This window comes from Streptomyces sp. NPDC017225 (genome assembly GCF_044331465.1).
In the GTDB taxonomy this organism is placed as follows: domain Bacteria; phylum Actinomycetota; class Actinomycetes; order Streptomycetales; family Streptomycetaceae; genus Streptomyces.
In genome coordinates this window covers 1-57414 of record NZ_JBIRNE010000013.1, presented here as the reverse complement: position 1 = coordinate 57414, position 57414 = coordinate 1, and the positions used below count along the sequence as shown (strand labels likewise).

Below are 57414 nucleotides of genomic sequence, written 5' to 3'. Positions count from 1 at the left end.
CGCCGGCTACCTGGTCCTGCTCCTGTTCGTCGCCGCCCCGCTGCGCCGCTCCGGCGCCTACACGCTGCCCGACTTCGCCGAGGCCCGGCTCGCCTCCCAGGCGGTGCGGCGGCTCGCCGGGGCCTTCGTCGTCGGCGTCGGCTGGCTGTACCTGCTGCCCCAGCTCCAGGGCGCCGGACTGACCCTGGCCGTGCTGGGCGGGGCGCCCGACTGGCTGGGCGGAGTGATCGTCGCCGTCGTCGTCACCGCCATCGTCGCCGCCGGCGGCATGCGCAGCATCACCTTCGTCCAGGCCTTCCAGTACTGGCTGAAGCTCACCGCCCTGCTCGTCCCCGCCCTCTTCCTGGTGCTGGCCTGGCAGGGCGACGGCGCACCCGGCCGCCCCTTCGAGGAACCGGCCACCTTCCGCGAGCAGCGCTCCGTCCGGGTCGAGGACAGCCTCACCCTCAAGCTGGAGCGGCCGCTGACCGTCACCGTCGACGGCACGGTGGACGGCCGCGCCCACGACGGCACCCGGCTCGGCCTGCCTTCCGGCACCCATCACATCGAGGCCGGCACCCGCCTCACCTTCGCCAAGGACACCCCCGTCCCGGCCGCCGGACGCGGCGCCGACGACGCCCTGTCACCCTCCCGGGCCGAGAGCCGCACGGAACGCCCGCTGTACGCCACGTACGGCCTGATCCTCGCCACCTTCCTCGGCACCATGGGCCTGCCGCACGTCGTGGTCCGCTTCTACACCAGCCCGCACGGCGTCGCCGCCCGCCGCACCACCGTCGCCGTCCTCGGCCTCATCGGCGCCTTCTACCTGCTGCCGCCCGTCTACGGCGCCCTGGGCCGCATGTACGCCCCCGAGCTGACCCTCACCGGCGACGCCGACGCCGCGGTGCTGCTGCTGCCCGACCGGGTGATCGGGGGAGTGGGCGGCGACCTGCTCGGGGCGCTGGTCGCGGGCGGTGCCTTCGCCGCGTTCCTGTCCACCGCGTCGGGGCTGACCATGGCCGTCGCGGGCGTCCTCACCCAGGACGTGCTGCCGTCCCGCGGCGTACCGCACTTCCGGCTCGGCACCCTCCTCGCCATGGCCGTGCCACTGGCGGCGAGCGCACTGGTCGGCGGGCTGCCGGTCGCCGACGCCGTCGGCCTCGCCTTCGCCGTGTCCGCCTCCTCCTTCTGCCCGCTGCTCGTCCTCGGCATCTGGTGGCGGCGGCTGACCCCGCCCGGCGCCGCGGCCGGAATGCTGGTGGGCGGCGGCTCCGCCCTCCTCGCCGTCGCCGCCACCATGGGCGGCTTCCCGGGCGGCGGCGGTGCGCTGCACGCCCTGCTGGCCTGGCCGGCGCTCTGGTCGGTGCCGCTGGCCTTCCTCACCATGGTGCTGGTCTCCCTGGCCACACCCGGGCGCGTCCCGGCCGGGACGGCGGCGATCCTGGCCCGCTTCCACCTGCCGGAGGAGCTGCGCACGGACGAACTGCACAAGGAGGTGGCCCCGTGAGCGGCTCCACGAGCGGCTTCCTGGCGGGCCTGGCCGTCGCCGTGCTCCCGCTGCTGGCCGCGGGCTTCTGGCTGGGGCGGCGCACGGCCCGCCCGCAGAACCTCGGCGGTCTGGGCACCCCGGTCGAGCACGCCACCTTCCAGACCCTGCACACCGCCTCCCTGGCCACACCCCCGCTGCGGGCGGGCCTGACCGAGGAGACCGCCGGCAAGTCGGCCCGCAAGCTGCGCTCCCTGCTCGGCACGGACGCGCTCTGCCTGACCGACCTCGGGGAGGTCCTGGCCTGGGACGGCGCGGGCGCCCACCACCGCACCGAGATCATGGAGCGCCTCGCCGGACCACTGGAGACCGGCCGAGGCGAGGCCTTCCCGCTCTCCTGCCTCGTCCCCGACTGCACGGTGCGCTGGGCGGTCGTCGCCCCGCTCACCGTCGACGACCGGGTGCACGGCGCCCTCGTCGCCTGCGCTCCCCGTGAGTCCGCCGTCCTGGTCCGGGCCGCCGGCGAGGTCGCCCGCTGGGTCTCCGTCCAGCTGGAGCTGGCCGACCTCGACCAGTCCCGGACCCGGCTCATCGAGGCCGAGATCAAGGCCCTGCGGGCCCAGATCTCCCCGCACTTCATCTTCAACTCGCTCGCGGTGATCGCGTCCTTCGTGCGCACCGACCCCGAGCGCGCCCGCGAGCTGCTGCTGGAGTTCGCAGACTTCACCCGCTACTCGTTCCGCCGGCACGGCGACTTCACCACCCTCGCCGACGAGCTGCACGCCATCGACCACTACCTGGCGCTGGTACGGGCCCGCTTCGGCGAGCGTCTCGCCGTCACCCTCCAGGTCGCCCCCGAGGTACTGCCGGTCGCCCTGCCCTTCCTCTGCCTCCAGCCGCTCGTCGAGAACGCCGTCAAACACGGCCTGGAGGGCAAGTCCGACCGGTGCCGCATCCAGATCACCGCGCAGGACGCGGGCGCCGAGGCACTGGTCGTCATCGAGGACGACGGCGCCGGCATGGACCCGGGCCTGCTGCGCCGCATCCTCGCGCGCGAGGTCAGCCCGTCGGGCGGCATCGGACTGTCCAACGTCGACGACCGGCTCCGCCAGGTCTACGGAGACGACCACGGCCTCGTCATCGAGACGGCCGTCGGCGCGGGCATGAAGATCACGGTCCGGCTGCCGAAATACCAGCCGGGCGTGCACTCGGCGGGCCGGCTCGGCCGCGAGTGAACGGTGGTGCGCCCCGGCGCGGGGCTCAGGCGCTGCGCGTGGTCACCAGCCCCAGCGTGATCAGACCCAGCACGACCCAGCCGAACCACAGCCAGCCGTTGCTTCCGAGCCCCACCGTGTAGGCCGTCACCGCGACCAGGCCGCCGATGGTGAGCGCCCCCATCGTCTTCGTCGAACTGTCCGTGGAACCGGGCATCGCGACACCCTCCTCATGGTCCGTTCCCCTCCATGGTGCCCCCGTTCCGCCTCCGTACGGTGCAGACGACGAGATGTGAGCCCGATTTCCACGCGCCGGCGGCCGTCCGCGAACCGGACTCGTACAGGGAGGGGTCGAATCCGTAGTCGCGCGGCGGCACCCGGCGCGCACACGCCGTGTCCGCCGCCGCGGGTGCCTCGGCGAGCGAGACACCGGGGGCCAGTCGGGTGAAGCCGAGCACCTGGGCGTCGTACCGGCCCGAGCAGGACACCAGCCGGGCCTGACGCGCGGAGCGCTCGTCCAGGCAGTCCCGGCGCTGCATGGTGGCGGTGTCCGCGAACACCGTCCCGGGCTCGCGGTGCCGTCCGAGCGGTCCGTGCAACGGCCCGTACGCGCCCACGACCAGGCATGCCGTGCGCCCGAGCGCCGTCTCGAAACCGTCCTCGGCCGGCACGACCGCCACGCCGCGCACCCCGGCCAGCCGTCCCCGGACCTCCCGCGTCCGCTCCTCGCACCGTACCGGACCCAGCTCGCGTGCCTCCTCGGCGGAGGAGGCGGGCACGAACGCCATCACCTGGCCGTCGGGCGTCCCGCCCCGGCAGGCCGGGTCCGCGGTGAGGCGCGGCGTCCCCGTGAACCGGGTGCCCTCCGGCCAGCGGACGCGCACGCAGTCCCCGTCCCTCAGCGGCGTCACGAGCCCCACGGCGTCGCCGTACGGTGCCCCGGCCCCGTCGGCCGCCCGGTCGGCCAGGGCGTACCAGGCGCCGCCCAGGGCGAGGGACAGGCCGAGCCCGCCGGCCAGGGCGGCCCGCAGGGCCCGCAGGCGCGGACGCCGGTGCCCGGCGGGGGAGGCGGCGGAGGCGGCAGAGGTCCGCCGATCGACGGGGGTGGAGGAAGGAGCGGAGACGGAGGTGGAAGCGGAGGAGGAAGCGGCTGGTCCGGTCACGGCCGGGCGCGCCGCGGACCAGGGCGGCCGCGACCCCGGATCGGTCCGCGGCCGGGCGTACGTCTCCGTCTGGGGCGTGACGATCCACGCCATTTCCGCCTCCGCCTCGGCCACCGTGACACGCGGCCCGGGGGCCCGGCCGAGCAGCCTCTCCAGCAGGGGCCCCAGCGCGCCGGCACGCACGGGCACGTCCCGGCCGAGGGGCTCGCGGCCCTCGACGGCGTAGTACAGCGTGCGGCCCAGAGCGAGGAGAGCGTCGCCGTCGCCGGGACCGGCGACGACGTGGTCCAGGAGCAGGATCCTGCCGTACGGCGCGCCGCCGCGGTCCGGCGCCAGCAGGATGCCGGCCGGCGTCGGCCGCCGGTGCGGCACGCCCCGTCCGTGCCCGGCGTCGGGCGCGTCGAGCACGGAGAGCACCGCGAGCCCGATCCGGGCGCAGTCGGCCGGGGCCCGCGGCCCGCGCCGGGCCACCAGCTCCCCGAGATCGACGGCGCCCGCCACGTACTCCATGACGATCCACGGCACGTCCTCGTGCTCCACGACGTCATGAACGGCCACCAGGTGCGGATGGCCGTACCGCGGCCGTGGCAGGCTCCGGGGACCGGTGCGGGCGGCCTTCAGCGCGACCTCGCAGCCCAGCCGCTGGTCGTGGGCGAGCCACACCCGGCCCGAGCCGCCGTCGCCGAGCGGACGCAGCAGCAGATAGCGGCCGGCGACGAGTCGGCCCACCTCCGGCCGCCGTGATCCCGGCCCCTCCGCCTGTGGCCCCTCTGATCCTGAGAACGCGTGACGCGCCATACCGCTCCCCCCGGGCGGTTCCCCCGACGCGCCACATGCTACTGAACGCAGCCGCCGTTCAGCCGCCGCGTGTGCTCAGTGAGGCCAGATAGGCGTTGTACGCCTCAAGTTCCTTGTCGCCGTCGCGGTCGGCCGCCCGGTCGCTGCGCCGGGCCTGCCGCTCCTCCGAGGCGTACCACTGGAACAGCAGCGCGAGCAGCACCAGCACGGACGGGACCTCGCTGAAGGCCCAGGCGATGCCGCCGGCCGCGTTCTGGTCGGAGAGCGCGTCGATGCCGAGTGAGGCGGGCGGGTTCTTGAACGTCTCCACCATGGGGGAGGACGCCATCATCAGCGCGATGCCGAAGAACGCGTGGAACGGCATGCCCGCGAACAGTTCCAGCATCCGCATCAGGTAGCCCGGCCGGTGGGGGCCCGGGTCCACGCCCATGATCGGCCAGAAGAACACCACGCCGACGGCGAGGAAGTGCACCATCATCGCGATGTGCCCGACCTGGGAGCCCATGAGGAAGTCGAAGAGGGGGGTGAAGTACAGCGCGTACAGGCTCGCGATGAACAGCGGGATGGTGAACGCGGGGTGCGTGATGATCCGCATGTAGCGGCTGTGCAGCAGCATCAGCAGCAGTTCGCGGACGCCCTTGCGGCCACGGCCCGCGGGCGGCAGCGCGCGCAGAGCGAGGGTGATCGGGGCGCCGAGCAGCAACAGGATCGGCGACACCATGCTGATCATCATGTGCTGCACCATGTGCACGCTGAACATGACCATGCCGTAGTCGTTGAGCTTGGTGCACATCATCAGCGCGACGCTCAGCACGCCGACGACGAAGGACACGGTCCGGCCCACCGGCCACTTGTCACCGCGCCGGGTCAGCCGGACGACGCCCCATCCGTACAGCGCCAGTCCCAGGAGGCAGGCGATCAGGAAGAAGGGGTCCGCCGACCACGCGAGACCTCGCCCCAGCGTGAACGGCGGCAGATCCATTGTCATGCCGTGCCCGCTGTGATCCATCCGCCGGCTCCTGTTTCGTGGGGGTTGAGCGCGGTTGAGCGCTGTCTGTCCGAAGCAAGACTAGAACCGCCCCCGGCCACACTGGTGACCGGGGGCGGCTTGTCGTCGGGTATGCCTCAGAGAACGCACTCCGCTTCCGCGTACCGCTCGTCCGGCACCGTCTTCAGCGTCTCGACGGCCTCCGCCAGCGACACCATCGCGATGTCCGTCCCGCGCAGTGCCGTCATCATCCCGAACTCCCCGCGGTGCACGGCCTCCACCGCGTGCCAGCCGAACCGGGTGGCCAGCACCCGGTCGTACGCCGTCGGCGTGCCGCCGCGCTGGACGTGACCGAGTATCACCGGCCGGGCCTCCTTGCCGAGGCGCTCCTCCAGCTCGATCGAGAGCTGGCGGGCGATCCCGGCGAAGCGCTCGTGGCCGTAGACGTCCTTGCCGCCCTCGTCGAAGTCCATGCCGCCGGCCTTCGGCTTGGCGCCCTCCGCGGCCACCACGATGGCGAACCGCTTGCCCGCAGAGAAGCGCTCGCCGACCTTGGCGGTCAGCTCGTCGATGTCGAAGGGCCGCTCCGGGACGACGACGGCGTGCGCGCCGGCCGCCATGCCCGAGTGCAGCGCGATCCAGCCGGTGTGACGGCCCATGACCTCGACGATCAGCACCCGCTGGTGGGACTCGGCGGTGGTCTTCAGCCGGTCCAGGGCCTCGGTGGCCACCGTGACGGCCGTGTCGAAGCCGAAGGTGACGTCCGTGACGGCGATGTCGTTGTCGATGGTCTTCGGTACGCCCACGATCGGCAGGCCGTTGTCGGACAGCAGCCGGGCCGCCTTCAGCGTGCCCTCACCGCCGATCGGGATGATCGCGTCCAGACCGAGTTCCTCGACGTGCCCCCGGGCCCGCTCCACGCCGTCCCGCAGATGCTCGGGACGGACCCGGGAGGAGCCGAGGATGGTGCCGCCGCGGGCCAGGATGCCACTGACCGCGTCGAGGTCGAGCTTGAGGTAGTCGCACTCCAGGAGGCCCTTCCAGCCGTCCCGGAAGCCGATGACCTCGTCGCCGTGGTCGACTACGGCGCGGTGCACGACGGACCGTATGACGGCGTTCAGGCCGGGGCAGTCACCGCCGGACGTGAGGACACCAATGCGCATAGCCCGGAATACCTTCTCAAGTGGCACGGGGGCCGGACCGCGCTGTCCGGCTCGATTCCCGCCACCCTAGCGGCATCGGGGGGCGGGACCGAACCACGCGTCCGCCTACTGGACGTGCCCGCTCACCTGTGCGGATGAGTCATCAGACGGGCCCGCCCACGGAGGCCGGCCGGCTGCCGAGCAGTCGGCCTACGCGGGCTGCTGCGCGGCGGCGATGCGCTCGCCCCGCAGTGCCTCGTACCAGCGGTCGTCGGTCGGCGGCAGCGCGTTCACGTCGAGGGCCAGCTTCAGCAGCAGGTCCGCGATCTGCGGGTTGCGCGCCAGCACCGGGCCGTGCATGTACGTACCGAAGACCGTGTCGTTGTACGCGCCCTCCGTACCGTCGCCCGTGCCGTTGCCGTTGCCGAAACGGACCTGGGCGAGCGGGCGGGCGCCGGGGCCGATGTGCGTGATGCCCTGGTGGTTCTCGAAGCCGGTCAGCGGCGGCAGGCCCAGGCGCGGGTCGATGTCGCCGAGGACGTCGCCGACGCACCGGGCGCCCTCGCCGCGGGTGGAGACCACGTCGAGCAGGCCGAGGCCCGGCTCGCGCTGGCCCAGGTCGTTGATGAACTCCTGGCCCAGGATCTGGTAGCCGGCGCAGACGGAGAAGACGATCGCGCCGTTCTCCACCGCCCGGTACAGGCCGCCGTCCCGGCGCAGCCGCTCGGCCGCGAGCCGCTGCGGGCGGTCCTCACCGCCGCCGATCAGGTAGATGTCGCCGGAAGTCGGGATCGGCTGGTCGCTGCGCACGTCGAGCCGGGCCACGTCGAGGCCGCGCTGGCGGGCCCGGCGCTCCACGACGAGGGCGTTGCCCTGGTCGCCGTACGTGCTGAGGAGGTCCGGGTAGATCCAGACGATCCGCAGTTGGTTGTCGCTCACGAAAGTCCCCTGAAATCTCGCGGTCAGTTGCCGACGCGGCGGCGCAGGTCCTGGAAGGCGGTGTAGTTCGCGATGACCTCGATGCGGCCGGGCGGGCACAGCTGCACCGCCTGGTCGATGTCCTCGCAGACCTGGAACTGCTGGTTGGCGACCTCCAGGCGCACCGCGAGGTCCAGCTTCCGGTCACCGACCAGGCAGATCGGGTGGCCGGTCAGCCGGGTGTAGTCCACGTCCCACAGCCAGGAGGTGTCGGTGCCGTCGGCGCCGCGCGCGTTCACCGACAGGATCACCGGGGTCGGCGGCGGGTCGATCAGGGAGAAGGTCTCCAGCCAGCCCGCCGGGTTCTTGGCGAGCAGCAGGCGCAGGTCACGGCCCTGGTACTGCACGACGTCGTAGCGCCCGGCGACCGCCTGCACCTGGTACATGCGCTCCAGCGCCACCTGCGGCGGCACCCCGAACACGGCGGCGACGGCCGCCGACGAGGCGGCGTTGGCCTTGTTGGCGCGGCCCGGCAGCTGGAGGTGGATCGGCCAGGCGGAGCCGTGCGGGTCGAGTACGTGGTCGCCGGACAGCGCCCAGCTCGGCGTGGGCCGGCGGAAGCCGCACTCGCCGCAGAACCAGTCGTCACCGGGGCGCTGCATCACACCGCCGCAGGACGGGCAGGACCACGCGTCGTCCTTCCACATCTGCCCGGCCGCGACCCAGATCACATTGGGGGAGGAGGACGCGGCCCACACCACCAGCGGGTCGTCGGCGTTGGCGACGACCACGGCCTTCGAACCGGCCAGACCCTCGCGCCAGTTCTCGGCGAGCATCCGGGTCTCCGCGGCGCGGTCCAGCTGGTCGCGGGAGAGGTTGAGCAGGGCGATGCACTTCGGCTCGGTGGCCTGGGCGACGCCGACGAGGTACTTCTCGTCGACCTCGATGACGCCGAACCGGGCCTCCGAGCCGCCCGCGAGCGCCGAGGTGATGCCGGCCGGCATGTTGGCGCCGAGCGCGTTGGAGACGACCGGGCCGGCCGCCTTGAGCGCCTCGGCGATGAGCCGGGTGGTGGTGGTCTTGCCGTTGGTCGCCGAGACGAGGGTCACGTCCAGGTGCTGGGCGAGCCGTGCGAGGAGGTCGGGATCGAGTCTCAGCGCGACCTTGCCGCCGATCACCGAACCGCTGCCGCGCCCCGCGGCACGAGATGCCGCCGCGACCGCCTTGCCCGCGGTCACGGCGATCTTGGCCCGGGGCGAGAGCGGGTCCGAGTTGCCTGCCATCAGTTCTCGATCCTCCTTGCGTACGCGCCGCGCCTGAAGCCTGACGGCCACGTGGTGTGGACCTCAGCCTATCGAGATCCGTTCGCACTCCCGAATCGCGGCACCGGCCACGGGGTTTTGGCGGTGGGCGCGAGCCGCCGCGGGACACAGGGACCTTACTCTTGCCGCCATGCGACACGGCTCCATCCCGGGCGCCCACGGGCGCACCCGCCCCCTCGGCCTCCTCGGCGACCCCGTCCTGCACGCGCCCTGCGAGGAGGTGACGGACTTCGGCCCGGAACTCGCGGCCCTCGTGGAGGACTTGTTCGCGACCATGTACGCCGCGCGCGGCGTGGGCCTGGCCGCGAACCAGATCGGCGAGCCGGTACGCGTCTTCGTGTACGACTGCCCGGACGACGAGGACGAGCGCCATCTCGGCCATGTGGTGAACCCGCGGCTGGTCGAGACCGGCGGGGTGGTGGTGCGCGGGCCGGAGGGCTGTCTGTCGCTGCCGGGGCTGGAGGCCGGGACGGAGCGTCATGACGAGGCGGTCGTGACGGGTCTCACGCTGACCGGGGAGCCGGTCACCGTGCGCGGGACGGGGTTCTTCGCCCGGTGCCTCCAGCACGAGTGCGATCACCTGGAGGGCCGGGTGTACGCCGATCGCCTGACGGGCCGGCGCCACCGCAAGCTGATGCGGCAGGTGGCGCGGGCGTCCTGGCGCCGCTGAGCGAGCTGCCCGGCCGGTGACGGCCACGGACGCGTCCCGCGCCCGGCGCGTGGCCCGAGGCACCGTCGGAGAGGCGTCCGCGGCATCGGCGCGGCACCGGCACGGCATCGGCGTGCGGCCGCGCGCGGCCTGTGACCGTCAGAAGCCCGGGCCGCCCGCCTTGTCGCCGGCCGCGGCGAGGCGGCCCCACAGCAGGTCGGCCAGGGTGCGCACCAACTCCTCGCGGGAGCAGGGGCGTTCACCCAGCCACCAGTCCCCGGCGGCGTGCATCATGCCGACGATTCCGTGCCCCCACACCCGGGCCAGTTGCTGGGTGCCCGGTCCGACGTCGAGACGTTCCTCGATGACCTGGGCCAGTTCCTCGCCCATACGGCGCAGCAGCGGCGCCGAGTGCTTGCCGATGTCGAAGCCCTGCTCGGTCTGGTCGCCCGTCGGGGCGGCGCCCTCCGCCGGATGCATCAGGAAGCGGTACACCTGCGGGCGGGCCTCTATGGCCGCCAGATAGGTGTCCAAGGTGGCCTCGACGCGGTCCCGCCGTTCCGCCGGAGCGTCCAGGGCGGCCCGCAGCGAGGACAGGAGCGCGTCCGTGTGCCGCCGGGCGAGGGCGGCGTAGAGTCCGCTCTTGTCGCCGAAGTGGCGGTAGAGGATCGGCTTGGTGATGCCGGCCTCGGCGGCGATGGCGTTCATCGAGGCCTGGGGGCCGTCGCGCAGCACCACCCGGTCGGCGGCCTCCAGCAGCTCACGCCGGCGGCGGTCGGCGGACCGCTGTTGATCGGTCCGCTGCGTGGTGTCCATGTGCTCTCCCCACCCGTGCTGTTTCGGTGACGCCTGCGCAAACTAACACCTGGCGGACACCCGGCATCGAACGGGAGGGCGACGGGGCCTCGGGAGTTGACTTTTCCTACCCGCCGGTAACAGACTCGGGTTACCGCAAGTAACATGCACGTGCGTCACTGGAGGGGACATGGCCGAGTTCACCATGGAGCTGAGCGACGAACAGAAGGAGGTCCGGGACTGGCTGCACGGCTTCGCGGCCGACGTCATCCGCCCCGCGGCCGCCGAATGGGACGAGCGTGAGGAGACTCCCTGGCCGGTCATCCAGGAGGCCGCCAAGGTCGGCATCTACTCCCTCGACTTCTACGCCCAGCAGTACTTCGACCCCACCGGCCTCGGTATCCCCATGGCGATGGAGGAACTGTTCTGGGGTGACGCCGGCATCGCGCTGTCCATCGTCGGCACCGGCCTCGCCGCCGTCGGCGTCCTCGCCAACGGCACCGAGGAGCAGATCGGCACCTGGATCCCCCAGATGTACGGCGACGCCAACGACGTGAAGCTCGCCGCGTTCTGCTCCTCCGAGCCCGACGCCGGCTCCGACGTGGCCTCCATGCGCACGCGTGCCGTGTACGACGAGGCCAAGGACGAGTGGGTGCTCGACGGCACCAAGACCTGGGCGACCAACGGCGGCATCGCGAACGTCCACGTCGTGGTCGCGGTCGTCGACGCGGAGCTGGGCTCCAAGGGCCATGCCTCCTTCATCGTCCCGCCGGGCACCCCCGGGCTGTCCCAGGGCCAGAAGTTCAAGAAGCACGGCATCCGCGCCTCGCACACCGCCGAGGTGATCCTCGACAACGTGCGCCTCCCCGGCTCCTGCCTGCTGGGCGGCAAGGAGAAGCTGGACGCGCGCCTGGCCCGCGCCCGGGAGAAGGCCAAGAAGGGCGGCATGGGGGTCCCCCCGCTCGAGCGAAGCCGAGAGTGGGGGAGGGTCAAGAACGCGGCGATGGCCACGTTCGAGGCGTCCCGCCCGGCGGTCGGCGCCATGGCGGTCGGCACCGCGCGTGCCGCGTACGAGGTCGCGCTGGAGTACGCGCAGACGAGGGAGCAGTTCGGCCGCCCGATCATCGACAACCAGGGCGTCGCCTTCCAGCTCGCGGACATGCGCACCTCGATCGACGCGGCGCGGCTGCTGGTCTGGCGGGCCTCGTGGATGGCGGTCAACGGCAAACCGTTCACGGCGGCCGAGGGCTCGATGTCGAAGCTCTTCGCGAGTGAGACGGCGAAGAAGGTGACCGCCCAGGCGATCCAGATCCTGGGCGGCAACGGGTACACGCGGGAGTACCCGGTGGAGCGGATGCACCGCGACTCCGCGATCTACACGATCTTCGAGGGCACGAGTGAGATCCAGCGGCTGGTGATCGCCCGGACGCTGGCGGGGATGCCGATCCGTTAACGATGCCTGAGCGGCGTCAGCTGCTCGATGTCGTACTTGGCCCTCAGCGTCTCGATGGCCTCGTGGTCCGGCGGACCTCCGTCCGACAGGATCTCCAGCAGTTCCTCGAAGTAGCGTTCGTGGTCCGGGGGCGGGCCGGCCTGGAAGAACATCTTGGCCGGCTCGCCCGTCGGGTTCGCGAAGGCGTGCGGGCAGCCGGGCGGTACGACGATGACCGTGCCCGGGGTGGCGCGGACCACCCGGTTGCCGGTACTCGACTCCCACTTCTGCCAGTTGTCGGGCGTACGCACGCGCGGCTCGAAGGCGAGGACGTCCAGTTCGCCCTCGAGCACGTAGAACAGCTCCTCGCTGCGGGTGTGCACATGGGCGCCGACGTCGAAGCCCGGCGGCACGACGACCTCGAAGGTGGAGGCCATGCGCGAATGCGAACCGGTCACCTTGAAGGTCACGTGCTGGGCGGGTGCCTGCACGACCCTGCCGTGCCCCGGCGGCACCAGCAACCCCTGCGACTCCGCCGCGAGGCCGCTCACCAGGTCACCGGCAGGGCCTCGGGACCGCGGATCAGCGCCCCCTTCCTGAAGGGCACGTCCTCGGGCGGCACCGCGAGCCTCAGGCCGGGCACCCGGTCCAGGACCGCGTCGACGAGCAGCTCCGACTCCAGCCGGGCCAGCATGCTGCCGGGGCAGTAGTGCGGGCCGAAGCCGAAGGACACGTGCGGGTTGGGGCTGCGGGCGAAGTCGATCGTGTCCGGGTCGGGGAAGACCTCCGGGTCCCGGTTCGCGGCCAGGTACGACACGTAGACCGCGTCACCCGCCCGGATCCGAACCCCTTGGATCTCCACGTCCTCCAGGGCGATCCGGGACAGCCCGACGGCGTTGCGATGGGGAATCCAGCGCAGCAGCTCGTCGATGGCCCGTGGACGGGTTTCGGGTTCGGAACGAAGGCGTTCGGCGAGTTCGGGGCGGGTCAGCAGCAGGTAGAACATCTGCCCGCTGTTGTTGGTGACCGCCTCGCCGCCGATCTGCAGCAGGACGGCGAGCCCCACCGCCTCCTCCAGAGTGATCTCCTCCCGGCCCACGGCCGCGCCGAGGAGCGAGGTGACGTCCTCACCGGTGCTGTCGGACCGGAGCCCGACGAGATCGGCGAAGTAGGCGCTCATCTCCTGCTTGGCCTTCTCGCTGACCTCCGCGCCGTGCGAGGAGGACAGGATCAGCTGGGTCCAGGTGTGCATGCTGTGCCGGTCGGTGGCCGGGACGCCCATCAGCTCGCAGATCACCGCGATGGGGAAGGGGCTCAGCACGGCCTCGGTGAGGTCGGCCGGCGGGCCGGCCCTCAGCAGGGCGTCGACGAGTCCGTCGAGCATGACCCGGGACCGTTCGCGCACGCGCTCCACGCCCCGGGCCGTGAACGCGGCGGCCGCCGAACGGCGCAGCCGGGTGTGGTCGGGAGGGTCGAGGAAGCCGACCGCGCCACGTGCCGGGATGAAGTGCGGGGCGAGCCGGGTGACCTGCCGGTCCATGACGGCCTCGCGGCCGAACCGGGAGTCGTTGGTGACCAGGCGGACGTCGTCGTGGCGGGTCACCAGCCAGGCCCAGCCCTCGCCGTTGGGCAGCGAGATACGGGTGAGGGGACCGTCGCGCATCAGCTCGGTCAGGACGGGGTCGAAGTCGGTGCCGGGCAGGTCGAGGGCCGGCCAGTCCCGGACGGGCGGAGCGGCTTCGGCCCCGGCCCGGTCGATCGTCTCTTCAGTCACGCTTGCCTCACGCCTTGCCTCACGCCTTGCGTCTCGTCCGCGGTCTGCCAGCGGCCCAGGGACATCTCCGCGGTGATGCCGGGACCGAAACCGGCCAGCAGCCCGCGCGCCCGGTCCTGGGCACCGCCTTCGTCGAAGAGCCTGCGCAGCGCGTCCAGGACGACGGCGCTGGCGATGTTGCCGTACTCGGTGAGCGTGGCCCGGCTGAACCGGAACGCGTGCCGGTCGACGTGCAGGAACGTGCTGAGGTCGTCCAGGATCCGGGGCCCGCCGGCGTGGACGATGTAGAAGTCCAGGTCGGAGGCGTCCCAGCCGTGGGTCTCCGCAAGGTCCCGCAGGGCCGGAGCGAGCGGCTCCATGGTGGCCGGCACCCGTTTGTCCAGCAGGAAGTGGAAACCGGTCGCCTTCACGTCGTACATGATCCACTCTTCGGTCTTCGGGATCAGATAGGAGCCGTTGCGCTCCAGCCGGACCCCGGTGCCGCCCTGACCGCGGACTACCGCGGCGGCGATGCCGTCGCCGAAGAGGCCGTTGGAGAGCAGGGAGCCGACACCGATGTCGGTGGGCTGGTAGCACAGCGAGCAGAACTCGCAGGCCACGATGAGCGCGTTCGCCTCGGGATAAGCGGTGCAGAAATCGTGGGCCCGGTTGATCGCCGCACCGCCGGCCGCGCATCCCAGCTGGGCGATGGGTATCTGCCGCGTGGTGCTGTCGAAGCCCATCTCGTTGATCAGCCACGCCGTGAGCGAGGGCATCATGAAGCCCGTGCACGAGACGTAGATGATCACGTCGATGTCGGTGGTGAGCAGTTCCGCGTCGTCCAGGGCCCGCTGGACCACCGCCGGGACACGGGACTTCGCCTCCCGCTCGTAGATCCGGTTGCGGTCCTCGAAGCCGGGGTGCTTCAGGGTCTCCTCGATGGGCTGCACGATGTGCCGGGTGCGTACCCCGGTGTTCTCTATCAGCCGGAGGGCCAGCGGCAGTTGGGGATGGTCGGTGTGGCGCTCGCGCGCCAGCTCCAGCGTCTCCTCCATCGTGATCACGTGCTCTGGAACGGACACCGAAGGTCTGCACAAAGTCGCCATGAACCGTGCCTGCTTTCGCCTCGCGGAAGGCTCTCGCCCCCCGGCCGGAAAGTGGTGCACCTTTTCGGGGTGCTCACCCACGATCACTCACGGGGATGGCGATCTCTCGCCGGGCTACTCCGTCTCGGGGACCGGACCGGACCGGACCGGACGGCGCGGGCGGGGAGGAACGGCGTCAGGAGGACTGGCCGCTGCTGTGGGCGATGCACGCCACGTCGATACGGTCGGCCAGCTTGGCGAGCTCGATGGTGAGGGCGGCGACCGTGTCCTCGTCCAGACTCTCCTCGCCGGCCTCCACCAGCCGCAGCCACCGCCCGCCCACCGTACGCAGGAGTTTGCTCACGTCGGACGCGGCGACCTGCAAAGTGCCGTGGTCGTCGACGATCAGAGGCAGGGTCACTTCGCGGTTCACAAAGGGGATCGTAGTCGCGGAAGGCTCACGCTCCGTGCCATACGGTGGTGATGTTGCAGAACTCCCGGATTCCGTGCCCGGACAGCTCACGCCCGTAGCCCGACCGCTTGACCCCGCCGAACGGGAACGCCGGATGGGACGCCGTCATCCCGTTGACGTACACGCCGCCGGCCTCCAGGTCCCGTACGAAGCGGTCCACGTCGGCGTCGTCGCGGGTCCACACGTTGGAACTGAGCCCGAAGTCGGTGTCGTTGGCGATCAGCACCGCCTCGTCCAGGTCGGCCGCCCGGTACAGCGTGGCGACCGGGCCGAAGGCCTCCTCGCGGTGGATGCGCATCTCGCGGGTCACGTCGGCCAGCACGGTCGGCGGGTAGTACCAGCCGGGCCCGTCCGGGCGTTCGCCTCCGCACAGCACGCTCGCCCCGCCGCGCACCGCGTCGTCGACCAGCTCCACGAGGTCGTTGACGCCCTGCTCGCTGGAGAGCGGGCCGACCTCGGTCGCCTCGTCCATCGGGTCGCCGACCGTCAGCGCCTTCATGCCCTCGGTGAAGCGTGCGACGAAGGCGTCGTAGACGTCCGTGTGCACGATGAACCGCTTGGCGGCGATGCAGGACTGTCCGGCGTTCTGTGTGCGCGCGGTCACCGCCACCTGGGCGGCCCGGTCGACGTCGGCGGACGGCATGACGACGAACGGGTCGCTGCCGCCCAGCTCCAGCACCGTCTTCTTGATCATCTCCCCGGCGGTGGAGGCGACCGCGCGGCCGGCGGGCTCGCTGCCGGTGAGCGTCGCGGCCCGCACGCGCTCGTCGCGCAGAATGTCGTCGACCGCGGCGGAGCCGATGAGCAGGGTCTGGAAGCACCCCTCGGTGAAGCCCGCCCGATGGAACAGGTCCTCCAGGTACAGGGCGGTCTGCGGCACGTTCGAGGCGTGCTTGAGCAACCCGACGTTGCCCGCCATCAGCGCGGGCGCCGCGAAGCGGATCACCTGCCAGAGCGGGAAGTTCCACGGCATCACGGCGAGCACCGGCCCGAGCGGCCGGTAGCGGACCAGCGCCCGGGAGGCGCCGGAGTCCTTCACGTCCGCCTCGGCGGGCTCCTCGTCGGCCAGCAGCTCCGCCGCGTGGTCGGCGTACCAGCGCATCGCCCTGGCGCACTTGACGGCCTCCGCGCGGGCCTGCTTGACCGGCTTGCCCATCTCCGTGGTGATGACCTTCCCGACCTCCTTCTGGTCCGCCTCCAGAAGATCGGCGGCCCGGCGCATGAGCCCGGCCCGCTCATAGAACCCCGTCGTCCGGTACGTGCGGAAGGTGGCCTCCGCGAGCTGGAGCCGGCGCTCGATCTCCTCCTCGCCCATGGCCTCGTACGTCCTGAGCGTCTCGCCGTTCGCCGGGTTCACCGTCGCGATGGGCATGGCCGACCTCCTGGGTGCGCGTTCGTGCTTCGACCTTGGCGTGTGGCGCGGGGTGCCGCAACGCGCACGGGTCCCGTCGCCACCGGTCGACTCTCGTCAGTGCGAGTGCTCAGCCAGCCGGTCGAGAAACGCGGCCTGCGCCTTCACGATCACCTCGCGCGCCCGGTCCACCGGGAACCAAGCCACCCGGTCCAGCTCGGGGAACTCCTCGGACCGCCCCGACCGCGGCGGCCACTCCATGCGGAACGTGCCGGGGACGACGGCGGCCGGGTCGAGGCCGGCCTCGACCGCCCAGACCGTGACCACCTTCCCGCCCGCCTGTCGGACCTCCCCGAGCGGTACGGCCACGCCCTCGGGCGGCGGCAGCCCCAGCTCCTCCTCGAACTCGCGCCGGGCCGCCTCCCAGGCCGGCTCGGCGGGGTCGTACTCGCCCTTCGGGACGGTCCACGCCCCGGCGTCCCGGCCGGCGTGGTAGGGGCCGCCCATGTGCCCGAGGAGCACCTGGAGATCCTGGCCGGGTCCGCGCCGGTACAGCAGCAGGCCCGCGCTGCGCCTCACGGGGCCGCCCCGGGGTGGGCGGCGAGCAGGGTGTCCACCGTGTCCGCGTTCTCGGGGCGCTTGTCCTCGCGGTAGCGGACCACGCGGGCGAAGCGGAGGGTGACGCCGGCCGGGTAGCGGGTGGAGCGCTGGAGGCCGTCGTAGGCGATCTCGACGACGAGTTCGGGGCGTACGGTCACCCCCCAGCCGTGTTCCTCGACGGCCAGCCGCTCCAGGCGCTCGGTCTGCCAGGCCAGCAGTGCGTCGGTCATGCCCTTGAAGGTCTTGCCCAGCATGGCGAAGGAGCCGTCGGCGGTGCGGGCGCCGAGGTGGAGGTTGGAGAGCTTGCCGGTGCGGCGGCCGTGGCCCCACTCGGCGGCCAGGACGACCAGGTCGAGGGTGTGGACGGGCTTGACCTTCAGCCAGGAGGCGCCGCGCCGGCCCGCGCTGTAGGGGGCGTCGAGCCCCTTGGCCACGACGCCCTCGTGCCCGCGCCGCAGTGTCTCGGCGAGGAACTCCTCGGCGGCCTCCGTGTCCTCGGCCCCGCGCACCAGCTCGCGCCGCACCCGGGCCGGCTCGGGGACCAGCCGGGCCAGCTCCGCGTGCCGCTCGGTCAGGGGCAGGTCGAGCAGGTCGTGGCCGTCGACGGACAGCGCGTCGAAGAACACGACGGAGACGGGGACCGTCCGCGCGGCGGTGGCCACGTCCGTGCGGGAGCCGACCCGTCCGGCGGTCTCCTGGAAGGAGCGGGGGCGTCCGTTCTCGTCGAACGAGATCACCTCGCCGTCCAGGACGAACCGCTCACCGGGCAGTTCGAGCGCCGCCGCGGTGACCTCGGGGAGCCGGTCGGTGATGTCGTCCAGGGTGCGGGTGTAGAGCCGTACGGTGCCTCGGTCGCGGTGCACCTGGACGCGGATGCCGTCGAGCTTCTCCTCGACGGCCGAGGCGCCCAGCTTGCCGACCGCCTCGGCGACCGAGGAGGCGCTGTGCGCCAGCATCGGCAGGACCGGGCGGCCCACGGTGAGCCGGAACCGGTCCAGGGCGCCGGGCCCGTCGGCCAGCAGTGCCTCGGCCACCGTCTGCAGCGAGCCCGCGAGCATCACCGCCCGCCGTACGTCCGCCGGGGGCGCGTCGGTCGCCGCGGCCAGGCCCTCCACGGCGGCAGCGTCCAGGGCACCCTGCCGGACCTCCCCGGTGAGCAGCCCGACCAGGAAGCGCTGCTCGTCCTCGGTGGCCGCGCCCATCAGCTCGCCGACCAGCCGTGTCCGCTCGGCCTGCGAACCGGCGCCGGACACCGCACCGAGCCGCGTGAGCCGGGCGTCCACCTCGCGCACGGTCAGGGTCGGTCCGGCGGCCGGTGGGACCGGGCGGCTCAGCACCTTCCAGCCGACGCCGATCCGGCCCTGCGGGAGCCGGCCCGCCAGGTACGGGATGACGACCGGCACGTCCGCCGCCTCCGCCTCCCGGAACAGCTCCGCGAGCAGGGCGGTCTTCCGGGACCGCGCCGACGTGGCGGCGACCTCCCGGGACACCTGGGCCAACCGGGTAAGCAGCATGCAGTCAGAGTGCACCGCGGAGGCCGGGACCACACCCGCGCGCCTCGTCCGGTCGGTCTGCGGGGCGGACGCCGGGCTACCCGGGCACGTCGCCGCCGCTGAGCACCCGCACTCCTCGGAGCGAGATCAGTCGACGCACCGCCGTGAATCGGTCGCATCCAGGGCGACCGACACATCCTCACGCCAGAACTCCACTTGATCAAACAAATTGCCACATTCAGTCCCTGCACGCGTCTTGCCGTGTCCGGCGGCCCGCCCCTAGCCTCGCTGGGAGCGCTCCCATTCATCACCCGAAACAGGTTCCTCTCGCGCCCGACCTGAGTGAATCGTTTCATCCGATGTGTCGGGAAGCGCGCGAGCACTTACCCGCCCCCCGAAGGAGCCGCACATGTCCGTCCGGAGTTCGCGAAGATCCCGAGGACCGGTCACGTATCTGCTGGCGGTGTTACTGGCCGCCGTCTCACTTGTCGCGCTGCCCGTGTCCAGCGCGAGCGCGGCCGTGATCGACACGTCCGCCTACTACCAGCTGGTCTCACGCCACAGTGGCAAGGCCGTCGACATCTTCGAAGGTTCCACCGCCAATGGCGCGGAGGTCGTCCAGTGGGCCCCTGGAACCGTCGCCAACCAGCAGTTCCAGTTCGTCGATTCGGGCAACGGGTACTACCGGATCAGGGCCCGGCACAGTGGCAAGGTGCTCGACGTCGAGGGGCGGTCCACTGCCAACGGCGCGAACGTGGTGCAGTGGACGGACAACAACGCCGTCAACCAGCAGTTCCGCGTGGTCGACATCGACAGCCAGTATGTGCAGCTGATCAACCGCAACAGCGGCAAGGCCCTGGACGTCTGGGAGCGGTCGACAGAAGACGGTGCCCGGATCTCGCAGTACGACGACGTCGACGGCTTCAACCAGCAGTGGCGGCTGGTCAAGGTCGACGGCGGCACCAGCCCGGATCCCGATCCACCGGCCGGTGACGCCTTGCAGATGGAGGAGCTGAACCGGGGCCTGGTCTCGGTGCGCTCGGGCTCGGGCAACCTGGTGTCCTGGCGGCTGCTGGGCACCGAGGGCTACGACACGGCGTTCAACGTGTACCGCGACGGCGCGAAGGTGAACGGCTCACCGGTCACCGACTCCACCAACTACCTGGACAACGGCGCTCCTTCCAATGCCTCGTACACCGTGCGCGCGGTGGTGGACGGCACGGAGCAGCAGGTCTCGGAGTCCTCGCTGCGTTTCACCGGCGGCAACTACCTCGACGTGCCGCTGTCTTCGCCCGGCTCGGGTTACACGCCGGTGGAGGCGAGCCCGGGTGACGTGGACGGCGACGGGCAGTACGAGCTGATCGTCAAGTGGGATCCGGGCAACGCGAAGGACAACTCGCAGTCCGGTGTGACCGGAAACGTCTACATCGACGCCTACCGGCTCAGCGGCCAGCGGCTGTGGCGTATCGACCTGGGCCGCAACATCCGGGCCGGGGCGCACTACACGCAGTTCCAGGTGTACGACTACGACGGCGACGGCCGGGCGGAGGTGGCTCTGAAGACGGCGGACGCCACGCGCGACGGCCAGGGCACGGTCATCGGCGACGGGGGTGCCGACCACCGCAACGCCGGCGGTTACATCCTGGCCGGACCCGAGTACCTGACCATGTTCAACGGTCTGACCGGCGCCGCGATGTCCACGGTCGACTACGATCCGCCGCGGGGCAACGTCTCCTCCTGGGGCGACAACTACGGCAATCGCGTGGACCGCTTCCTGGCCGGTACCGCCTACCTCGACGGTCGGCGCCCGTCCCTGGTCATGGCCCGTGGCTATTACACCCGCGCTGTGATCGCCGCCTGGGACTTCCGCGACGGCCGGCTCGTCAAGCGCTGGACGTTCGACTCCAACTCCTCCGGCAACGGCGCCGCGTACGGTCAGGGCAACCACCAGCTGTCCGTCGCCGACGTCGATGCCGACGGCCGCCAGGAGATCGTCTACGGCTCCGCGACCATCGACGACAACGGCCGGCTGATGCATACCACGGGCTTCGGCCACGGCGACGCCCTGCACGTCGGCGACTTCGCCCCCGACCGCACCGGCCTGGAGGTCTTCAGCATCCACGAGTCGGGCGATCAGCCCGGCTCCGACCTGCACGACGCCCGCACCGGGCAGGTCATCCACCGCACCCCCACCAGCGGCTCCGAGGGACCGGGCCGCGGCGTGGCCGGTGACATCCACGCCGGGAACCCAGGCGCCGAGTTGTGGGGCTCCGGACCGAACATGAGCAACCTGCGCAACACCCTTGGCGGCAACGTCGGCCGCAACCCGTCCTCGGCGAACTTCCTCGCCTGGTGGGACGCCGACCCGGTGCGCGAACTGCTGAACGACACCCGGATCGACAAGTACGGCACCGGCGGCGACACCCGGCTGCTCACCGGCAGCGGCGTCGCCTCCAGCAACGGCACCAAGTCCACCCCGGTGCTCTCGGGCGATCTGTTCGGCGACTGGCGCGAGGAGGTCATCTGGCGCCACTCCGGCAACAACGCCCTGCGCATCTACGCCACGTCCACCCCGACGACCACCAAACTGCACACCCTGGCCCACGACGCCCAGTACCGCGTCGCCCTGGCCTGGCAGAACACCGCCTACAACCAGCCGCCACACCCCAGCTACTTCCTCGGCGCCGGCATGACCCGCCCGCCGCAGCCCCACATCTACGTGCGCTGACGGCTTCCCGCCGGCACACGGGAAGGAACGACACCTCGAGCCCGGCCGGGACAGCCCCCGGCCGGCTTCGGGCCCCCGGACGGCGAAGGCGAGGGTGAAGGTGCACTGTCATGCCGGACACGGTTGCAGTCCGGAGCCGGTGTTCGGCTCTCGACGGGGTCTCGGGGGCCGGCACGCGCTCCCCACTGCCTGAAGGGAGCCGGCGGTGCCCCCGGCGGCGTTGTCGACGCTGGCGCCCCCTCCTCCGCCTCGTGGCCGCACGCACCGGACTCCGCTCGGCCCCGGCCGCGAGGCGTCGTTCGGAGCTGTCCGTCCGATCAAGTGACTGTCGGGTGACTCGCGGAGGGTGTTCTTCCTCCCGTGTCTGCGATGGTGCGACCGCCGCGTTCCGGTCAAGTGTCCGGCCTGGCTGGTCCCATCCGTTCGGAGTGGCCTCGTCGACGGCCACCGTCCGCCGCGACAGATGGTCCCAGGCACGCCACACCGTGCCCGTACCGCCGCTGCCCAGTCGGTCGGTCGGGGAAGGCGGGCGGCAGCGGTCGTCCGTGCTCAGGTGGAGCTTGGTGGTGGACCCGCCGCGCGAGCGGCCGGGGCCGGTGTTCTGCCGCTGCGCCCCCCTTTGAGGCGGGCGCAGCGGCAGCGTGCTGATGCGCCCGCACGATGGTGGAGCCGACCGAGACGTCCCAGCCGATCTGCCCGGCCGCGTCGGCCTGGGCCTGCTGGAGCAGGCGTTCCCAGGTTCCGTCGGCCGACCACGGGCGGTGGCGTTCATGAACGGTCTTCCATGGGCCGAACCGTTCGGGCGGGTCACGCCACTGCGTGCCGGTCCGCACCCGGTGCGGATATCCCGTCGACCACCTGCCGGTGATCCCTCCACCTGCCGCGACGCCTGTTGCTGACCGGCAGGAACGGCCGCAGCCGTTCCCACTCGACAACCGTCGGATCGCCTGCCGTCATGCCGACATCAATGACACGACCGCACGGTGGTCACGTGATCGACCGGACGAGTCCGTTCACCGGAGCCGACCTGGTCCGAACGGCACCCCCTGGCCCGCGACGGCCGCGTCCAGGTCCGACATGATCAGGTCGCCGACGATCGCCGACGCCGCGCGGTAGCCGCCGCTGGCCGCGTGCACGACCTGCTCGCCGAACCCCATCGCGTTGCCGGCGGTCCACACGCCGGGCACGGTGGTCCGGCCGGTCGGGTCCACCACGGGGTAGGCGCCGAACGGGGTCTCCCGCAGTTCCGCGCCGAGCCGCTCCATCAGGCCGGTCCGCGGTGCGGCCCTGGGAGCGACGAACACCACCGAGCGGTCGTGCTCCGTGCCGTCCGCCAGCCGGACCCCGGTGAGCCGGTCGTCCTCGACCCGCAGCCCGGCGACCTCGCCGGGCACCACCTCGACCCCGGCCGCGGCGAGCCGGCGCAGGTCGTCGTCGGACAGCTCCTCCTCCGGGACCGTGTGCAGGAAGAGCGTCACGTCGTCCGACCAGCCGGACACCATGAGCGCCTGGTGCACGCTGAGCGGGCCGGCGGCGAGCACGCCGAAGCGCTCGTCGCGCACCTCCCAGCCGTGGCAGAACGGGCAGTGCAGCACGTCCCGGCCGAACCGCTCGGCGACGCCGGGCACCGCCGGCAGCTCGTCCTCCAGGCCGGTGGTGACGATCAGCCGGCGGGCTCGGACGACGCTTCCGCCGGCCAGGTCCACCGCGATGTCCTCGCCCTCGCCCCGGGACACGTCCACCGCCCGGTCGCGGACCAGCTCCACGCCGTACCGCGCGATCTCCTCCCGGCCGAGCTCCAGGAACTCGGCGGGCGACATGCCGTCCCGGGTCAGATAGCCCTGCATGTGGGCCGAGGGCGCGTTGCGCGGCTCCCCGGCGTCGACGACCAGGGCGCGCAGCCGCGAGCGGCCAAGGACGAGCGCGGCGGAGAGTCCGGCCGCACCGCCGCCGACGACGACCACGTCGTACTTCTCGGTCAGGTCCTTGTTCTGGGTCACGGTGACCACCTCCACGTAGAAGGTCGCTCGGACACCGCGGGATTGACAAAGGTGTTTGCCGGTTCTGCAATAAGTGCATGACGACCGCAGACGATGTCCTCGCCGGTGTCGGCCCGAGGCTCCGCCAGGTGCGCAAGGAGCGCGAGGTGACCCTGGCCGCGCTGTCCGAGACGACCGGCATCTCGGTGAGCACCCTGTCGCGGCTGGAGTCGGGGCTGCGCAAGCCGAGCCTCGAACTGCTGCTGCCGATCGCCCAGGCCCACCAGGTGCCGCTGGACGAGCTGGTCGGTGCCCCGCAGGTCGGCGACCCCCGGGTGCGCGCCAAGCCGATCGTTCGCCACGGCCGCACCCACTGGCCCCTCACCCGCCAGCCGGGCGGACTCCAGGCGTTCAAGGTGCTGGAGCCCTCACGGCAGGAGGAGCCGGACCCGCGCACCCACGAGGGGTACGAGTGGCTCTACGTCCTCTCCGGCCGGCTGCGGCTCGTGCTCGGCGACCACGACGTGGTGCTGTCGGCGGGGGAGGCCGCGGAGTTCGACACCCGGGTGCCGCACTGGTTCGGGTCGACGGGGGAGGGGCCGGCCGAGTTCCTCAGCCTGTTCGGCCCGCAGGGGGAGCGGATGCACGTACGGGCGCGGCCCACGCGGGGGTGACTCCTCGCAACCTGTTCCCTGAAGGGCAAGCGACCGCTTAGTATGCGAGAGACCCGGTCGGACGACGCAGTCGGTGGAGGCCCCGCATGCAGGCATGGCAGGTGCACGAGAACGGCGAGCCGGGCGAGGTGATGCGCCTCGTGGACGTGGCGCCGCCGACGCCCGGCGACGGCCAGGTCCTGCTGAGGGTCCGCGCCGCGAACATCAACTTCCCGGACGCGCTGATGTGCCGCGGCCAGTACCAGGTCAAGCCGCCGCTGCCCTTCACGCCGGGCGTGGAGATCTGCGGCGAGACCGAGGACGGGCGCCGCGTCCTCGCCAACCCCGCGCTGCCGCACGGCGGCTTCGCCCAGTACGCCGTCGCGGACGCCCGCGCCCTGCTGCCCGCACCGGACGCCCTGGACGACGCCGAGGCCGCCGCCCTGCACATCGGCTACCAGACCGGCTGGTTCGGCCTGCACCGCCGGGCTCGGCTGGAGGCCGGCGAGACCCTGCTCGTCCACGCCGCCGCCGGAGGGGTCGGCAGCGCGGCCGTGCAGCTCGGCAAGGCCGCCGGCGCCACCGTCATCGGCGTCGTCGGCGGCCCCGAGAAGGCGGCCGTCGCCCGCGAACTGGGCTGCGACGTGGTCGTCGACCGGCACGGCGAGGATGTCATCGCCGCCGTGAAGGAGGCCACCGGCGGCCGGGGCGCCGACGTGATCTACGACCCGGTGGGCGGCCAGGCCTACGCCCAGTCCGCCAAGACCGTCGCCTTCGAGGGCCGCATCGTCGTCGTCGGCTTCGCGAGCGGCACGATCCCCAGCCCCGCGCTGAACCACGCCCTGGTGAAGAACTACGCGATCCTCGGCCTGCACTGGGGCCTGTACAACACCAAGAACCCGAAGCTGGTCCAGCACTGCCACGAACAGCTCACCGAGCTGGCCGCACGGGGTGCCGTCAAGCCGCTGGTGAGTGAGCGGGTACCGCTCGCCGGGGCCGCGGACGCCGTGCAGCGCGTCGCCGACGGCCGGACGACCGGCCGGGTGGCCGTCGTACCGGAACAGCAGGAGAGGGGAGCCGCCGCATGACCGACGCAGCGGAACTGCGCCGCCGTACCAAGGAGCTGCTGGCCGCGCATCCACCGGCCACCACCGAACGCCTGGACTTCCTCCGGGCCCGCTTCGACGCCGGACTGGCCTGGGTGCACTACCCCAAGGGCCTCGGCGGACTCGCCGCGCCCCGCTCCCTCCAGGCCGTCGTGGACGCCGAACTGACGGCCGCGGGCGCCCCCGACAACGACCCGCGGCGCATCGGCATCGGCCTCGGCATGGCTGCCCCGACCATCCTCCAGTACGGCACCGAGGAGCAGAAGCACAGCCTCCTGCGCCCGCTGTGGACCGGCGAGGAGGTCTGGTGCCAGCTGTTCAGCGAGCCGGGTGCCGGCTCCGACCTGGCCGCGCTCGGCACCCGGGCGGTCCGCGAGGATGGGGGCCCCTCCCGCTCGAGCGAAGCCGAGAGTGGGGGAGACTGGGTGGTCAACGGGCAGAAGGTGTGGACGTCCAGCGCGCACCTCGCCCGCTGGGCGATCCTCATCGCCCGCACCGACCCGGACGTGCCCAAGCACCGGGGCATCACCTACTTCGTGTGCGACATGACCGACCCCGGGGTCGAGGTCAGGCCGCTGCGCCAGATCACCGGTGAGGCCGAGTTCAACGAGGTGTTCCTCAGCGACGTCCGCATCCCCGACTCCCGCCGCCTGGGCGAGACAGGGGACGGCTGGCGGGTCGCCCAGACCACGCTGAACAACGAGCGCGTCGCCATCGGCGGTACGCCGATCCCCCGCGAGGGCGGCATGATCGGCAAGATCGCCGCGACCTGGCGGGAACGCCCCGAACTGCGCACCCACGACCTGCACCAGCGGCTGCTGGGCCTGTGGGTCGAGGCCGAGGTCGCCCGCCTCACCGGCGTACGCCTGCGCCAGCAGCTGGTGGCCGGCCAGCCCGGCCCCGAGGGCGCCGGCATGAAGCTGAACTTCGCCCGCCTCAACCAGGAGATCAGCGGCCTGGAGGTGGAACTCCTCGCCGAGGAGGGGCTGCTGTACGAGGACTGGACCATGCGCCGCCCCGAGCACGTGGACTTCACCGGCCGCGACGCCGGGTACCGCTACCTGCGCTCCAAGGGCAACAGCATCGAGGGCGGGACCAGCGAGGTCCTGCTGAACATCGTCGCCGAGCGCGTCCTGGGCCTGCCCGCCGAACCGCGCACCGACAAGGACGTCGCATGGAAGGACCTCGCCCGATGAGCGCACAGCCGGAACCCGGTCTGCTCTACTCGGAGGAGGAGGAGGCGCTGCGCGCCGCCGTCCGGGACCTGCTCACCGACCACTGCGACCCGGCGGGCGTCATCACCCGTACCGAGTCGGCCGCTCCGCACGACGTGTCGCTGTGGAAGGCGCTCTCCGACTCGATGGGCCTCGCGGGCCTGCTGATCCCCGAGGAGCTGGGGGGCCAGGGCGCCACCCACCGGGAGACCGCGGTGGTCCTGGAGGAACTCGGGCGCGCGGTCGCGCCGGTGCCCTACCTGACGAGCGCCGTCGTGGCCACCGAGGCGCTGCTGGCCTGCGGAGCCGACGACCTGCTCACCGAACTGGCGTCCGCGACGACCATCGCCGCGCTCGCCGTCGGCCTGCACGTCGCACCGGGCGGCGCCGTCGCGCACGTACGGCTCGAAGAGGGGCGTCTGCACGGGGAGTTGACCGGCATCGCCGACGCGGCCGTCGCCGACGTGCTGCTGGTTCCGGCGGACGACGGGGGGCTGTACGCCGTCCATGCCGCCGACGCGACCGTCACTCCGCAGGTGTCCCTGGACCTCACCCGGCCGGTGGCGCGCGTGATGCTCGACGGCGTGTCCGGGCGCCGGCTCGGCGACGCCGGACCCGCCGTACGGCGCGCCCTGCGGGCCGGTGCCGGTCTGCTCGCCTCCGAGCAACTGGGCCTCACCGACTGGCTGCTGACCGAGACGGTCCGCTACCTCAAGGAGCGCAGGCAGTTCAACCGCCAGGTCGGCGGATTCCAGGCGCTCAAGCACCGGCTCGCCGGGCTGTGGCTTCAGGCCGCGGGTCTGCGCGCCGCGGCCCGCAACGCGGCCGACGCGCTGGCGACCGGAGAGGACACCGACGTGGCCGTCGCCGTGGCCCAGGCGTACGCGGGGCAGGTCGCCGTCCACGCCGCCGAGGAGGCGCTGCAACTGCACGGCGGCATCGGCATGACGTGGGAACACCCGGTCCACCTGTACCTGAAGCGGGCCAAGGCCGACTCGATCGCCTACGGCGCGGCGGGCACCCACCGGGAGGCGCTGGCCGGACTGGTCGACCTGCGAGCACCCTGACGTCCGGCCGTCCTGCCCGGCCGATGCCCGTCCCACCAGGGGCGGGCATCGGCCGTACCCGCCGTGGGACGAGATGAACGACCGGCGGCGGTCCGGCCAACTCCCCGCACGGCCCTGCTCCCCGAAGGCATCGGGACCCCATACTCACAGGCGTCCCGTACGGCACTTACAGGGAGGCAGAGCATGGCCCTCACCACCCGACGCAGAGCCCTCACCACTCTCGGCGCCGCCCTCGCGGGCGCGGTCGCCCTGCCCGCCGGCACCGCCCTGGCGAGTGAAGGCAGGCACGGGCCCCGCCCGTTGTGGCGCGCCCACGCCCACAACGACTACGAGCACCCCCGCCCCCTCCTCGACGCCCTCGACCACCGCTTCGGCAGCGTCGAGGCCGACATCTACCTGGTCGGCGGCCAACTCCTCGTCGCCCACGACCCCGAGGACCTCGACCCCGCCCGCACCCTGGAATCCCTCTACCTCGACCCCCTCGCGGCCCGCGTCCGCGCCCAGCACGGCCGGGTGTACCGGCGGGACCGCCGTGCCCTCCAGCTGCTGATCGACATCAAGACCGAGGGATCGTCGACGTACCTCGAACTCGACCGTCGTCTGCGCCGCTACCGGCACCTGTTCACCACCTACGCCCACGGACGGGTGTTCCCCGGCGCGGTCACCGCGGTGATCTCCGGGAACCGGGCGGCCCGCGCGCCCATGGAGGCGCAGCGCACGCGCCGGGCCTTCTACGACGGCCGCCTCACCGACCTCGGCAGCTTGGCACCGGCCTCCTTCGTCCCGCTGATCAGCGACAACTGGACGCTCAACTTCACCTGGCAGGGCGTGGGCGCCTTCCCGGCGGCCGAACGGCGCAGGCTGCGGGACATCGTCGGCGCGGCGCACTCCCGTGGGCAGCGGGTGCGGTTCTGGGCCACGCCCGACGTGGCGGGCCCCGCGCGGGACGCCGTATGGACCGAACTGCTCGCCGCCGGCGTCGACCACCTCAACACCGACGACCTCGCCGGCCTCGAGGCGTTCCTCGACGCCCACCGGGCCGCGTAGGACGCCGACGGAACAGTACTCGTTCGGAGGACAGGTCAGCCGCCCGGACGAACCCTCCGCTACGCCACACTTACGGCCGAACGCCGCGAAGTGGACGTGGCGGAGGAGGTTGACGATGGCCATTTCCATCTCTGTGGTGCTGTTGCTGTCCGTTCTGGCGGTGATCTTCCTGCGCAACGGCGGGCTGAAGGTCTCGCACGCGCTGGTGTGCCTGCTGCTGGGCTTCTATCTGGCCGGTACGAACATCGCACCGACCATCCACAGCGGTCTGACCGCGACGGCGGACATCGTCGGCAGCCTCAGGCCGTAGGCAGCGGACGGCGGGCCGGCGGTCGGCCGGTGGTCGGTCGGCGGACGGGGGTCGGCGGTCGGCCGGTGGACGGGAGGGGGTGGCAGGGCAAGGGGGCGCCGGTGGTCCCGGGGCGGGCGCTACGCGTCGATGACGCGGGAGCGGATGAGGAAGCGCACCCCCTCGGGCGCCTCCAGTGAGAAGCCGCTGCCCCGGCCCGCGACGACGTCCACGATCAGTCTCGTGTGGCTCCAGGCCTCGTACTGACTGCGCGACATCCAGAACGCCACCGGCTCCCCGACGCCCTCGACGGTCAGCTCCGCGAGCAGGACGTCCGCGGCTCCGGTGCGGAACTCGCCGGCCGGGTAGCACATCGGGGCGCTGCCGTCGCAGCAGCCGCCGGACTGGTGGAACATCAGCGGGCCGTGCGCCTCACGGAGCCGCCGCAGCAGTGCGGCCGCCTCGGGGGTGAGCTCGACGCGGGGAGTCTCCTCGTATGTGTCGCGCATACCGTGCATGCCAGCACGGGGAAGGTTGCGAGAGCGTTGCACGGGCGGCTTTACCTCTTTTGACATACCTATCTGATCATATCTATCGTGTCCGGGTGACCGACTCCAGCACCCCTCGCCGGGACATCGACCGTGTGGCCTCCGGGCTCGCGGCATGCCTTCCCGCGCTGCACCGGGCGCTGGACCGACAGGTCACCGCCCAGTACCCGCACCCCAAACCCCCGGAGAGCCAGCTCGCGCTGCTGCGGTTCGTCGCCCAGCACGAGGGCGCCACGGTGCGCGAGGCCGCCGAGGCCCTGCTGATGAAGCCGAACAACGTCAGCGCCCTGGTCTCCCAGCTCACCGAGCAGGGAGACCTGGAACGCCGGCAGGACAGCGCCGACCGGCGGGTCGCCCACCTCCACCTCACGGCCACGGCCCGTGAGCGCGTGTCCGAGGTGCGGGAACTGGAGACCGCGTTCATCCGCCACGCCCTGACCTCCCTCACCGAGGGCCAGCAGGGCGCGCTCGGCTCCGCCCTGGACGCCCTCGACGCGCTGACGCGGCACCTCCACCCCACCGCCCGCTGACCGGGCGGGGCCCAGGCATTCCCGCCGGCCGCGGGCACACCGTCGTGCCCGCGGCCGGCCCGCCGTGTGCCCGTGGGCCGCCCCGCCCCCCGCACCACCCTTCGAACCTGGAAGAGAAGGCTCACCCATGCCGTCCACGTCCGTGGATCACCCCACCACGCCCGCGGCCGAGACCGCCCCACCGGCGGCCCGCCGCCTGCGGTCCAACCCCTGGCTGACCCTCCTCGCCGTCGCCTTCGGACTGTTCATGGTCCAGCTCGACGGCTCCGTCGTCGCCATCGCCAACCCCGAGATCGGCAGCGACCTGCACGCGTCGACCGCCCAGCTCCAGTGGGTGACCAACTCCTACCTGCTCGCGCTCGCCGCCACCCTCATCCTGGGCGGCAAGCTCGGTGACCGGTTCGGCCGGCGCACCTACTACCTCGTGGGCGTCGCCGGCTTCACCCTCGCCTCCGTCGCCATCGGCCTGGCCGGGTCGATCGAGGGCGTGGTCGCCTTCCGCGCCCTCCAGGGCGCCTTCGGCGGACTGCTGATGCCCAACACCCTCGGCCTGCTCCGCTCCGTGTTCCCGCCGAAGAAGTTCGGCATGGCCGTGGGCATCTGGGCCATGGTCTCCGCCGTCGCCACGGCCCTCGGACCCATCGTCGGCGGTCTCCTCGTGGAGAGCGTCAACTGGGAGTCCGTCTTCTACATCAACGCCCCCATCGGCGTCATCGCCATCGTCTTCGGCATCCTCGTCCTCCCGGAGAGCCGCAACGCCGCCGGCCGGGAACGCTTCGACATCCCCGGCCTCGTCCTGCTCGCCCTCGGCCTGCTGGCCGTGGTCTTCGGTGTCGTCAAGGGCGAGACCTGGGGCTGGACCTCCGCCGGCACCCTGGGCTCCGTCGCCGCAGGCCTCGTGCTCCTGCTCGTGTTCGGCTGGTTCGAGACCCGTGTGGAGCACCCGCTGCTCCCGATGCGCCTGTTCCGCAACCGTGCGCTGACGATCGGCGCGATCATCACCGCGCTGAACTTCTTCGTCATGCTCGGCGTGATCTTCTTCGTCATGCTGTACCTGCAGAACGTGCGCGGTTTCACGCCGGTCGAGGCGGGCGTGCGGACCCTCCCGCTCAGCCTCGCCTCGCTGGTCGCCTCGCCGCTGGGCGCGGCCCTGACCCAGCGCTTCGGCCCCCGTCTGACCATGCCGCTGGGCATGCTGCTCCAGGCGGCCTCCTGCTTCGGCATGCTCACCTGGCAGACCGACTCCTCCTACGCCACGATGTGGCCGCCGTTCATCGCGCTCGGCCTCGGCGTCGGCATGGTGATGGCCGCATCCTCCGACGCCATCGTCGGCAACGCCCCCGTCCGGGACGGCGGTGTGGCCGGCGGTCTGCAGGCGACGACCCTGCAGATCGGCGGCGCGCTCGGCACGTCCGTGCTGGTCTCCCTGATCAGCAGCAAGGTCGGCTCCACCCTCACCGGGGAGCTGACCGGCGCGGGTGTGCCCTCGGCCGTGGCGCACGGCCTGCTGGAGGCCAAGGACGCCGTGGCGATGGGCGTGGCGCCGGTCTCCGGCGACATGCCGGCCGGCCTGCGGGCCGCCGTCGTGGAGGGCAGCGGACAGGCCTTCATGAACGGCGTCCACGTGGCGGTGATCGTCACCGGCGTCCTGTGTGTGCTCGGGGCGGTGCTCGCCGCGGTCGGCATCCGGCGCGGCGCGGAGCAGCCCGCGGACCACTGAGACCGCGGACGGCGGCGCCGCCGCGAGGCGGGGCGCCCGCCGTCGGCGTGTCTCAGATCTCCCCGGCCGCGGAACGGGGGAGCACCGTGACGCGGCGGAAGTTGCACTTCGAGGGCAGATCCGCCGGGGGCCGCGCCTGATGAGCCTTCAGCGCGATGCTCACCAGGCTCAGCAGCAGGTCGACGTCCGTGTCGCAGTCCAGGTGCACGGTCACCCACCGGGACCCGGGGATCATACGGATGGCGCTGGAGGCGCCGAGGTCGTACTGGAATCGCTGGATGGCCCGGTGGGTGAGGTGGAGGTCCACGTCCCGGTCCGAGTGGAAGTGGACGATCTCGTCACGAACGGAGCGCAGCGCCCGTCCGGTTCCGCAACTGGCCGGGCCCGCGGTGAGGTCGGGCCAGGCCTGCAGCCGCTCAAGGGCGCGCTGAGCCAGAGTCATGGCCCCATAGTCGCCCGATCACCGCTCCGCAACCAGGGGTTGAGCGATTTGTAACCGGCACGTGAGGTGCGCGGGTGTGCCGAAGGCCGGTGGGAGGCGGGGGGGGGGGGGGGCGCCGGGCCGGCGCCGGGCCCCGCCCCCCCCCCACAGACGGCGCCACCCCCCCCCGAGGCCGTACTACGGCGCCACGCAGCCGATGGTGTCCACGGGGAAGTCGTTGCCCGTGGACGTGGCGGTGAAGCCGAAGGTCACGCTGCCGTCCGGTGGGACGACGCGGTTGTGGTCCACGTTCCGGACCGTGACCGTGCCGTCGGTGCCGCTGGAGAGCGAGCCGTTCCACACGCTGCTGAGCGTGGTCCCGTTGCCCGGCTGCCACTCCACGGCCCAGCCGTTCAGCGGCTCCGTCCCGTGGTTCATCACCTCGACGGAGCCCTGGAAGCCGCCGCCCCAGGAGTTCTCCACGTTGTAGACGGCCATGCAGGAACCCGAGTGCGTGGGCGGCGGGGTCGTCGGAGGCTCGGTCGGCGTGGGGGTGCCGCCCGAGTCGCCGATGCCGGTCACCTCGCCGTTGCCGCCGTCGAAGACGACGTCGGAGCAGGAGAAGAAGTTCTCCTGGCTGTCCGAGCGCACCCACTGCATGAAGATCAGCGCGTCACCGGAGCGGCCCGACGGCAGTGCCAGATCCCAGTAGTAGTGGCCTCCGTCGGCACCCGCCGAGCCCTGCTGGGGCGGGTCGGTCACGGTCTGGATCAGCTCCAGGTCGTCCCAGCCCAGCTCGGACGTGGGCGACCATCCCGGCTCGGTCAGATAGACCCGGAAGTCGCCCGGGTGGGCCGCCCAGTTGCTGTAGTTCACCTTGATCGTCGAGCCGGACGTCAGGTGTGTCCGGGGCCAGTCCGACCGGGCGGCGTTGTAGGCGGAGAAGTCGTACGGGGACCGGTCGCCGGCGCTGCACAGGGTGCCGTCCGGCACGTAACCGGCGCCGCGGCCACCGGCGTTGGAGTCGAGCACGGCGAACCAGTTGTACAGCGCCGTAGCGCCGCTCTGGTCGAGGGCGCTCTGACAGGCGGGGTTCGTCGGATCCAGGGCACCGGTGCCGGTCTTGGCGTCCAGCTGGCAGAGGTAGGTGCGTGAGCCGGGCATCATCGCCACGCCGTGCGCGTCGGCCCGCCCCTGCCCGAGCAGGAAGGTCACGCCGAGCGTGCCGAGCAGGGTGGCCAGTACCGCCGCGAGAGAGAGGGATCTGCTGCGTCGAACCATAGGGGTCTCCTGTTTCCGGGTGCTGGATCTTTTCTCAGTTGATGATCAGTCCATGACAATCAAGGTGTGGTGATCGGAGCGCGGCGTGCGAAGTGCGGTGATCAGAGGGCGACGCTCGGCGGTGACGCTCGGGGGCGCCACTCGGAGGGATGGAACCCCCGCCCGCCCGGGGAAGGCGCTTCGACCGGACGGGCGAGGGGGCGAGGGGGTGATGGGGGCGAGGGATGATGGGCTGAGCTTCCGCGCGGACGCTAGGCCGTGGCGCAGACGGCGTCGTTCAGGCGGAAGCCGTCCGGCTCGGCGAACCCCCCGCTGTAGGTGCCCTGGAATCCGAACGTCAGGCTGCCGCCGGGTGCGAGCCGGGCGTTGTGTCCCACGCCGGTCGCCGTGACGGCGCCCGTGGCGGGGGTGACCGAGGCGTTCCAGGCGTTGGTCACCCGCTGGCCCGAGGGCAGGGTGAAGGCGAGCTGCCAGCCGTCGACGGGGGCCGTGCCGGTGTTGGTGACGGTGACGTCCGCGGTGTAGCCGTTCTGCCAGACGTTCGTGCCGTACGTCACTTCGCACGCCACGGGGTCGCCGGGGTCGCCCGGGTCGCCCGCTCCGTCGCCGGTCTCGACGGTGGAGGAGAAGGAGTTCACGGCCAGTCCGGCGCCGCCCTGCCACGGTTCGAAGCCGGCCTGGACACTCGTCAGGTACCAGTCGTCCTCGGCCAGTCCGCGCGCGACGGTCGCCCGGACGAAGTCCATGACATCGAAGCTCCAGTCGGTGATCGCCGACGGGGCGACGAAGGACAGTACGTCGTTGGAGCCGTTGCTGCCGGTCCACACCTCCCAGGTCCGGCCGCCCACCGCGGCCGTGCCGATCTGGGAACCGATGGGCTGGATCGGGCCCACCCTGTTGAACCAGATCATGATCTCGGTCTGGTTCACCCCGTCGGTACGGGGAGTCGGGTCCAGCCAGATGTCGTACGAGGCGTTGTAGACGGCGTTGCCCGCGAAGCCGTACGAGATGCTGGAGGGCGCCTCGGATACGGTGTCGAGCCGGGCGGGAAGGGCGGTGCCCGGCGAGCAGGTCGTGTAGTGGCAGCCGTTGAAGACCGACGGATACGACTTCGGCGCCCCGTTGGTCGGCACGGAGCCGTCGGCCTGGTCGACCCGGAAGCCGGTGTCCGTGGCCGTGACGCACTGGGTGGCGGCGGAACCCCAGCGGTTGTTCTGGACGACGTACCGTCCCTGGATCGTGGTCGTGCCGAACGGTTCGCAGATCGTGGTGTCCGCCTGGGCCGGCGCCGCTGCGGCGGTCATGAGCGACCCGACGACCGCGAAGGTCGCGAGCAGTGCGCCTAGAAGGCTGCGCAGGGAGCGGACTTGGGGCCGTAACGGTCGCATGGGGGCCTCTCCGGGAGGGTGCGGGGGGAAGGAGGGGGCCGGGGCGGGAGCGCTCCCAACTCCCCACTGATGGGAGCGCTCCCACTTACCGGTTGACTGGGGACTGTAGAAGCGGTTCATGTTCCTGACAAGACTGTGCGTGTCGGAGTCGTCGAAGAAATCTCGAAGTTCCAGGCGACGGACGCGCCGCCGGGGGAGTCCCCCGGCCGTCGGCGTCGGTCATGCGGAGTCGGTCAGGCGGAGTCCCGGAGTACCAGTTCCGTACGGAGGATGACGTGCCGCCGGGCGACGGGGGTGTCTTCCATCTCCTCCAGCAGGAGCCGCACCATCGTGCGGCCGATCTCCTCCAGCGGCTGCCGGACCGTCGTCAGCGGCGGATCCGTGGGCCGGGCGGGCCGAGAGTCGTCGAAGCCGATCACCGCGACGTCCTGCGGCACCCGCCGGCCTGCCGTGCGCAGCGCGTTCAGTGCTCCGGAGGCCATGGAGTCCGAGGCGGCGAAGACCGCGTCGAGCTCCGGGTGACGCGTGATCAGGCCGGTCATCGCCCGGCGCCCGCTCTCCTCCGTGAAGTCGCCGCCCTCGACGATCAGCGAGGGCCTGACCTCCACGCCCGCCAGCTCCAGAGCCTCCCGGTATCCGCGCAGCCGGCACTGGGCGACGTACATGTCGAGCGGTCCGCTGATGGCCCCGATCGTGTTCCGGCCGCCGTTCAGCAGGTGCGTGACCGCGCCGCGCGCGCCGCCGGCGTTGTCGGCGTCGACGTAGGTGGTGCTCTCGTCGCCGGAACGCCGACCCAGCATGACGGTGGGCAGTCCCGCCTTCGCGAGCATGTCCGGCAGCGGGTCCTCGGCGCGCACGGACATCAGCAGCACGCCGTCGACCCGGCCGCCGCGCGCGTACTCCACGAAACGCTGCCGCTCGGTGTCCGTACGGACCAGGGTGAGCAGCAACTGCACCGGGGTGTCGGCGAGGGCGTCGCCGACGGCATGGACGATCTCGGTGAAGAAGGGCTCACCGAACAGCCGCCAGTCCGTCTCCGTGATGACCAGCGCGACGGCGTCCGCGCGGTGGCCGGCCAGGGAACGGGCCGCGAGATTCGGGACGTAGCCCAGCTCGGCGATCGCCTGCCGCACGGCACGGCGCGTCGAATCCCGTACACCGGACGCGTTGTTGACGACCCTCGAGACGGTGCCCCGCCCCACACCGGCGCGGGCGGCCACCTCCTCCAGCGTCGGCGTACCGGGACGCTGCCTGCCCATGCCCGCCTCCCCCTACGAGATCATCCGATAGTACGGCTCCACGCTCGGCTCGGCGGGCCGATCGCCGGTGCCGTGACCGGATGGGTCCGCCGGGATACCGATCGGTAACGGTGGCCCGGTGCGCTCGCGCCGCGGTGAGGGCACGATCACCGTGCCCTCACCGCGTCCGAAGCCGATCCGCTCCTACGGCCGCGGTGTGCTGGACCAGTGCCACGCGGTGGGACGAGGGTGGCCCGGCAGTTCGGCGCGGCCGGTGGCCCACAACAGGGTGAGCCAGGGATCCGCGCCGCCCGGAGCCTCTGGAAACAGACGGGCGATGACCCGCGAGCAGAGAGCGGAGGGCGGGGTCCAGGTGAGCCCGAAGCCTTCCGCCACATCGTGCATGTGCACCAGCGTCTCCACCACCCCCATCGCCGCGAAGCCTTCGGGGTCCGACGCCCCGGCGGCGTGGTGGGCGCGAACCGCGGGCGGCTTCGTACGCACCATGGCCACCAGCAGCGCGCCGCACGCTTCCAGCACCTGCAGCAGGCCGGCCGGGCCCGCATCACGCTCCGCGAAGAGGAAGACCGTGGGTCCGTCCGGCCTCTTCTGGCACAGCGCGAAAGGCACATGGGTGTCCAGCGGTGGGCTCTGCGGTCCCAGCTGCACGGCGTAGTACAGCAGGTCGTTGGCGAGGTGCTCGATGGTCTCCCAGCGGTCCCACTCCAGCGAACCGGCCTTACCGCCCCACCCCTCCGCGGGTGCGTCCCGAAGGATGCCCACGGCGAGCCGCACGGCAAGGCCGACGTCGTCCGCGGTGACGGGAGGCAACACTGACCCGGTTTCGACTGATCGAGACATGACAGCACCGTAGCGCGAGGGAAGAGGTCGACTCCTTCCAGCCGGTGCTGTGACCGGGGACTCGACGTGACCTCACCCCGCTGCGCGAGCAGGCCCCAGCCGCAGCCGATTTCGGCGCTGACGCCTGAGACGGGCGGGCCCTGGCTTCGTTGATTTCCAGGAACAGCGTTTGTCGAGCGGTTCCGGAGGCGGTTGGCCATGCAATCAGGGCGCCTTGAGATCGACAGGCTCCGCCGGGTCTGTGGGGATCGTCGGGTGGGCGGGGTTCGCCGGGTCTGCGGGAGTTGCGGGATGGGCGGCCGGGTCTGCGGGACCTCCCGCAGGGGCAGGGGCAGGGGCAGGGGCAGGGTCAGGGTCAGGGACACGGAACGCCGGGGCCGCGGTGTCGGTGAGGTCCGCGCCCCACGCGGCGGCGCACAGGACGCGGTCGAGTTCCTCGGTGTGGACGGCGGCGCCGAGCCAGGCGCGGGCGAAGCGGCCGGGATCGGCCGGGAGAAGGCGGCCGAAGGGATCGCGTGCGCGCTCCGCGGCGGCGGCGTGGAGCGCGGAGAGGAGTTCACCGGCGGTGACGAGGCCGTGCCGGCGAAGACGCGCGCCCTCGGTGTCCCGGTCTCCGGGAAAGGCGAGCACACGGCGGCCTCCGGAGGCCGCCTGGTGTACCCGGCGCCGCAGCAGATGCACCGGGGCCTCGTCACCGGCGGGCCCGGCCGGCGCGCCCCCGGGAGTCGGCGCGGTGGGCAGGTCCGCGCGGCGGAGCCGGTCGAGACCGAGGTCGAGGCGGGTCGCGGGGTCGGTGGGATGGCTGACGGCCAGGAGCAGGGCACGGGGTTGCGGGGCCGGCGTGAGCCGGGCGACGACGCGCAGCCGGACACCCCGGACGGACGCGAGGAGGCGGAGGTTCTCGCGGTCGGGCAGCGCCGGATCGTCATGGGCGGCGGTGAGCCGGAGCGGCCGGCCGCCGCAGTCTGCGACCAGACACTCGCCCGCCGCCTCGCGGACCGTGCCGGTGAGCGTGACGTCGAGGAACAACAGCTCCCGGTCGCCCGCCAGGGCCATGGAGACCTGTTCGGCCACCGGCACCGCCCACAGGCGGTCCAGGGGTTCGGCGTGCCATGCGGCGCCGGCCGCGCGCACGGCCCGTACGCCCGCGCCCGCACCCAGGCGGCCCGTCGGGGAGACGGTCGCACCGGACACGGCGAGTCCGGCGCGCGAGAGCTCACGGTGGGTCAGGGACGTGTCGCCGACGCGCACGGCGCGGTCGGCCGCGCCCGTGGCCCGTCCGGCGCCGCCCGGGGCCACGTCGGAGATCGAGTAGAGCCGTCCCGCGGCGTCGGCGGTCCAGGTGACGGCGCCCGCGTAACCGGTCGCCGTGAGGACGGGCTCGGAGAAGAGCCCGTACAGGCGCAGGGATCCGTCCGGGGTGTACGGCTGCCGTACGGTGCCGCGCAGTTCGGCGAGTTCGGGACCGATGGCGTCGGGGAGACGGTGTGAGATGACCAGGACGTCGCGGAGGGCGGCGGTGAGATCGGTGAGGCGGTAGGCGGGGTCCGTGCCCCGGGCCGCGCGCAACGCGGTGACGACGGCGACCGCACGGCTCGCCGCCCGGGGAAGTCCCGCGAGCCGCGCGGTGTGCGCGGCGCGCAGCAGTTCCGCCTGGAGCACGGCGCCGGCACCGTCGGTGCCCGCCTCCAGCACGGCGGCCGCGGCGTCGTGCAGGGCTGCCGCGGCGACACGTTGGTCGGGGGTGGCGGTGGCGGTGGATGGGGATGGGGCGGGCGGCGGTTGTGCCGAGCCCGTGACCGGCGGTGGCGCGACCTGTGCCGCCGTGGCCGGTGGCTCTGTCGTTGACGGTTCCGTGGAGTCGGCGACCGGTGCCGCCGATGCCGCGGCGGCTCGGTGCAGACAGTCGGGTGCGAGCAGGCACCCGCAGCGGATCGCCCCGGCGCTGGTCACGACCCCGCCGGGAGCGTGCAGTTCCAGGTCGGTGTCGTCGTCGACGGCGATGCGCGCCACGTCGCCCGCACGCGCCGTCGGCCGTGCCGCCACCTTGGCGACGCCCGCGTCGAGCCGTTTGCGCAGCCGGGGCGTCAGCGCCGCGACGAGCTCGGCGGTCACCGACGGGGCGACCGGCGGAAGCTGTGGGTTCACGCGATCTTCTCTCCTACCCAGCGGGCGAGTTCGAGCGGGCTGAGGGCGGCGACCGGCATGCCCGCGGCGACGAGCCGGCCCGCCACGCCGGTGGAGTACCGGGGGCGCCCCGTGTCGTCGAGACTCGCGCAGCCCAGGACCTGGCAGCCGGCCCCGACCAGGGCGCGGACCTCGCCGAGCAGTCCGCCCAGGGGGTAGCCCTCCTCGAAGTCGCTGACGACCACGACGAGGGTGCGGGACGGCACGGTCACCAGCTCGCGGGCGTGCCGCAGCCCCGCGGCGATGTGGGTGCCGCCGCCCACGCTGACCTCGAGCAGCAGGGACAACGGGTCCTCGACGTGGTCGGTGAGGTCGATGACCTCGGTGGAGAAGGCCAGGAAGTGCGTCGACAGTGTGGGCACTCCGGCCAGCACCGAGGCTGTGAGGGCGGCCCAGACCGTGGACGCCTCCATGGATCCCGACACGTCGGTCACCAGGATCAGCCGCCAGTCGGCGGCCCGTGCGGCGCGGGTACGGAAGACGGGGCGTTCGGGGAGGACCTGGACCGTGCCGTCCGGGAGGCGGCGAGCCGAGGCCAGGTTGGCCCTCAGGGTGCGGGGCAGGTCCAGGCCACCGCCCGGGCGGCGGCTGGGGCGCGGCAGGACCGTGCCGTGCAGCGCCGGACGCAGCCGCGTGGCCAACTGCCGGGTCAGCGCATCGACCAGGCGCCGCACCAGCGGCCGGAGCGCGGCCAGGCGGGCCTCGGGCAGACCGCCCGCATGGCGGAGCACGGTGCGCAGCAGGTCCACGGAGGGCCGCACGCTGTCCGGGTCCAGCTCGGCCAGGACGTCCGGCCGGCCCGACGCGGCGGCGGCCGCCAGGACCTCCTCGCGGATGCCCGGCCCGAACAGCACCGCCAGGTCCTCGGACCACTCACGCACACCCGGATAGGCGGTCTCCCGGCCACCGCCGCCGCCGCGGCCGGGCCGGGTCAGCTCGCCCCGGCTGCCTTCGCCCCGCCCGCTGCCGTACAGCTCGTCCAACGCGGTGGCCAACGAGGCCGCCGACGGGGGCAGCCGGTCGGTACGGCGGCCGAGCACGAGCCGCCAGCGGTCGGCGGGGGCGAGACGGTGGTCCCCGGCGGCAGCGGGTCGCGCGCCGGCGCCGGGGGCCGTGGCGGCGGACTCTGGTGCGCCGGTGCGGTCGGCGGTGGGGGCGCCGGTGCTGTCGGCAGTGGGTGCGGACTCTGGTGTGCCGGTGCGGTCGGCAGTGGGTGCGGGAAGCAGCCCGAGTCCGTCGAGAGTGGCCCGGGCCGTGAGGTCCGCGCGGGTCCACAGGGCGAGGGCGTCTGGGTCCACCCCGTCCGTGCCGGCCAGCCGGCCGACGTCCAGACGCTCCTCGACGGCGGAGAGGAGCCGGTCGCGGCCGGCCGGGCTGAGCGTGTCGAAGCCGCCGCGCAGCGAGGGCAGCCGGTCGAGGAAGTCCCGGTCGGACAGCTCGGATACCCGGTCGAGCAGTGGTTCCAGCGCGGGAGCCGCGGACTCCAGCAGCGGGCCGGCGGCTGTCAGCAGGCCGGTCAGCCGGGCGGTGAGCGCGGACCGGGAGGCGCGGTCGCTCGCCGCGTCCACCCAGGAGGCGACGCGGCCGCCCAGGGCCTCCGCGTCCTCGTGTCCGAGGAGTACCCGGACAGCTCCGGCGGCCCCCCGCATCAGGGGCGAGCCGTCGTGTGCCAGCCGGGCCAGAGCGTCGGTCAGACGGACGCCACCGAGGACGTCCGCCCGGTGGGCGAGCTCCAGCAGAGCGTGCGCGTCCGCCGGGTCCTCGGCCCCGGTGAGACCGTCCACCTGGCGAACCGCGGCGGATGTCAGGAGTTCGGCCACGGCGGTGGCCCGCACCGCACGGTCCTTGTCGGTGCCGAGCGCCGCGATGTGGCCCGCGCGCAACCGGTCCAGCAGGGCCAGGCCGGTGAGGAGTTCGGGCAGTGCGGCGGTGCCCGGCAGTACCTCGGCGGCCTCCGCGAGCCGTGCGTCCGTCAGTTCCGGCAGGCCGCACTCCGCCGCCTGCCGGAGTCCCTCCAGCGTCTGTGCTGCCACCGGCCCGCCCTCGTCCCGCTCCGCACGCCACCGCTCACGCAGGACCCCCTCGGCGGCCTGGGCGGGAGTGACACCGCGTACACCGACCGCGGACAGCATGGCCTCGGTCGCCGGAGTCCAGCGCACCTCCCACCGAGTCGTCAGTGTCTCGGCACCGCCCGCGCCGACGACCTCTTTCGCCTCCGCGTACGGCACACCGCACACCGTCAGGCGGCGCAGCAGCAGGTCGCGCTCACGGTCGAGGCCGGACCGCAAGGGATCCAGTCGCAGATCCCGGGCGGCCGCACCCGGCCTGGCGCCCGTCGGCCCGACTGTCGTTGGTCCGGCCGTCCCTGGTCCAGGGGAGCCCGGCCCGGGCAGTCCCAGCGCCGACAGTTCGGCCTCGACCGCCGGGGCCAGGCCGCTGCGCGGCGTGCCCGGCGCCGGACGGCCGCCGCGCGTCCCGACGAGGACCTGCTCCATCGCCCGGGCGACGGCCCGCCCCCTGCCGTACGGCTCCCCCTGCGCGAGCACCGTCTGCACCGCCTCGACCAGCTCTCCCCGGCCCGCGGCGGGCAACCCGCGCAGCCGCGCCAGGTCCGAGGCCAACCGGGTGATCTCGCGCGCGTCGGCGGGCCCCGACGGATGCCCGAGGGCACGCAGTGCCGCGCACACCCGTACGGCCGCCCCGGTCAGCGCCTCCTCCAACGCCACCGGATCGCCTGCCGCCCGCAGCACGAGGTGCTGCCACTCAGGGTCCCGGATGCCCGCCGGGTAACCGGACCGCTCGTCCAGGAGGGCGTACGTGTACGGGATGAGGGACGTGATCCACCCGGAGGGGTCGGTAGCGCCGGGTGGGTCCGCAGGATCGGGCCGGTTCGCCGTGTGGCCGGGGCGACCGGGGGCGTCGGGGCGGTCGGCCACGGGGCCGGACAGGTCGGCCGGACCGCGACGGCCGCGAGGACTGACGGGGCTGGCTGGGCCTACGAGGCCGGCGGGGTTATCGGGATTGGTGGGACGGCCGGGACTTCTGGTGCTCCTGGGAGGGTCCGGTTCGGGTTCGGCGGTCGGGCACACCAGCGCCGGGGCGTGGAAGGCACCCACGACCACCGCCGCACGCGCGCCGTCCGCGGTGGCGGCGGCCAGACAGGCGCGCATCCACTGCTCACGCCGCAGGTCGAGCTCGGCCACGCCTCCCGAGGCGATGGCCTCCTCGCGCAGCGCCCAGCCGGTGAGGAGCGCGGCACGGCGCAGCGCCTCCGGCTCGGAGCCAGGCGCGGTGGCCTCGACGAGACGGTCCCAGAGATCCTCACCGGGACGGCCGGTGAGCCGGGCCCGGAGGGCGACGGCGAGCCCGGAACGGTCGTACTCCGGCGCGACGGTGGACGCGGTGGGACCGGTGGACGGGCCGGGGCGCCTGCCCTCGTGCCACGCCCGGTCGGCCAACGGCAGGTCGCAGGCGACGACCGGGACGCCGTGCCGGGCGGCCCAGCGCACGGCGGCGAGCTCGGGGGAGAAGTCGGCGAAAGGATAGAAGGCCGGCCCCCGGCCCTCCTCGGTGGACGCGGCCGCGAGGGCGACCGGCGCCCGGGTCTCCTCGTGGCCCAGCCAGGGCAGCCACTCCTGCATCTCGGCGGGAAGCTCGACCAGCAGGACGTCCGGAGCAGCCCCGTCCAGCAGCGCCGGCACGGCCGCGGCAAGGGACGGCGCGTGATGCCGTACGCCGATGAGGCAGGGCGCCGCGGGATCGGTGAGCGCGGCGACCGCTTCGTCGGGAGACAGGCGCGAGGAGACGAGGGAGGACGACGAGGCCGGAGAGGACGAGGCGGCCGGAGAGGTCGAGTCGGTGAGAGAGGAGGAGGCGGTGAGAGAGGAGGAGGCGGCCGGTGAGGGCGGGGAAACCGGTGAGGGCGACGAAGCGGTAGAGACCGGAGAGCTGGAGCCGGACGAGGAGCCGGAGCCGGAGCGGGGCGAGGAGCGGGACACGGACGTCAGCCCTCCAGGACCGTGCGCAGGTCCCACAGGGTGCGCCAGGTGGCCGAACCCTGCTCGGCGCGGCGCCGGACCGGACCGTCCCAGTAGCCCCGCAGTCGCGCCGCGTCGGCCGGGTCGTCCTTGCGGACCACGCCGAGGAGATGCCCCGGGAGCAGCCCCAGTACGTCGCGGTCGCCCGGGAAGTACGCCGCGGCCAGCCCGAGCGCGCCCGCGACGGACACGGCCTCCGCGGTGCTCATCACGGTGGACGGCCGCTCGACTTCCCAGCCCTCCGCCGAACGGCCCTCGCGCAGGTCTCGGAAGGCGACGACGAGGGCCTCCAGGACGGCCTCGTCGACCTGGAACGGCGCGCCGGCCCGTTCGACGCAGGCCCGCGCCTGGCTGCGGACCAGCGCCGTCTCGGCGTCGAGGTCCGGGATGGGGCCGACCGTCTCGAAGTTGAAGCGGCGTTTGAGCGCGGCGGACATCTCGGAGACGCCCTTGTCGCGCAGGTTGGCGGTGGCGATGAGGTTGAAACCGGGCGTGGCGTGCGCCAGCGAGTCGTCGGTGCCCGAGAGTTCGGGGACGGCGATGCGCCGCTCGGAGAGCAGGGAGACCAGGGCGTCCTGCACCTCCGGCAGGCAGCGGGTCACCTCCTCGACGCGGGCGATGCCGCCCCGGCCCATCGCGGTCAGGACCGGGGAGGGCACGAGTGCCTTGCGGCTGGGACCCTGGGCCAGCAGCAGGGCGTAGTTCCAGCCGTACTTCAGCTGGTCCTCGGTCGTGCCCGCCGTACCCTGGACCACCAGGCCGCTGGTGCCGCACACGGCCGCCGACAACAGCTCGGACAGCATGGACTTGGCGGTGCCCGGCTCGCCGACGAGCAGCAGGCCGCGCTCACCGGCGAGGGTGACGACGCACCGCTCGACCAGTGCCCGGTCGCCGACGAACTTGCCCTCCACCACCAGACGGCGCGGCACGCCCTCGGGCGCCTCGGCGTCCTCGGGCAGTCGCAGGGCCCGGCCGTCGCTGCCCATGACGAACGTGACGACGGCCCGGGGCGTGAGCCGCCAGGCGGGCGGACGGGGACCGTCGTCGAAGGCGGCGAGGAAGGCCAGTTCGGTGGCGTGACGCTCCTCGGGCGGCACGATCTGACGGGTGTTGCCGGGGGCGAGAGTGGTGGTCATCGACGGATCTTCCGGTGGGCTCGGGCAGTGGTCGGGGGCGGGGGCGGGGGGCGCCGGGTGGACACGCCTTCGGGTCACCGCCGGCGGCCCTTCCGCGTGGCGCGGGTGGTGAGCTCTTCGTAGCCGGGCGCTTCTCCGGCCCGCACCCGGTCCCAGGCGTGGGCGAACAGCTCGGGCACCGGGAGGAGCGGGACGGCGCGGGTCCTCTCGCTGACGGGATAGAGGCTCTCCTTCCACGTCTCCACCGGCAGGGCGGGTGCCTTGAGGTCGCGCCAGCCGCAGGGAAGGAAGAGGGAACGGCCGGCCCGGGGCCGTTTGGCCTCCACGACCAGCTCCGTCGCGGCGAGTTCGGCCCGGGCCTTCTTGAGACGGGCGGGCTTCCAGCCGGTCCAGCGGGCGCAGTTGCGGTCCGTCGGGTCGGGCAGGGCGAGCAGTTGCAGGTAGAGCGTCGCCGCGTCCTCGCCGAGACCGTGGGCCACGGCGACCTCGGTGACGAGTGCCGGTACGCAGACTGTGGGGTCCTGGGCGGGCCCGGAGGGCCCTTCGGGATCGAGGCCGGCGGCGAGGGCCCGGTCGAGTTCGTCACCGAGGACGGACCGCAGGGCCCGGAGCCCGGTGGCGCGCGGGGCACCCACCAGCCCTTCGAGGAGCCCGAACACGGCGTCGTCCGGGCCGGTGAGGCCCGCCGGGCGCACCAGCACGGTCTCCCTGTCGCTGTGCCAGGGGCGCAGTGCGAGCGCCTCACCGACCCACGTGGTGCCGTCCGCGTCTGCGCCTCCGGTGGCGGGCAGTCCGTACGCCTTGCGCAGCTCGGCGGCCGTGGTTCCGCCCTTCTCCGTCCACTCGAGGTCCAGCCCGAGCAGCAGCCCCGGGTCGGCGACGCGGCGGCGCAGCGCGGCGAGGCCCGAGGGCAGGGCCGCGCGCAGGGGGTGCCCGTGCGGCAGGGCGTAGGCGAGCGAGGCGAGGGCGGCGACCGCGCCGGTCAGGTGGTGGCGTCCGGGCACCGCGGCGCGTTCCTCCGCGACCAGCCGGCCTTCCTCGTCGGGCCGCTGGACCGTCGTGCGGCTGAGCCAGGCGGTGCGTGCCGGGTTGAGGACGTCCTCGGCGGAGGCGGTCGGCAGGCCTTCGAGAGCGGGCGCCAGATCCTCGGGCACGCGGACGAGGGAACCGAGACGCTCGGCCCACACCCGGCCCGCGGCGCCCGTGTCGGGCCCTGCCGTCCACAACTCGGCGAGGTCGTCGGGGAGCAGGGCGCCGACGAGCGCCTCCCGGTCGGCGGCGGGCAGCGAGTTCAGCATGCCCCTGCCCGCGCTCAGCTGACGCTGCTTGAGACCGAGCACGGCGAGCGCGTCGCCGCCGAGCTGCTCCGGCTGCCCGGCGAGCAGCACCGCGGCCTGGAGCGGACCCAGGCCGGCGTGCGTCGCCGCGGCGAGCGCGGCGGGTGCCTCGGGCTGCCAGGGCGCGGCCCCCTTGTCCCGGATCAGCCGGATGACGGCGGCGAGCCCGTCGGCCGGGAACGCGGAGGTGTGCCGGGTCTCCTTCTCGAGCGTGAAGTGCGCGACGGCTCCGAACGCACCCGTCGGATCGTGGTCGAGAGCGAGCCAGTTGACGCGGTCGCGGCCGTAGTCGACGTTCCTGCGGCCGAGGACGACCACGGTGCGGCCGCCCCGCCGCAGCACCTGTCCCGCGCGCTCCTGATTGCCGTGCCGCTTGTGCTTGTCCAGCGGCTCGCTCAGCACGATCTCCCGCAGGGCGTTCTCCGGAGCGCCGAGCGGCCCTTCGACGAGCGCCTCGAACAGAAGGAGCAGCGCCTCGCGTTCGGCATCCGGCACGGTCGGTGCGGCGGCCCGGTAGGCCAGCGGCCGCAGCACGGTCAGGAGGGACGGCCAGACCACGCCCATGCGGGGGACGGTGTACTCGTCGTTCTGCCACCCGTCACCGAGTGCTGCGCGGCGGACGTGATCGGGCAACTGCCTGCCGTCGGCGGGCTTCCCCGAGAGCACGTGATTCACGGCGCGGATCTGCCGGAGCGCGGTCCACTGGCTGTTGCCGCCCCAGGCTCCCCACAGATTGGCCAGTCCGTCGGTGGCCGTGCGCACCGTGTGGTCGTCACCGTGCTCCGGGCGGTAGTCCGCGAACATGCCCTCGACCCGCTTCAGCTCCGGCTTCGCCTGCTCGACGGGTGGCGCGACGAACCTGGTGACCGAGTCGGCGATCTGGAGTGCCGAGCGGACCAGGGCCGCCACGCCGGTCAGGAGCCGCTCGTCGGTGAGGCCCGGAAGTGACCGGGACACGGTCTGCCGTACGACCTCCTCGGCGCTCGGCACGGCGGGCTCGCCGTCGGCGCTCGCGCCGTCAGGCCCCCCGGTCGCACCACCTCGGCCCCCGGTCCCACCAGCCAAACCACTGGTCGCACCAGCCGGACCGACGGGCGCGGCAGCCGGACTGCCGGGCCCAGTGCTTGCCCCGCCCTGCCCACGAGCCGTCCCGCCGCTCGTGGTGGGACCACCGGCTTCTCCGTCGATGCCCTCGGCCGCCCTCGCCGGCGCCTGACGCTCGGCCAGCGCCCGCGCCGTGTCGCGCACCAGCTCGGCCGCCAGCTCGTCGGTGAGGGCGCGCAGCACGGCCGACGCAGGCTCGTCACGGGGCCGCAGGGCGTGCCAGAAGGCGACCGGCGGTACGAGCGGGGTGCCCGCGGCGAACTCCCCGCCCTGTTGGTTCGGTGTCACCTGGCCGAGCACGCCCGCGCCGGTACCGTCGTCCCGCGCGAACAGGGCGATCCGGCGCCACTCCCGGGCCACCACGGGGGCGGCGCCCCCGGGCAGCCGCAGCGCGCCGAGCGGCACGACGGGGCCGCCGCGCTCGGAAGCTCGCAGCGTGACGGTGCGGCCGTCGGGTGTCCCGGCGGTCGTCAGGGTCTCGCCCGCCTCGTCCTCGGCACGCACCCAGCGGCCCAGAACGGTCCCGTCCGTGCCGAACGGGCTCTGCTCCAGGCCCGGTCGCAGAGGCAGGACCTCGCACTGGTCCTGCAGCAGCGTCGCGTCGTCCCTGATGCCGGACCGCAGGAAGGCGGGCAGGGAAGCGCGCCCGTGGGTGCCGGTCGCCGGGTCGTACTCCAGCCACACCCGCTGCCGGCCCTGCCTGCCCTCTCGCCAGTACAGGGTGCCGTCCCCGATGACGCGACGGCTCGCGGGCAGGACGGTGTCACCGGCGTGCAGAGCACGCCCGCCGGTGGCCCGTCCGCCGCCGGGCAGCGGAAGGGACGGGGCGCCGGCGCTGTCGTTGCGCCACCGGTGGGCGATCTGCTCGCCGGTGAACGTGACCACCTCGGACGGCCGGGTCGACCAGTAGCCGCGCTGCTTGCCCTCCTGCCACCACACCACGAGGAGTTCCCCGTCGGTGTAGCGGAACCGCGGGCGCTGCCAGCGCTCCAGATCGGCCGGGAGCCGCAGGTCGTGTTCGAGCAGGATCCCGTCCGGGCCGACGACGACCGCCTGGCGACCACGGCTCAGGATCAGGCAGGGCCAGGCCTCGTCGATGATCAGTGTGTCGTCGCGGTCCTTGCGTGTCCCGCCGTCGAGCAGCCGCAGGGCGTCCTCGAGCGCGGGCCAGCCCAGCTCGTCGAGGATGCCGGCCCGCAGGGTGCGCCCGAGCAGCGGAGCCGTCTCGTACCCGGCCACGCGGGCGACCGCTTCCGGGTTGGCCCGGGGGGCCACCGCCCGGAAGGGGCTCAGCCGGTGCAGTGCCTCGCGGGCTCCGGGCAGACCCACGGCGTCGGTGAGTTGCCCGACCGCGCCCTCCAGCCATTCGCGCAGCACGTCCGTCAGCACGGGATGGTCGGCGAGGTGCTCGAGTACCTCGGCCGACTGGTGGTCCTGGCCCACGGCACCGACGGCCCGCAGCAGCAGGGGACGCAGCCGGGGATCAGCCGCGACGGCGGCCAGGTCTCGTCGCTCGGGCCGGGTGTCCCGCGCCCAGCGGTCCAGTCCGAGGTGGACCTCGGTGCCGGGCTCCGGCAGGACCAGGGGGATGTCCTCCGCCGCGCAGAGGTCCAACAGGCCGATGTCGGCGCCCACGTGCCTGCGCCCGGTGAACAGGTCGACGGGCCGTCCGTCGGCGCGCAGCCGGGGTGCCATCCGGGTCACCAGGTCGAGGGTGGCCGGCGAGGTGCCGTGCACCCTCGCGCCGTGCTTGCGGTGAGCGGCCCAACGGCTGAGCCAGGCCGCCGCGTCGACACCGTCCGCCGCGGTGCCGGGCGCGTCCGCGCTGTCGGCCCCCTCGGTACCGTCGGTCCCCTCCGCACCGTCGGTGTCCTGCGCGCCCCCGGCCTCGCCGGTCAGCAACCGGTCGGCGGCGCACTCGGCCAGTAGCGTCAGCCAGAAGTCGTCGCTCGCCAAGTCGTGGTCCAGCCCGGCAGGCATGATCTCCAGCAACCGGGTCCGTACGGCCGGTCGACGGCCGGCGAGGACGGGCAGGACGGCCCGGTAGGCGGTCCAGAAGGACGCGGGCGCCCGGACGGCGGCGGGAGAGGCGACCAGATCGGCGACCAGGTCGCACTCCGTGTCGATCCGGGGCAGTCCGGCCGCCTTGATCAGCGTCCGCGCGTCCTGCGGCAGCGACGCGTACGGCGGCATACCGGCCGCGCAGCGCTCCACCGCCAGCTGCCGGAACTGGTCCCACGCCTCGGCGGCGTCCAGCCGGCCGGCGAGATCCCTCACATGCTGCTTGAGCGCCTTGACCGTCAGCGCCCCGGCGAAGGCGAACTCCAGGAAGACGGCGCGCTGCCGCTCCTCGTCGACGGCGAGCGCGTGCACCCGCTCGGCTTCGCGGGCCTTGCCGAAGAACGCGGCGGCGTAGGTGGTGTTGTCGTACTGGAGGAAGATGCGGGCGGCCTGCTCGTAGAAGGTGGGCAGGAAGTGCGGCACCGCCCGGCCGAGCCGTTCACCGAGTGTCTCGAAGCCTTCCTTGGCGGTGCCGGGACGGGACTTGGCCTGCCGTGTGAGCCGCTCGACGTCCTTGACCAGGGCCAGCGCGTGATGTCCGTTGGCCGGGTCGTTGACCAGTGCCCAGGCGGGGAAACCGAGGGTCTCCCGCCTGACCTGCCCGACCTCGGGTGTCTCCGCGTCGCGCACGAGGCCCAGGAAGTCCAGGGCGAGGTCCTCGGCCCCGCCGAGGGTGCCCGGCACCAGCCGGACGACGCTGCGGTCGCCCAGTGCGGCATGGGTGTAGGTGCGGACGGTGAGGGTGTCGGCGTCCTCCCGGCCGGTGCTGCCCAGGGGCAGGAGCGCGCCCGCGTCGAGCAGGGCGGCGGCGGTGGCGTCGTCGTGGACGGTGGTTGCACGAGTGCCGCGTGGGGCGCTGTCGCGGGCGGCGCCTGCGGTCGGTGGGGTGGTGCCTCCGAGGGGTGTGGCGGCGCCTCCGGCGGGTGCGGTGGTGTCCCCGGTGGGGCCGGTGGTGGCCCTGCCCGGCGCGGTCGTTCCGTCGGTCGTCATGGTGGTCCCGTTCATGGTGCTCACGCCGCCCGCTCCTCGTCCTCGATGTCGCGCCCGGCGTACAGCGCGGCAGCCATGCGCATGCCCTCCGACCAGGCCACCGGCCCTATCCGGCCGAGCTTCAGCACGCGTCCGGTGCTGTCGGTCCACATCAGGGGACCGGTCTCCGTCTCCGCGTAGCCGTCGTAGTCGCCGACCCAGACACGAGCCTCGGCGCCCTGGCTCCCCTCCCGTACGGAACAGACGGCGTACCCGCCGCGCACGCGGTAACCGAGCTGGGTGACCCGCCCGTGCAGGAAACGCAGCTCCTTGAAGGTGCCGCCCGCGTACTCCTCGACCGAGGTGCTGTCGGCGTCGAGCGCGGCGGGGCGGTGCCATACCTCGCGGAAGAGCTGCTGGGCGCGCTGCTCGACGTCGAGTTCGACGGCGAACTCCCTTAGTTCCTCGAGATCTTCGAGGAGCACGGGATGCGGAAGACGGACCAGGTCGGGGGCGATGCGCACGGTGTCTCCGTCGAGGTCGACGAGACCGAGGCCGCGTTCGGGGTCGGCGTCCCGCAGGAACCCGGCGACCTCGCCGTCGGCGCCGGTGACGACAAGGTCTCGCAGGGCGGACCGCCAGGCCGGGTCGGGCCACACCCGGGTGAGCACGGCGAGGGGGACGGGCAGCGACCGCACCATCCACCGCTCCACGTCGGTCAGGCACTGGCGTTCGTGCCGCTCCAGCCACTCGGTGAGCTGTCGGAGGCCCACCACGGCGGGATCCTCCGCGAGTTTGGCCGGTACCGACTTGAGCCGTCGTCCGGCGGCGTTGCGGCACACCACCTTCCCGTCGTCCAGAGCCACTTCGTAGTCCCCGGCCGTCACCCACCCCATGAGTGCCTCCCCGCACCGCAGTGATCAAGTGCATGAAACTCTAGGCCAGCCCACTGACAATGCGGCGGGGGCGGCGGGGCGGCGGGGCGGAGAGGGGACGGCCGGGGGACGAGCGCCTCCCGTCAGTCGTCCGGCGTCAGTCCTCCGTGCGGACCGGCATCAGCAGGGAGAAGGCCGTCTCGTCGTCCGGCCGGCGGACCGTGAGGGGGGCCGTGGGGGCGCCGAACTCCAGGATCAGCCGGTTCCGGTCTCCTGCGGTGAGCGCCTCCAGCAGGAACCCGCGGTCGACGGCGACGTTGTCCGGGGCGTCGTCACCGTCCTCGCAGACGGTCACCGTGCCGTCGTCGGCCACCCTGAGCACGCTGAGGTCGTGCGACGCGCCACCCTGCTCGCGCACCCCGCTCGCGCGGACGGGGCCGGACTCCAGTGCCTCGCGGAACGCCGGCACGTCGACGTCAGCCCGCCGCCCGGAGGGCAGCCGGACGAGCCGGCGGTAGTCCGGGAAGTCGTAGGCGAGGCACTGCCCGGCCGTCTGACGGTCTCCGGCCTCCAGCGTCACACGGTCACCGTCCACGGCCAGGGCGACGGACTCGTCGCCGCTCAGCAGCGCGCGCATCGCGTCGGCCAGCGGGACGGGCACGATGACCTGTACGCGCGGCCCGCCGTGTCCGGCGGTGCCCGTCCGCGCGACGGCCAGCCGGTACCGGTCGGTCGCCACGAGGTGGAGCGAGTCCCCCTCCACATCGAACAGGACTCCGCCGAGCATGGGCAGTTCGGGGTCGCCACCGGTGGCGAAGCGGACCGAGTCCAGCGCGGCGGCCAGTCCGGACGCGGAGACGGACAGCCGGACGGTGTCGGTGTGCGGTGCTGCGGTCATGGGGTTCTCCCTGTGGTCGAGTAGCGCTCGGAGCGTGGAGAACTCGCTGCGGGCATCGGCCAGCCCCAGTTCGAGACGGCGCAGGTGCGCCTGGAGGAGCCCGCGCACCAGGTCCGTGTCCGCGCTGGACCAGCCGGCCAGGACCAGCCGGATGTCCGCCAACGGCATACCGGCCCGCCGCAGCCGGGCGAGCAGCCGGGCCTCGTCGAGCTGCCCGGGGGCGTACCAGCGGTAGCCACTCACCGGATCCACCCAGGCGGGGACCAGCACCCCGGCCCGGTCGTAGAACCGCAGGGCGCTCACGCCCAGTCCGCTGTCGCGGGCCGTCTCCCCAATGCTGCGCATCTCGCTCTCCACGTCCGCAACCCTGAGCCCTTGACCAGGTCGAGGGTCAATCATGGCCCGCCCCGGCCGGCGAGCGGCTCCACGCAGCGCCCCGGCCTCCCCGGCCCGCCACGCCGCAGGCGCCGCGCCACGCCCCAGCTCTCCATGCCCTGCCCAGCTCGCCCTGCCCAGCCCTCCATGCCCTGCCCAGCTCGCCACGCCTGGCCCAGCCAGCCCCGGCCCACCGCACCCGGCCCGGTGCGCGCCCCGCCGTCTGCCATTCTTGCGCCGTGCAGAAGCCCACCGCCGTCACGCCCGACGCCCCCGTGACCATACGGATGCCGCTCCTCACCCAGGAGTGGCTCGACCTCGCGTTCATCCACTGGGCCGTGGAGCCCGCCGCCGTGGCGGGGCTCATGCCGCGCGGAGCCCTCCCCGACACGCACGACGGACTCACGTACGTCGGGCTCGTCGGCTTCCGGATGCACCGGGTCGGCTGGCTGGGGCTGCCCGGCGTGCCGTACTTCGGCTCCTTCCCGGAGACCAACGTGCGGCTGTACTCGGTCGACGCGCACGGGCGGCGCGGTGTGGTCTTCCGGTCGATGGACGCCTCGCGGCTGATGCCGGTGGTGATGGGCCGCTTCGGCTTCCGGCTGCCCTACCTGTGGTCCCGCATGACCGTCCGCACCGTCGGCGACACCGTGACCTACGCCAGTTCCCGCCGCTGGCCCGGCCCACGCGGCGCGTACAGCCGCATCACCGTACGGCCCGGCGAACGCATCCACGAACCCACCGGGCTGGAGCACTTCCTCACCGCCCGCTGGGGCATGCACAACGCGTTCTTCGGCGGTGCCGCGTATCTGCCCAACCACCATCCCCGCTGGCCCCTGTACCGCGCCGAGCTCGTCACCTGCGACGAGAACCTCGTGGAGAGCGCCGGGATCCCGGCCCCCACCGGCGCCCCGGTCAGCGTCCTGTACTCGCCCGGCGTCCCGGTCCGTCTCGGCCGCCCGGCCCGCGCCGCGCGCCCCGGCCCTTGACCTCAAGCGCGCTTGAGGCAGCAGGCTGATCCGCATGAACACCGATACCGCGGACAACAGGGCCGACGCCGCAGACATCAAGGCCATCGAGCAGGTCGTGGCCACCGTCGAGCGCACCCAGCGCGCCAGGGACGCCGAGGGGTTCCTCGCCCTCTTCCACCCCGACGCGCTCTGGACGACCGCCCACGGCAAGGTTCTCCTCGGCTTCGACGCGATCGCCGAGTTCACCCGGGCCGTGCTCCCCGGCGCCGTCTGGGACGGCGACGTCACCTACCAGGTGGTGCACACCCGGTTTCTGCGGCCCGACGTTGCGGCCGTGAAGGTGCGGCAGGTGTACCACTCGGCCGAAGGCGACACCGAGGGTGCTCCGCTGTACGTCATGACCAGGCAGGATGACGGAAGCTGGCTGTTGCACGCCTGCCAGAACACCGAGGTCCGCGGCGGCTAGGTCCACCCTGCGGACCGGCGGCCGGTCGGTGGTGTGGGCAGGAGAAGGGGGGCGGCCGTGCGCGCGGTGACGTCCTCGGCGGTGACGCCCGGAGCGGTCTCGACGAGGGCGAGGCCGTCCTCGGTGACGTCGATGACGCCGAGGTCGGTGATGACGCGGTGGACGCACCGCTCGCCGGTGAGCGGGAGCGCGCACTCCCGGAGGATCTTCGGGCTGCCGTCCTTGGCGGTGTGTTCCATGAGGACGACGACGCGACGGGCTCCGTGCACCAGGTCCATGGCGCCGCCCATGCCCTTGACCATCTTGCCGGGGATCATCCAGTTGGCGAGGTCGCCGCGCTCCGACACCTGCATGGCGCCGAGGACGGCGGTGTCGATGTGTCCGCCGCGGATCATGCCGAAGGACAGCGCGGAGTCGAAGAAGCTCGCACCCGGCAGCACCGTGACCGTTTCCTTGCCCGCGTTGATCAGGTCCGGGTCGACCTCGTCCTCGGTGGGACAGGGGCCGGTGCCCAGGATGCCGTTCTCGGAATGCAGGACGACGTGGACCCCCGGCGGCAGGTGGCCGGGGACGAGGGTGGGCAGGCCGATGCCCAGGTTGACGTAGGAGCCGTCGGTGAGTTCGGCGGCGGCGCGGGCGGCCATCTGGTCGCGGGTCCAGCTCATGGGCGCACGGTCCTCTTCTCGATGGGCTTGTCGGCCGCCTGCTCGGCGGTGAGCGCGACGACACGCTGGACGTAGACACCGGGCAGGTGGATCTCGTCCGGCGCCAGTTCGCCGGGTTCGACGAGTTCCTCGACCTCGGCGACCGTGACGCGTCCGGCCATGGCGGCGAGGGGATTGAAGTTGGCGGCGGCGCGGCGGAAGACGAGGTTGCCGTGCCGGTCACCGCGCCAGGCGCGTACGAGGGCGAAGTCGGTGGTGATGCCGTGCTCCAGGACGTACGGGCGTCTTTCGAACACGCGGGTCTCCTTGGGCGGGGAGGCCACGGCCACCTCCCCGTCGGACGTGTACCGCCAGGGCAGTCCGCCCCGGGCCACCTGGGTGCCGACGCCGGCCGGGGTGTAGAAGGCGGGGATGCCCGCGCCGCCCGCGCGCAGCCGTTCGGCGAGCGTGCCCTGCGGGGTCAGCTCCACCTCCAGTTCGCCGCCGAGGTACTGGCGGGCGAACTCCTTGTTCTCACCGACGTAGGAGCCGGTGACGCGGGCGACGCGGCCGGCGGCGAGGAGGACGCCGAGGCCGCGCCCGTCCACGCCGCAGTTGTTCGAGACGACCTCAAGACCGGTCGTGCCCTGCGTGTAGACGGCGTCGATGAGGGTGGCGGGGACGCCGGAGAGGCCGAAGCCGCCGACGGCGAGCGAGGCGCCGTCGGGCATGTCGGCGACCGCCTCGGCGGCGCTGCCGCTGACCTTGTTCACGTGCGGTGTTCCTTTCAGGTGGTGGTGCCGGGCAGGACGGTGGACCACCCGCCGTCGACGACGAGGCCGGCGCCGTGGATGTACGCGGCCTCGTCACAGGCCAGGACGACGCCGGCGTTCACGACGTCGTCCGGGGAGCCCACCCGGCCGGGCCGGGTCTGGTGCGTACGGCTGCGAGGCGGAGCAGCACAGGGCTGCGCGGTGTCGGCGTGGGCGATGCCGACACCGTTTCAACCGGCGCTCTCCGCGTCGCGCAGGGCGTCGGACACCGACTTGACGCCGCCGTGCGCGGTCAGGCCGCCGTCCACCGGGATCTCGGCACCGGTGATGAACGACGACTCGTCCGACAGCAGGAAGACGACCAGCGGCGCCACCTCGTCGGCGGTGCCGGTGCGCCCGAGCGGGGTCTCCCGGAGGTTGGCCTCGCGGAACGCCGGGGCGGCGGAGGCGGTCATCGCCGTCTCGATGTAGCCGGGGTGGACGGTGTTCACCCGGATGCCGCGGGGCCCGAGTTCGAGCGCGGCGGTCCTCGACAGGCCCCGCAGCCCCCACTTGCTCGCGGTGTACGCGACGGGGTAGTGGGCGGTGAGCGCGGCGGAGGAGCCGACGTTGACGATCGAGGAGCCCGGCGGCATCAGCGGGCTCAGGTGCTGGATGCCGAGCAGTGGGCCGGTGACGTTGACCGAGTGCACCCGCTCGAAGTCCTCGGCCCGCACATCGCCGACCCGTGCGCGCCAGGTGACGCCCGCGTTGTTCACGAGGCCGTGCACCCGTCCGTACCTGTCCTCCAACTCGGCGGCCAGCGCCGCCCATTCCTCGCCGCTGGTGACATCGAGGCGGCGACAGCCGGCCGCGGGCTCGATGTCGGTGGCGATGACCCGGGCACCCTCGCGGGTGAGGGCATCGGACTCGGCGGCGCCCTGACCGCGGGCGGCACCCGTGACGACGACGACCTTGCCGAGCAGCCTCTTGGGATGCGGGTCGCTCACGGCCGCTCCCGGTCGCGGCGCCGGCCGGCCGGCAGGGACACCGGTCGCGCGCCGGGGACGACGGTGTTCGTCAGGGTGCCGATGCCCTCGACGGTGAGGGAGACGGTGTCGCCGGGCTTGAGTGGCGGTGGGGTCTGATCGCCGCGCCGGCCCCACAGTTCGGCGAGGCAGCCGCCGTTGCCGCAGGTTCCGGAGCCGAGGACGTCGCCGGGGACGACGCGGGTGCCGCGGGAGGCGTAGGCGGTCATCTCCTCGAAGGTCCAGCTCATGTTGGACAGCAGGTCCTCACCGACCTTCTCGCCGTTGACGTCGGCGGTCAGGGCCAGGCGCAGGAACCCGGCGGCGTCCCGGTACGGCTCCAGTTCGTCCGCGGTGACGAGGTACGGGCCGAGGGTGGTGGCGGTGTCCTTGCCCTTGCAGGGGCCGAGGCCGACCTTCATCTCCGCGCCCTGAAGGTCTCGCGCCGACCAGTCGTTGAACACGGTGTAGCCGACGATGTGGTCGCGGGCCTGCCCGGGAGTGAGGTCGCGGCCCTCCCGCCCGATCACGGCGCCCACCTCCAGCTCGAAGTCCAGCACGGTCGAACCGGGTGGCATCGGGATGTCGTCCCGGTGACCGTAGACCGCGTGCGGGTTGGTGAAGTAGAAGGTCGGTGCCGCGTACCACTGCTCGGGGACACCGGCGACGCCGTCGACGGAGCGGCGTACGCCTTCGACATGTTCCTCGAAGGTGACGAAGTCCCGTACCGAAGCGGGCAGGAGCGGGGGCAGAAGGCGTACCTGGGAGACATGCGGGCCGGGCGGAACGTCGAGCGCCTGCCGGCCGGCGGCGAGCAGCCCGGGCAGGCCGTCGGTCTCCGTCAGCAGTGCGGACAGCGACGAGACGCCCGGCAGTGGGAAGAGGGTGCCGTCGTCCTCCACGACGGCCACCCGGTGGCGGTGCCGGTGCTCGTAAGCGGCGAAACGCATGGTGCGGCTCCAGGGGTGGGGCGACCGGGAACAGGCGGAAGACGGCTCCCGGCGCGCGGGGCCGGGGACGCGACGGTGTGCGTCAGGGCGTGGGCACCGGCGCCGCGCCCCCGGCGGAGGGGAGGGAGGATCAGACCGGTGGAGCGACGAACACGCCGCGGTCGGGGTCGTTGAACGACTCCTTGGCGACCAGTTCGTTCATGGGGTTGGCGGTGCCCCACTGGTCGGTGACCTCGGGCTGGGAGAAGTCGTAGACGTGGGGGTGCCAGGTGTCCTCGTCCAGGTTCTCCAGCTCGGTGGTGTACTCGACGGTGTTGCCGTGCGGGTCGAGGAAGTACGTGAAGGTGTTGTCGCCGGCCATGTGCCGGCCCGGGCCCCAGATCTTCTTGAATCCCGCGCGGATGACGCGCCCGGAGCCGCGCATGTACTCGTCGATGCCGCGCATCTCGAAGGAGATGTGGTGCAGGGCGGTGTGCGGGCCCTGGGCGATGGCCATGGAGTGGTGCCGGCTGTTGATCCGCATGAAGTGCATGACCTCGCCCATGTGCGGCGAGCTGAGCGTGTCGGAGAGGGCGAAGCCGAGATGGCGCTCGTACCACTCGCGGGTGCGGTTCAGGTCGGGGGAGTTGAGGACGACGTGGGAGAGCTTGACGGGGATGGACTCCTTCTCCTCGATCCTGCGGTGCCTGCGGACCTCGACGTCGGCGGAGACCTCGATGGTGCGGCCGTCGACGTCGAAGAAGCGGAAGCCGTAGCCGCCGCCCGGCGTGTCGACCGCGCCGGGCCGGCTGATCAGCTGCACGCCGCCCGCGAGCAGCCGCTCGGCGAGGGTGTCGACGTCGGCGGCGCTGGCGGCGCCGTAGGAGACGAGGTCGAGGCGCTTCTCCTCGGCCTTGCGGAGCCGGACGACGTAC

General features: G+C 73.0%; 49 protein-coding genes (1 of these 49 only partly in view). 15 read left to right on the top strand and 34 right to left on the bottom strand.

The window, feature by feature from the left end:
• Positions 1-1486, top strand: partial view of a cation acetate symporter gene (locus ACH4NX_RS26045; protein WP_351400913.1) — the 3' portion only. It extends 245 nt beyond the left edge of the window; the window shows 1486 of its 1731 coding nt (coding positions 246-1731); its start codon lies beyond the left edge, outside the window; the stop codon is at positions 1484-1486.
• Positions 1483-2700 carry a histidine kinase gene (locus ACH4NX_RS26040; protein ID WP_351400914.1) on the top strand — a complete coding sequence of 406 codons (1218 nt, stop codon included), beginning with the start codon at positions 1483-1485 and terminating at the stop codon, positions 2698-2700. The genes ACH4NX_RS26045 and ACH4NX_RS26040 overlap by 4 nt, the downstream gene beginning before the upstream one ends.
• Before the next feature lie 25 nt (positions 2701-2725).
• Here the strand turns inward: ACH4NX_RS26040 and ACH4NX_RS26035 are convergent, their stop codons facing one another.
• The 6 genes from ACH4NX_RS26035 to ACH4NX_RS26010 form a co-directional block, all read right to left on the bottom strand.
• Complete coding sequence (locus ACH4NX_RS26035; protein ID WP_345593212.1) at positions 2726-2896, bottom strand: hypothetical protein; 171 nt, start codon at positions 2894-2896, stop codon at positions 2726-2728.
• Positions 2897-2909: 13 nt separating this feature from the next.
• Positions 2910-4571, bottom strand: a complete 1662-nt coding sequence (locus ACH4NX_RS26030; protein WP_398128906.1) for a septum formation family protein — start codon at positions 4569-4571, stop codon at positions 2910-2912.
• A 127-nt stretch (positions 4572-4698) separates the two neighbouring features.
• Positions 4699-5649 carry a cytochrome c oxidase assembly protein gene (locus ACH4NX_RS26025; RefSeq protein WP_351400917.1) on the bottom strand — a complete coding sequence of 317 codons (951 nt, stop codon included), beginning with the start codon at positions 5647-5649 and terminating at the stop codon, positions 4699-4701.
• 116 nt (positions 5650-5765) lie between these two features.
• Positions 5766-6791 (bottom strand): 6-phosphofructokinase, encoded by a 1026-nt coding sequence (locus tag ACH4NX_RS26020; protein WP_351400918.1) that lies wholly within the window; start codon positions 6789-6791, stop codon positions 5766-5768.
• A gap of 189 nt (positions 6792-6980) precedes the next feature.
• Positions 6981-7709: a glutamine amidotransferase gene (locus tag ACH4NX_RS26015; RefSeq protein ID WP_351400919.1), complete on the bottom strand. Its 729-nt coding sequence runs from the start codon at positions 7707-7709 to the stop codon at positions 6981-6983.
• 23 nt (positions 7710-7732) lie between these two features.
• Positions 7733-8971 carry a MurT ligase domain-containing protein gene (locus tag ACH4NX_RS26010; RefSeq protein ID WP_279564117.1) on the bottom strand — a complete coding sequence of 413 codons (1239 nt, stop codon included), beginning with the start codon at positions 8969-8971 and terminating at the stop codon, positions 7733-7735.
• A gap of 169 nt (positions 8972-9140) precedes the next feature.
• Here ACH4NX_RS26010 and def point away from each other — a divergent pair, with 169 nt between their 5' ends.
• Positions 9141-9680 (top strand): peptide deformylase, encoded by a 540-nt coding sequence (def, locus tag ACH4NX_RS26005; RefSeq protein WP_351400921.1) that lies wholly within the window; start codon positions 9141-9143, stop codon positions 9678-9680.
• Positions 9681-9818: 138 nt separating this feature from the next.
• Here the strand turns inward: def and ACH4NX_RS26000 are convergent, their stop codons facing one another.
• Complete coding sequence (locus ACH4NX_RS26000; protein ID WP_351400922.1) at positions 9819-10475, bottom strand: TetR family transcriptional regulator; 657 nt, start codon at positions 10473-10475, stop codon at positions 9819-9821.
• Positions 10476-10644: 169 nt separating this feature from the next.
• On the opposite strand from ACH4NX_RS26000, the gene ACH4NX_RS25995 reads away from it, so the two are divergent.
• A complete protein-coding gene (locus ACH4NX_RS25995) occupies positions 10645-11907 on the top strand; it encodes an acyl-CoA dehydrogenase family protein (RefSeq protein WP_398128905.1) in 1263 nt (420 codons plus the stop codon).
• Here ACH4NX_RS25995 and ACH4NX_RS25990 read toward each other — a convergent pair.
• From ACH4NX_RS25990 to ACH4NX_RS25960, 7 genes are all read right to left on the bottom strand, one after another.
• Positions 11904-12437: a cupin domain-containing protein gene (locus tag ACH4NX_RS25990; RefSeq protein WP_351400924.1), complete on the bottom strand. Its 534-nt coding sequence runs from the start codon at positions 12435-12437 to the stop codon at positions 11904-11906. The genes ACH4NX_RS25995 and ACH4NX_RS25990 overlap by 4 nt on opposite strands.
• Positions 12434-13660 carry a cytochrome P450 gene (locus tag ACH4NX_RS25985; protein ID WP_398128904.1) on the bottom strand — a complete coding sequence of 409 codons (1227 nt, stop codon included), beginning with the start codon at positions 13658-13660 and terminating at the stop codon, positions 12434-12436. Before ACH4NX_RS25985 ends, ACH4NX_RS25990 begins: the two co-directional genes overlap by 4 nt.
• Entirely contained in the window at positions 13657-14805 is a 1149-nt protein-coding gene (locus ACH4NX_RS25980; RefSeq protein ID WP_398128986.1) for a type III polyketide synthase, read from the bottom strand. The genes ACH4NX_RS25985 and ACH4NX_RS25980 overlap by 4 nt, the downstream gene beginning before the upstream one ends.
• A gap of 115 nt (positions 14806-14920) precedes the next feature.
• Entirely contained in the window at positions 14921-15157 is a 237-nt protein-coding gene (locus ACH4NX_RS25975; protein ID WP_279564124.1) for a DUF6213 family protein, read from the bottom strand.
• Positions 15158-15182: 25 nt separating this feature from the next.
• Complete coding sequence (locus ACH4NX_RS25970) at positions 15183-16568, bottom strand: NADP-dependent succinic semialdehyde dehydrogenase (protein ID WP_398128903.1); 1386 nt, start codon at positions 16566-16568, stop codon at positions 15183-15185.
• 96 nt (positions 16569-16664) lie between these two features.
• On the bottom strand, positions 16665-17126 hold the full coding sequence (locus tag ACH4NX_RS25965) for an NUDIX domain-containing protein (protein ID WP_351400927.1): 462 nt from the start codon (positions 17124-17126) through the stop codon (positions 16665-16667).
• Positions 17123-18661, bottom strand: a complete 1539-nt coding sequence (locus tag ACH4NX_RS25960; protein WP_398128902.1) for an ATP-dependent DNA ligase — start codon at positions 18659-18661, stop codon at positions 17123-17125. The genes ACH4NX_RS25965 and ACH4NX_RS25960 overlap by 4 nt, the downstream gene beginning before the upstream one ends.
• 478 nt (positions 18662-19139) lie before the next feature.
• On the opposite strand from ACH4NX_RS25960, the gene ACH4NX_RS25955 reads away from it, so the two are divergent.
• On the top strand, positions 19140-21368 hold the full coding sequence (locus tag ACH4NX_RS25955) for an RICIN domain-containing protein (protein ID WP_398128901.1): 2229 nt from the start codon (positions 19140-19142) through the stop codon (positions 21366-21368).
• Between the two features lie 392 nt (positions 21369-21760).
• On the opposite strand, the gene ACH4NX_RS25950 is transcribed toward ACH4NX_RS25955, so the two are convergent.
• Both ACH4NX_RS25950 and ACH4NX_RS25945 read right to left on the bottom strand, forming a co-directional pair.
• Positions 21761-22201 (bottom strand): transposase, encoded by a 441-nt coding sequence (locus ACH4NX_RS25950; protein ID WP_398128900.1) that lies wholly within the window; start codon positions 22199-22201, stop codon positions 21761-21763.
• 180 nt (positions 22202-22381) lie between these two features.
• Entirely contained in the window at positions 22382-23383 is a 1002-nt protein-coding gene (locus ACH4NX_RS25945; protein ID WP_398128899.1) for an NAD(P)/FAD-dependent oxidoreductase, read from the bottom strand.
• Between the two features lie 62 nt (positions 23384-23445).
• On the opposite strand from ACH4NX_RS25945, the gene ACH4NX_RS25940 reads away from it, so the two are divergent.
• The 6 genes from ACH4NX_RS25940 (at position 23446) to ACH4NX_RS25915 (ending at position 28744) form a co-directional block, all read left to right on the top strand.
• A complete protein-coding gene (locus ACH4NX_RS25940; protein ID WP_351400932.1) occupies positions 23446-24021 on the top strand; it encodes an XRE family transcriptional regulator in 576 nt (191 codons plus the stop codon).
• A gap of 86 nt (positions 24022-24107) precedes the next feature.
• On the top strand, positions 24108-25088 hold the full coding sequence (locus tag ACH4NX_RS25935; protein WP_351400933.1) for an NADPH:quinone oxidoreductase family protein: 981 nt from the start codon (positions 24108-24110) through the stop codon (positions 25086-25088).
• A complete protein-coding gene (locus tag ACH4NX_RS25930; RefSeq protein WP_351400934.1) occupies positions 25085-26302 on the top strand; it encodes an acyl-CoA dehydrogenase family protein in 1218 nt (405 codons plus the stop codon). Before ACH4NX_RS25935 ends, ACH4NX_RS25930 begins: the two co-directional genes overlap by 4 nt.
• Positions 26299-27387 carry an acyl-CoA dehydrogenase family protein gene (locus tag ACH4NX_RS25925; RefSeq protein WP_351400935.1) on the top strand — a complete coding sequence of 363 codons (1089 nt, stop codon included), beginning with the start codon at positions 26299-26301 and terminating at the stop codon, positions 27385-27387. Before ACH4NX_RS25930 ends, ACH4NX_RS25925 begins: the two co-directional genes overlap by 4 nt.
• A gap of 183 nt (positions 27388-27570) precedes the next feature.
• Complete coding sequence (locus ACH4NX_RS25920; protein ID WP_351400936.1) at positions 27571-28434, top strand: phosphatidylinositol-specific phospholipase C/glycerophosphodiester phosphodiesterase family protein; 864 nt, start codon at positions 27571-27573, stop codon at positions 28432-28434.
• A 115-nt stretch (positions 28435-28549) separates the two neighbouring features.
• On the top strand, positions 28550-28744 hold the full coding sequence (locus ACH4NX_RS25915) for a hypothetical protein (protein WP_279563426.1): 195 nt from the start codon (positions 28550-28552) through the stop codon (positions 28742-28744).
• Positions 28745-28863: 119 nt separating this feature from the next.
• Here the strand turns inward: ACH4NX_RS25915 and ACH4NX_RS25910 are convergent, their stop codons facing one another.
• Complete coding sequence (locus tag ACH4NX_RS25910) at positions 28864-29232, bottom strand: DUF779 domain-containing protein (protein WP_398128898.1); 369 nt, start codon at positions 29230-29232, stop codon at positions 28864-28866.
• 95 nt (positions 29233-29327) lie between these two features.
• Here ACH4NX_RS25910 and ACH4NX_RS25905 point away from each other — a divergent pair, with 95 nt between their 5' ends.
• The gene (locus tag ACH4NX_RS25905) at positions 29328-29801 is read left to right on the top strand and encodes a MarR family winged helix-turn-helix transcriptional regulator (RefSeq protein ID WP_351400939.1); all 474 of its coding nucleotides are present in this window, start codon (positions 29328-29330) and stop codon (positions 29799-29801) included.
• A 127-nt stretch (positions 29802-29928) separates the two neighbouring features.
• Positions 29929-31521 (top strand): MFS transporter, encoded by a 1593-nt coding sequence (locus ACH4NX_RS25900; RefSeq protein WP_351402568.1) that lies wholly within the window; start codon positions 29929-29931, stop codon positions 31519-31521.
• A gap of 52 nt (positions 31522-31573) precedes the next feature.
• Here the strand turns inward: ACH4NX_RS25900 and ACH4NX_RS25895 are convergent, their stop codons facing one another.
• From ACH4NX_RS25895 to ACH4NX_RS25845, 11 genes are all read right to left on the bottom strand, one after another.
• Positions 31574-31963, bottom strand: coding sequence for a luciferase family protein (locus tag ACH4NX_RS25895; RefSeq protein ID WP_351402566.1), 390 nt, complete (start codon positions 31961-31963; stop codon positions 31574-31576).
• 177 nt (positions 31964-32140) lie between these two features.
• Positions 32141-33223 carry a lytic polysaccharide monooxygenase gene (locus ACH4NX_RS25890; protein WP_351401411.1) on the bottom strand — a complete coding sequence of 361 codons (1083 nt, stop codon included), beginning with the start codon at positions 33221-33223 and terminating at the stop codon, positions 32141-32143.
• A 251-nt stretch (positions 33224-33474) separates the two neighbouring features.
• Entirely contained in the window at positions 33475-34611 is a 1137-nt protein-coding gene (locus ACH4NX_RS25885; RefSeq protein WP_398128897.1) for a cellulose binding domain-containing protein, read from the bottom strand.
• 233 nt (positions 34612-34844) lie between these two features.
• A complete protein-coding gene (locus ACH4NX_RS25880) occupies positions 34845-35870 on the bottom strand; it encodes a LacI family DNA-binding transcriptional regulator (RefSeq protein WP_398128896.1) in 1026 nt (341 codons plus the stop codon).
• 183 nt (positions 35871-36053) lie between these two features.
• Positions 36054-36710, bottom strand: coding sequence for a hypothetical protein (locus ACH4NX_RS25875; protein WP_398128895.1), 657 nt, complete (start codon positions 36708-36710; stop codon positions 36054-36056).
• A 204-nt stretch (positions 36711-36914) separates the two neighbouring features.
• Positions 36915-38858, bottom strand: coding sequence for a hypothetical protein (locus ACH4NX_RS25870; RefSeq protein ID WP_398128894.1), 1944 nt, complete (start codon positions 38856-38858; stop codon positions 36915-36917).
• Complete coding sequence (locus tag ACH4NX_RS25865; protein ID WP_398128985.1) at positions 38855-42691, bottom strand: DUF5682 family protein; 3837 nt, start codon at positions 42689-42691, stop codon at positions 38855-38857. The genes ACH4NX_RS25870 and ACH4NX_RS25865 overlap by 4 nt, the downstream gene beginning before the upstream one ends.
• Positions 42692-42900: 209 nt before the next feature.
• A complete protein-coding gene (locus tag ACH4NX_RS25860; RefSeq protein WP_351401400.1) occupies positions 42901-44070 on the bottom strand; it encodes an AAA family ATPase in 1170 nt (389 codons plus the stop codon).
• A 74-nt stretch (positions 44071-44144) separates the two neighbouring features.
• Positions 44145-49577: a hypothetical protein gene (locus ACH4NX_RS25855; protein ID WP_398128984.1), complete on the bottom strand. Its 5433-nt coding sequence runs from the start codon at positions 49575-49577 to the stop codon at positions 44145-44147.
• 5 nt (positions 49578-49582) lie between these two features.
• A complete protein-coding gene (locus tag ACH4NX_RS25850) occupies positions 49583-50437 on the bottom strand; it encodes a DUF4132 domain-containing protein (protein WP_398128893.1) in 855 nt (284 codons plus the stop codon).
• A gap of 136 nt (positions 50438-50573) precedes the next feature.
• Positions 50574-51659, bottom strand: coding sequence for a MerR family transcriptional regulator (locus ACH4NX_RS25845; protein ID WP_351401396.1), 1086 nt, complete (start codon positions 51657-51659; stop codon positions 50574-50576).
• A 269-nt stretch (positions 51660-51928) separates the two neighbouring features.
• Here ACH4NX_RS25845 and ACH4NX_RS25840 point away from each other — a divergent pair, with 269 nt between their 5' ends.
• Positions 51929-52678, top strand: coding sequence for a YqjF family protein (locus tag ACH4NX_RS25840; RefSeq protein ID WP_398128892.1), 750 nt, complete (start codon positions 51929-51931; stop codon positions 52676-52678).
• Between the two features lie 34 nt (positions 52679-52712).
• Positions 52713-53126, top strand: coding sequence for an SgcJ/EcaC family oxidoreductase (locus tag ACH4NX_RS25835; RefSeq protein WP_351401392.1), 414 nt, complete (start codon positions 52713-52715; stop codon positions 53124-53126).
• Here the strand turns inward: ACH4NX_RS25835 and ACH4NX_RS25830 are convergent.
• The 6 genes from ACH4NX_RS25830 to ACH4NX_RS25805 all read right to left on the bottom strand — a co-directional run.
• A complete protein-coding gene (locus tag ACH4NX_RS25830; RefSeq protein ID WP_398128891.1) occupies positions 53123-53791 on the bottom strand; it encodes a CoA transferase subunit B in 669 nt (222 codons plus the stop codon). The two genes, ACH4NX_RS25835 and ACH4NX_RS25830, sit on opposite strands and share 4 nt — an antisense overlap.
• A complete protein-coding gene (locus ACH4NX_RS25825; protein ID WP_398128890.1) occupies positions 53788-54543 on the bottom strand; it encodes a CoA transferase subunit A in 756 nt (251 codons plus the stop codon). Before ACH4NX_RS25825 ends, ACH4NX_RS25830 begins: the two co-directional genes overlap by 4 nt.
• Before the next feature lie 14 nt (positions 54544-54557).
• Positions 54558-54761, bottom strand: a complete 204-nt coding sequence (locus tag ACH4NX_RS25820; RefSeq protein ID WP_398128983.1) for an SDR family oxidoreductase — start codon at positions 54759-54761, stop codon at positions 54558-54560.
• 12 nt (positions 54762-54773) lie between these two features.
• Positions 54774-55532, bottom strand: coding sequence for an SDR family NAD(P)-dependent oxidoreductase (locus tag ACH4NX_RS25815; protein WP_398128889.1), 759 nt, complete (start codon positions 55530-55532; stop codon positions 54774-54776).
• Positions 55529-56500, bottom strand: a complete 972-nt coding sequence (locus tag ACH4NX_RS25810; protein ID WP_398128888.1) for a fumarylacetoacetate hydrolase family protein — start codon at positions 56498-56500, stop codon at positions 55529-55531. The genes ACH4NX_RS25815 and ACH4NX_RS25810 overlap by 4 nt, the downstream gene beginning before the upstream one ends.
• Before the next feature lie 130 nt (positions 56501-56630).
• Positions 56631-57414: VOC family protein (locus ACH4NX_RS25805; RefSeq protein WP_398153368.1), on the bottom strand; the 784-nt coding region annotated here is incomplete at its 5' end.

What these genes read in the sequence shown, in the direction of transcription:
- ACH4NX_RS25925 (WP_351400935.1), top strand. Translation starts at nt 26,299, where the DNA reads ATGAGCGCACAGCCGGAACCCGGTCTGCTCTACTCGGAGGAGGAGGAG.
- ACH4NX_RS25855 (WP_398128984.1), bottom strand. Translation starts at nt 49,577, where the DNA reads ATGAACGGGACCACCATGACGACCGACGGAACGACCGCGCCGGGCAGG.
- ACH4NX_RS25895 (WP_351402566.1), bottom strand. Translation starts at nt 31,963, where the DNA reads ATGACTCTGGCTCAGCGCGCCCTTGAGCGGCTGCAGGCCTGGCCCGAC.
- def (WP_351400921.1), top strand. Translation starts at nt 9,141, where the DNA reads ATGCGACACGGCTCCATCCCGGGCGCCCACGGGCGCACCCGCCCCCTC.
- ACH4NX_RS26035 (WP_345593212.1), bottom strand. Translation starts at nt 2,896, where the DNA reads ATGCCCGGTTCCACGGACAGTTCGACGAAGACGATGGGGGCGCTCACC.
- ACH4NX_RS26020 (WP_351400918.1), bottom strand. Translation starts at nt 6,791, where the DNA reads ATGCGCATTGGTGTCCTCACGTCCGGCGGTGACTGCCCCGGCCTGAAC.
- ACH4NX_RS25960 (WP_398128902.1), bottom strand. Translation starts at nt 18,661, where the DNA reads ATGCTGCTTACCCGGTTGGCCCAGGTGTCCCGGGAGGTCGCCGCCACG.
- ACH4NX_RS25970 (WP_398128903.1), bottom strand. Translation starts at nt 16,568, where the DNA reads ATGCCCATCGCGACGGTGAACCCGGCGAACGGCGAGACGCTCAGGACG.
- ACH4NX_RS25875 (WP_398128895.1), bottom strand. Translation starts at nt 36,710, where the DNA reads ATGTCTCGATCAGTCGAAACCGGGTCAGTGTTGCCTCCCGTCACCGCG.
- ACH4NX_RS26025 (WP_351400917.1), bottom strand. Translation starts at nt 5,649, where the DNA reads ATGGATCACAGCGGGCACGGCATGACAATGGATCTGCCGCCGTTCACG.
- ACH4NX_RS26010 (WP_279564117.1), bottom strand. Translation starts at nt 8,971, where the DNA reads ATGGCAGGCAACTCGGACCCGCTCTCGCCCCGGGCCAAGATCGCCGTG.
- ACH4NX_RS25880 (WP_398128896.1), bottom strand. Translation starts at nt 35,870, where the DNA reads ATGGGCAGGCAGCGTCCCGGTACGCCGACGCTGGAGGAGGTGGCCGCC.
- ACH4NX_RS25910 (WP_398128898.1), bottom strand. Translation starts at nt 29,232, where the DNA reads ATGCGCGACACATACGAGGAGACTCCCCGCGTCGAGCTCACCCCCGAG.
- ACH4NX_RS25915 (WP_279563426.1), top strand. Translation starts at nt 28,550, where the DNA reads ATGGCCATTTCCATCTCTGTGGTGCTGTTGCTGTCCGTTCTGGCGGTG.
- ACH4NX_RS25835 (WP_351401392.1), top strand. Translation starts at nt 52,713, where the DNA reads ATGAACACCGATACCGCGGACAACAGGGCCGACGCCGCAGACATCAAG.
- ACH4NX_RS25935 (WP_351400933.1), top strand. Translation starts at nt 24,108, where the DNA reads ATGCAGGCATGGCAGGTGCACGAGAACGGCGAGCCGGGCGAGGTGATG.
- ACH4NX_RS26000 (WP_351400922.1), bottom strand. Translation starts at nt 10,475, where the DNA reads ATGGACACCACGCAGCGGACCGATCAACAGCGGTCCGCCGACCGCCGC.
- ACH4NX_RS25920 (WP_351400936.1), top strand. Translation starts at nt 27,571, where the DNA reads ATGGCCCTCACCACCCGACGCAGAGCCCTCACCACTCTCGGCGCCGCC.
- ACH4NX_RS25850 (WP_398128893.1), bottom strand. Translation starts at nt 50,437, where the DNA reads ATGGGGTGGGTGACGGCCGGGGACTACGAAGTGGCTCTGGACGACGGG.
- ACH4NX_RS25900 (WP_351402568.1), top strand. Translation starts at nt 29,929, where the DNA reads ATGCCGTCCACGTCCGTGGATCACCCCACCACGCCCGCGGCCGAGACC.
- ACH4NX_RS25930 (WP_351400934.1), top strand. Translation starts at nt 25,085, where the DNA reads ATGACCGACGCAGCGGAACTGCGCCGCCGTACCAAGGAGCTGCTGGCC.
- ACH4NX_RS25885 (WP_398128897.1), bottom strand. Translation starts at nt 34,611, where the DNA reads ATGCGACCGTTACGGCCCCAAGTCCGCTCCCTGCGCAGCCTTCTAGGC.
- ACH4NX_RS25860 (WP_351401400.1), bottom strand. Translation starts at nt 44,070, where the DNA reads ATGACCACCACTCTCGCCCCCGGCAACACCCGTCAGATCGTGCCGCCC.
- ACH4NX_RS25845 (WP_351401396.1), bottom strand. Translation starts at nt 51,659, where the DNA reads ATGCGCAGCATTGGGGAGACGGCCCGCGACAGCGGACTGGGCGTGAGC.
- ACH4NX_RS25810 (WP_398128888.1), bottom strand. Translation starts at nt 56,500, where the DNA reads ATGCGTTTCGCCGCTTACGAGCACCGGCACCGCCACCGGGTGGCCGTC.
- ACH4NX_RS25830 (WP_398128891.1), bottom strand. Translation starts at nt 53,791, where the DNA reads ATGAGCTGGACCCGCGACCAGATGGCCGCCCGCGCCGCCGCCGAACTC.
- ACH4NX_RS25995 (WP_398128905.1), top strand. Translation starts at nt 10,645, where the DNA reads ATGGCCGAGTTCACCATGGAGCTGAGCGACGAACAGAAGGAGGTCCGG.
- ACH4NX_RS25890 (WP_351401411.1), bottom strand. Translation starts at nt 33,223, where the DNA reads ATGGTTCGACGCAGCAGATCCCTCTCTCTCGCGGCGGTACTGGCCACC.
- ACH4NX_RS25940 (WP_351400932.1), top strand. Translation starts at nt 23,446, where the DNA reads ATGACGACCGCAGACGATGTCCTCGCCGGTGTCGGCCCGAGGCTCCGC.